The following is a 55,584-nucleotide window of genomic DNA, read 5'->3' as shown; positions in this document are numbered from 1 at the left end:
CAGCACAGGCACGGACAGACGTCCGGACAGGCGGTCGCGCAGCGGCTCGTTGCGCCAGGAGAGGTGGGGCGCGAACAGGACGCGGTTGCGGTCGGCGTCGACCCAGCCGGCCGCTCCGATGCCGACCGCGTGCACGTCGTGCCGGTCGGACAGGTCAAGCACCAGTTCGACGATGGTGTCCTCGACGACCTTGGGACTCTTGGACTTGTCCGGGGTCTCCGCGCGGACCTTCTCCAGGATGGTGCCGTCGGCGTCGACCACGCCCGCCATCACCTTGGTGCCGCCGATGTCGATGCCGACGGTCGGCACGCGGGGGGCGGTCAGGTGTGACCGGCGCTCCCGCGTGCCGACGGTTCTCAGGACCGGGGCTCGGCGGGAGCCGATGGGTGCAGTCAGGTCGCGGTAGGTGCTCATCACGGCCGATTCTGCCGCACGCTCACCCCGGGTGTGGCCCGGTGGGCGACGGGGTGGTAGATGTCGCACGCCGCCCGCGGACGCTTCGTGGCCGCTCGCGCGGTTCCCCGCGTCCCTGGCGGCGTTCCGGTTCGTGGCGTGGATCATCCGGCTCCGTTCCGCCCGCCATCTGCTGTGTCAGGGCGTCCGGGGAGATCTCGTCCCGGGTGCGGCCGCCCACCGTCGTGCCTCTCCTCAGAAGGACGAAGCGGTCCCCGACCAGGTGGGCGTGGTGCGGGCTGCGGGTGATCAAGACAACACCCGGGCCCTCGTCGTGTGCCGCGGCCACGTGCTCCGGGACCGCGCCGGACTGCTCGACGCCCGGGGCGGCCGTGGGCTCGTCGAGGGCGGGGGCCTCCGCGCCGAAGCGGACGGCGCGGGCGACGGCGGCGCACTGACGCCCGCCGCCGCAGAGGGTGCCGACGGGCCGGTCGACGTCGCGCAGGTCGGTGCTTGTCTTCTTGCCGTGTTCTGCCGTGCACGGGGCAGGTCGTCCCACCGGTCCCGGACGCCCCGGTCCCGGACGCCCCGGTCCCGGACGCCCCGGTGCCGGACACGGGGATCACGGCCCCGGCGGCCGGGGAGCGCGCGCCGGTCACATTGTCCGGACATGGCGGCCCGCGGTGTGGGGCGGCGGGCGGGACTCAGGGCCGCGCGAGGAGCTGGAACTCGAAGGAGTAGCGGCTGGAGCGATAGGTGTGGCTGCCGTGCTCGACCGCGCGGCCGGTGTCGTCGAACGTGGTGCGCTGCATGGTGAGCAGCGGCGTGCCCTCGCTCTCGCCGAACCGTTCGGCCTCGGCGGCGGTGGCGGCGCGGGCGCCGATCGACTGGCGGGCGCTGTGCAGGGTGATCCCGGCACCGCGCATCAGCCGGTACAGGCCGGTCGCCTCCAGCCGGCGGGTGTCCAGCTCCAGCAGCCCGGCCGGCAGGTGGTTGCACAGGTGGGCCATCGGCTCGTCGTGGGCGAACCGCAGCCTCTCCACCCGGTGCACATCGCCGCCCTCGGCGACCCCGAGGGCGGCCGCGACCTCGGGGGATGCCGGGACGACGGCGTTGACCAGGACCTTGGTGGCGGGGCGCTGCCCGGCCGCCTCCAGGTCGTCGTAGAGGCTGCTGAGTTCCAGGGGGCGCTTGACCTGGCTGTGCACGACCTGGGTGCCGACCCCGCGGCGGCGCACCAGCAGGCCCTTGTCGACGAGGGACTGGATGGCCTGCCGGACGGTGGGCCGGGACAGGCCCAGCCGGGCGGCGAGCTCGATCTCGTTGCCCAGGAGGCTGCCCGGCGTGAGGGTGCCGTGCGCGATGGCGGCCTCCAGCTGCTGCGACAGCTGGAAGTACAGCGGTACCGGCGAGTTCCGGTCCACGCCGAGCTCCAGCCGCACGGTCGGGTCCACTTCTGGTTTCGGCACGGCCCGAGCGTAGCTCCGTGAAGGGGTGACGGGAAGTTGTGTGGTCCGGTTGTCCGGACATACGCATTGACAGATGAACGGTCCGCCCTCACCTTGATTCCATGCGCATCGGGGTCATCGGTACGGGCCGCATCGGCACCTTCCATGCGAGGACGCTCAGCCGTCATCGCGACGTCGGCAGCCTGATCCTCACGGACGTGGACCCCGCACGGGCACAGGAGCTGGCGCAGCGGCTGGGCGAGACCGCGGCGCCGGGTGTGGACGAGATCTTCAAGTGGGGCGTGGACGCCGTGGTGATCACCACGACGACGTCCGCGCACGCGGAGCTCATCGGCCGGGCCGCGCGCTCGGGGCTTCCGGTGTTCTGCGAGAAGCCCATCGCGCTGGACCTGCCGGGCACCCTGCTCGCCATCGGCGAGGTGGAGACGGCCGGGACGGCGTTGCAGATGGGGTTCCAGCGCCGCTTCGACACCGGATACACCGGGGCGCGCGAGGCCGTCCGCTCGGGGCGCCTCGGGCGGCTGCACACCGTGCGGGCCATGACCTCCGACCAGACGCCGCCGCCGGCCGCGTATCTGCCGCTGTCGGGCGGGCTGTACCGGGACACCCTCATCCACGACTTCGACGCGCTGCGCTGGGTGACCGGCCATGAGGTGGTCGACGTGTACGCGGCCGGGTCCGACGCCGGGCCCGGCATGTTCCGGGAGGCCGGTGACATCGACACGGGCGCGGCGGTGCTCACCCTCGACGACGGCACGCTCGCGACCGCGACCGCGACCCGGCTGAACGGCGCCGGGTACGACGTGCGCATGGAACTGGCCGGGGAGCTCGACCAGATCACCGCCGGCCTCGACGACCGTACGCCGATCGCGTCCACCGAGCCGACCGGGCCGCCTGCCGCGTCCAAGCCCTGGACCGGTTTCCTGGAGCGCTTCGGGCCGGCGTACGAGGCCGAACTCGCCGCGTTCGTCGAGGTGGTGCGCGGAGAACGGGCCAACCCCTGTGACGGGCGCGAGGCTCTCCAGGCGCTGCGGATCGCCGAGGCGTGCGATCTGTCCCGGCGCGAGCGCAGGCTGGTCCGGCTGTCGGAGGTACCGGGCGGCAGGGACGTCTGAGCGGCGTCCCCGCGGTGCCCGGTTCCGTGGTCCCGGCCGGGCCGGCGGCTCTCAGACCGTGCGGGTCGACAGCACCGTCCCCTGGGCCACCGCGCACAGGGTCTCGGCGCCGTCCTCGGCGACGGTCAGCAGGTCGCAGCGGACGACGGCCTGACGCCGGCCCGCGTGCACGACCTCGGCCCGGGCGAGCAGGGTGCGGCCGACGGCGGGGCGGACGTACTGGATGGAGAAGCCGGAGGTGAGGACGGCCCCGCCGAGGGCGCTGCCGGCCGCGAAGGTGAGGGCGTTGTCGGCGGCGTAGGAGAGGACTCCGCCGTGCACGAAGCCGTTCTGCTGCTGGAGTTCCTTGCGGATGTCCAGGTCCAGGGTGGCCTTCCCGTCGCCGAAGGAGCGTATGCGGGTGCCGAGGAGTGCGCTGAAGGGCTGTGCGTCCAGGGTCTGTCGCGCCGTGGCGAGATCCAGCTGCGACGGGACGGAGGGTGTGGTCATGGGTGGGGGGCTCCCGGTGGTCGTACGGGTTCGGACCGGTGTCGCTACCAGCGCACCGGCAGGCTGCGCATGCCACGTATCAGCATGCCCGGCAGCCATGCGCCGGCCGGGCCGTCCGGGGCGAGGGCCGGGGCGCGCTCCAGCAGGGACCGGATCGCCGTACGGCCTTCCAGGCGGGCCAGCGGGGCGCCGAGGCAGAAGTGGATGCCGTGGCCGAAGGCGACATGGCCGCGCGGGTCCCGGCGGATGTCGAAGCGGTCGGCGTCCGGGTAGCGCTTCGGGTCCCGGTCGGCGGCGGTGAGGCCGACCAGCACGGACTGGCCCTGGGCGACGGGCACTCCGCCGATCTCCAGGGGCTCGGCGGCGAAGCGGAACGTGGCGTTCTCCACCGGGCCCTCCCAGCGCAGCATCTCCTCCACCGCCCCGTCGAGCAGGCCCATGTCGGCCCGCAGGTCGGCGAGCTGGTCGGGGTGGGTGAGCAGCGCGTGCACGCCGTTGGCGATGAGGTTGACGGTCGTCTCGTGGCCGGCGATGAGCAACAGGTAGGCCATGCCGCGCAGTTCACCGGGCGAGAGCCGGTCGCCGTCCTCGGCGGTGGTGCGGATCAGATCGCTGAGGAGGTCGTCGCCCGGGGCGCGGCGCTTGTCGTCGATCAGCTCGGTGAGGTACTCGGCGAGACGGATGACGGCGTCGTACTCGCTGTCGGCGCCGGAGGGGGCGACCACCTCCGTGGAGATCTCGCGGAACGCGGCCCGGTCCATCTCGGGGACGCCGAGCAGCTCGCAGATGACGGTGATGGGCAGCGGGAAGGCGAAGGACTCGACGAGGTCGCCGCTGCCGTGCGGCAGCATCGCGTCGAGCAGTTCGTCGGTGATCTGCTGGACACGCGGGCGCAGTTGCTCGACACGGCGTGCGGTGAAGGCGCGGGAGACGAGCGAGCGCAGCCGGGTGTGGTCGGGCGGGTCGACGCTCAGCAGGTACTTGCCTATGTGCTCCTCGTCGAGGAACGTCATGCCGAGCTTCGCGGGGTCCTTGGCGAGTCTGGGGTCGGCGAGCGCCGCACGGGCCTCCTCGTAACCCACGACCAGCCAGGTCTCGTGGTCGGCCGTGCCGCCCGGCGGGCGCACCCGGTGCACCGGTCCGCGGGCGCGCAGTTCGGCGTACACCGGGTGCGGGTCGGTGCGGAACGCGTCGCCGTACCCGCCCAGGTCGATCACCTCGGTCATGCTTCTTCCCCCGTTCATGACTGCCGGACTCCCGTGATTGCGCGGGTCCGCCGGTCCTCGTGGTTCCGCGAGTCCTCGTGGTTCCGCGAGTCCTCGTGACTCCGTGAATCCTCGCGATTCCGTACGTCCTCGTGCGTGCTCGTGCGTGCGTGCGCGTGAGTCCGTACGTCCTCGTGCATGCGCGTGCTTGTACCTCCCAACGGACGACGCGCCCCGCTAGTGCCCGGATTCCGGATCTTCCTCGCTCCTGTCGTCGTCGGTGAGTCCGGCGTCGTAGGCGAGAAGGGCGATCTGGACACGGTTGTTGAGGCCGAGCTTGGCGAGGACACGGGAGACGTGCGTCTTGACGGTGGCCACGCTCATGAACAGGCTCGCCGCGATCTCGGCGTTCGCCTGGCCGCGGCCGACCGCGACGGCGACCTCGCGCTCGCGGTCGTTGAGGAGGGCGATGCGCTGTCGCGCGCGGGTGCGCCGGATGTCGGCGGCGGTGCCGGCCGCGTGGGCCATCAGCTGCCGGGTGACGGTGGGCGACAGGACGGGGTCGCCGGCCGCGACCCGGCGGACCGCGTCGACGATCTCGGCGGGCGGGGTGTCCTTGAGGACGAATCCGGCGGCACCGGCACGCAGGGCCCGCAGCACCTGTTCGTCGGCGTGGAAGGTGGTCAGGACCACCACCTGCGGGGAGTCGTCGCGGCGGCGCAGCCGCTCCGTCGCGGTCAGGCCGTCCACGGCCGGCATCCTGATGTCCATCAGGACGACGTCGGGGCGGGTGCGGTCCACGAGAGCCTCCACCTCGGCGCCGTCGGCGGCCTCCCCCACGATCTCGATGTCCGGGGAGCCGCCCATCATGAAGGACAGCCCGGCGCGGACCAGGGGGTCGTCGTCGACGAGGAGCACCTTGATAGCGGTCATGGGGGTTACGTAATCACGTCGGAGGGCACGCCGAGGAGGCGGCGGCCGGCCGGTCCCGCTCACCCCCACGGCAGCCAGGCCCGTACCTCGAACCCGCCCGCGGGCGTGGGTCCGTGGTCCAGGCGGCCGCCGGCCAGGGTGGCACGTTCGGTGAGGCCGATGAGGCCCTGTCCGGAGCCGGGGACGGGCGGCACCTCGCCGTCGGGGGCGGGGTTGCGCACCGTGACGGTGACGCCGTCGCCGGGGGTGCCCGTGACGGTGACGGTGACCTCGGTGCCGGGTGCGTGCTTGCGGGCGTTGGTGAGGCACTCCTGGGCGATGCGGTAGGCGGTGCGGCCGACGGAGGCGGGCACGGCGGCGGGGTCCGTGACGTGCTGGGCGAGCGTGACCTTCATGCCGGCCTCACGGGACTCGGAGACGAGGGTGTCCAGTGCGGCGAGCGTCGGCTGGGGGCGGCCGGAGTCGTCGGACTCGCCCGCGCGCAGGACGCCGATGATCTCCCGCAGGTCCTGGAGGGCGTCGTGGGCGCTCTCCCGGATGACCCCGGCCGCCCGGGCGATCTCCTCCCGGGGCGCGTCCGGGCGGAACTCCAGTGCCCCGGCGTGCACGCTGAGCAGGGTCAGCCGGTGCGCGAGCACGTCGTGCATCTCCCGGGCGATGGCCTCGCGCGCCAGGCGCTGCGCCCGCTCGGCCCTCAGCCGCGCCTCGGTCTCGGCCCGGCGCGCGTGGTCCCGCAGGCTGAGCATGAGCTGCCTCTTGGAGCGTACGAGCAGTCCGCAGCTGACGACGGCGACGGTGATCACCGCGCTGAACGCCACGGCGACGAGATAGGGCAGGCCGGGTTCCGGCCGCAGCCAGTAGTAGAGCGGCTGGAGCGCAAGGGAGATGCCGCCGATCCAGGCGACGTAGCGGAAGGGCCGGTGCACGGCGAGCGTGAACACGGTGATCAGGACGGCGCCGCCGGCGGTGACCGACAGCAGCCCGACGGGGACCATGGCGACGGCCAGCCCGACGGGCCACCGGCGGCGCAGCCACACGGCGGCGCAGGCCAGCGCGCCCAGCACCTGGTCGAGGACGGCGACGGCGCCGGGCAGGTCCTTCTCGTCGGGCAGGGCGTCCGCGGCCAGCAGTCCGATGCCGACGGCCAGCAGGAAGCAGCTGAAGTCGACGAGCCAGTCGCGGGCGGTGCGCCGGGGCCGGCGGCCGGGCCGTACGGCGCCGGGGTCGAGCTCGTGGATCACGGCGGACGGGAACAGCCACCGGCGTCCCTCGAACGCCGGTCCGGTGCTCTGCGTGCCGTCGGTCCTCACGGTCGACAAATCTACGCAGGGAAGGAGCCCGGCACCTCCCCTCGCGGGCGACCGGCTACTTAAGTCGCGCGAGAGCCGTCTTTCGTCGCGGCGGCGGGCCGCGGCCGTCGACTTCCGCGGAGAGGGTCTCGCCCCGCGGCCGATGTGCGCGGGGGGTCCGCGGGGCGAGGGTCGTGTCCATGAAACAGCTGCTGGAAGTGCTCGGATTCCTCGCCCTGGTGCAGGGCGTCCTCGGTCTGCTGCACCAGTGGGTCCACTGGAACGTGGGCCTGGTGCAGCGCCTCGGTTTCCTGGACGGCTACGAGCTCTACGCGAGTGTCGCGCTGGTCGTGCTGGCGATCGCGCTGTTCGCCGCCGCGGAGAGCCAGAAGCCCTCGTGAGGGCTTCGGCGGATCGGCAGTCGTGGTCGATCAGGCCGAACGAGGCGTGGTGGTCGGCGGTGCGGTGGTCCTCCTCGCGGTCCCGCCCGGTGACGATCCGGCGGGCGCCGCGGGTGGAGACGCCGTGGGTCTTCACCGTGCACTCGTGGTGGTGGCCGGTCGACCGCGAGGGCAGGACGCCCTCGCGGTCGTGGAAGACGGCGCCGTCCCGGGAGCACGGGAAGGGTCCGCCCTGATCGGTCAGCCTCAGGGTGGTGTACGCCCGGGACGGCAGGTCGCTGTGGCAGATGCCCCCCGCCGCGGTGGGGGCGGCGGGGGACGTGGTGACTCAGACGGTGCCGCCCACGAGGACGGCGGGCAGGAGCGCCGCGGCGACTCCGGTGCGATGGATCCGTGGGGGGAATCTCATGACCCCCATGATGACGCGCGTAGAGCATGGCATGTCAATGACAAGTCGGTGGATATTCCGGGCACGTCCCATGAGTTTTCCGGGAGTTAACCGGCCGCCCGGCGTCCCCACGCCGTTCCCGCCAGCACCAGCGCCCCGCCCAGCAGTCCGAGCGCACCGAGCCGCTCGCCGCCGAGCGCGATACCGGCCGCGGCCGCCCACAGCGGCTCGGTGCCCAGCAGCAGGCTGACCCGGGACGGGGAGGTGCGGCGGACGGCCCACATCTGCACGAAGAACGCGAACAGCGTGCAGAAGGCGGACAGGAACAGCAGCCCCGCCCACTCACGGGCCCCGAAGTCCGCCGCGGCGGCCCACGGGGTCGTCTCCGCGCCCGCCGACAGCAGCGCGAACACGACGACGGCCGTGCCCAGTTGGACCGTGGTCAAGGGCAGCGAGCCCGCGTCCCGCACGGGCTTCAGCCGCGCCATGACCAGTACGTGCACGGTCCGGGCGAGCGCGGCGAGCAGCATCAGCAGATCGCCGGCGGCGGGCCGGGTGAAGCCGCCGCCCTGCGTGAGCAGGACGACGCCGAGCACCGACAGGGCGGCCGCGCCGAGGAAGGCCCGCGAGGGGAGGGTGCGGGTGACGGCGGCCTCGGCGAGCGGTGTGAAGATCATGGTGAGGCTGATGATCAGGCCCGCGTTGGTCGCCGAGGTGTGCACGACGCCGTACGTCTCCAGCAGGAAGATGCCGCTCAGCACCAGCCCGAGCAGCGCGGCACCCCGCCACTGCGCGGGGGTCAGGGCGCGCAGCGCCCGCCAGGAGGCGAGGACGAGGGCCGGCAGGACGAGCGCGAAGCGCAGGACCAGCACGGCGAGGACCGTGCGGGCGGTGGTGATGTCCTTGGCGGCGAGGTAGCTGCCGCCCCAGACGACCGCGACCAGCAGCAGCGGCAGATCGGTGAGCCAGGCGCGGCGGGGCGCGAGGGGGCGGGGTACGGCGATCGTCGACACGGCGGCTGCGGCTCCCGGTCTCCAGCGGGCGGATGTACGTGGAGACGGCGGTGGCTCGCACGGGAAGGGTCACCGTACCGGCGCGGTGGATCTTCCGGCCAGACCTTTCCGGCAGCCGGACGCCGGCGTGCGGCCCGCCCCGGACACCGGCGCCCGCGCCGAAGGGGCCGGGCGCCGGGCTGCGCGAGCGCAAACCCCCGCGGGCCGGGGCGGGGCGGCCGCCCCGGGATCGCCGACGCACGGCCGGACGCACGGCCTCGACGACGAGCGGGCGCAGGAACACGGGACCGGGGCGGATCCCGGCGGACAGCGCGGCCCACGGGCCCGCCCCGCGCCGGGCGGACCGGACCGGGGCGCCGGTGTCCGCACGCCGGACGGGGGCCGGGGACCGCCGACGCCCGGGCCGGGCGGTGAGGGCGCGAGCCTTCGGGCGGGCCCCTCACCCGCGCCCTCGGCGGCGGCCGGGGGCGGGACGGAGCGGGGTCAGGGCTGGTCCGGCAGGGCGTAGGTGCCGTACTCGGGGTCGCCCGCCCGTTCGTAGGTCTGGAGGGTGACGCCCGCGGACGTGACGCGGCCGGCGACGTGACGGAAGGCCGTCGGCAGGGAGCCCTCGCGGAAGAGGCGGCGGCCCGCGCCGAGGACCACCGGGAAGGTGAGCAGATGGAGCGTGTCGACGAGGCCGAGGTCGAGGAGGGAACCGACCAGGGCGCCGCTGCCGTGGATCTGCACCTCGCCGTCGATGCGCTCCTTCAGGGAGCCGACCTCCTTGGCGAGGTCGCCGCGGAGCACGGTCGTACCGGCCCAGGCCGGCTCGCCGAGCGTGGTGGAGGCGACGTACTTGGGCAGCGCGTTGAGCTTGCCCGCGACCGGGTCGGACGGGTCGGTGATCTTCGGCCAGTAGGAGGCGAAGATGTCGTAGGTGTGCCGGCCGAGGAGGAACGCGGCGGGGCGGGCGAAGACCTCGGTGACGAAGGCGCCGAAGTCGTCGTCGCCGTAGGGGACGCTCCAGCCTCCCTGCCGGAAGCCGTCGCGGGTGTCCTCCTCTGGGCCGCCCGGCGCCTGGTAGACGCCGTCGAGGGTGACGAAGACGGTGGAGACGAGCCTGGCCATGTGGGTGCCTTCTTCCGGACGCGGGTCGCTGTCATCAGGACAGACCCCGCGGGGGCCCGCAACTCATCGGCCGCGGCGGTGTGGTCGATGTCCGTTCCCCGCCAGCGTCCGCGGGCGCGCGCCGCTGGGATGGTCCCATGACGACGACGAACGACATGATCCTGAACAGCACCGAGGCACCTCTGGACGGCAGGACGGCCCTGGTCACCGGCGGCAGCCGGGGCATCGGCGCGGCGACCGCGCTGCGGCTGGCCCGGTCCGGGGCCGATGTGGCCCTGACGTACGTGAACGGCAAGGAGGCGGCCGAGGACGTGGTGCGGGCCGTCGAGGCGCTGGGGCGCCGGGCGGTGGCCCTGCGCGCGGACTCCGGCGAGGCGCGGGAGGCGGCCGGGGCGGTGCACGCGGCGGCCGACGCCCTGGGCCGGCTCGACGTCCTGGTGAACAACGCGGGCATCGGGGTCCTCGGGCCGCTGGCCGGTCTCGGCCTCGACGACATCGACCGGGTCCTCGCGGTCAATGTGCGCGGTGTGTTCCTGGCGTCCCAGGCGGCCGCGGCACGGATGCCGGACGGCGGCCGGATCGTCACCATCGGGACCTGCATGACCCAGCGTGTGCCCGGCCCCGGCGGGACGCTGTACACCACCGGCAAGTCGGCGCTGACGGGGATGACGAAGGCGCTCGCGCGGGAGCTCGGTCCGCGCGGGATCACCGCGAACGTGGTGCACCCCGGCCCGACCGACACCGACATGAACCCGGCCGACGGCCCGTACGCGGCCGGTCAGGCGGCCATGACCGCGCTGGGCCGGTTCGGCACGGCCGACGAGGTCGCCGCGATGGTGGCCTACCTCGCCGGGCCGGACGCGGCGTACGTCACCGGGGCCGAGTTCTCGGTCGACGGCGGGCACGCGGCGTGACGTGCCGCGGGGCGCACAGGATCCGGGTCCTGTGCGCCCCGCGGTCGTACGGCGCGATCCTGCCGGGTCAGCCGCCCAGTTCCTGGTGGCGGGCTGCCAGACCGGCCGCGCCCTGCTCGGTCAGGGAGCCGAACAGCCGCAGGCGGGAGATGCCGCCGTCGGGGAAGATGTCCACGCGCGCGTGGCTGCCGACGGCCGGTTCGGGCAGCACGAAGCGGTGGCAGGTGTCGGGCTGGAGGCGGGTGCGCGGGAGGATCTCGGTCCACTCGCCGTCCTCGCCGTCCTTGACCGACACCGAGGCCCAGCCGGCGCTGTTGCCCTTGAGGTAGGCCGTGTCGATCTCGATCGCGCGGATCAGGGACTCGGCCGCCAGGCGGTAGCGGATCCAGTCGTTGCCCCGGTCGCGGCGTCGCCGGGTCTCCCAGCCGTCGTCCATCTTGCGGGAGCGGCCCGGCTGGATGGTGTTGGTGGCGGGCGAGTAGAAGAGGTTCGAGGCGTCCTCGACCTGGCCGCCGTTCTCCAGCGCGACCACGTCGAAGGTGCCGAGCGTCGCCAGCCACCGCGGGTCGGGCACGACCTCGCCGTGCACGCGCAGCCGGGCGATGCCGCCGTCGGGGTGCTGGTTGACCCGCAGGTGGGTGAAGCGCTGCTCGGCGGAGACGGCGAAGCCGTTGGCGGCGTGCCCCCCGACCGGGGTGCGCGGGACCAGGGTCGTCCACTTCACGTCGGCGCCGAGGAGTTCCTCCGGGGAGGGCGAGCCCGCCACGGAGGCGGCCTCGACGGACACGGCCTGCGGGTAGTTGCCGCGGAAGTGGGCGGTGTCGACGACGATGCCGCGGATCACGCCGGGGGCGCCGAGCCGGACCAGGGCCCAGTCGTGGTCGTCGGCCGTGGGCCAGGGGTGCTCGGCGGAGACACCGCGGCGGCGCCGGGTCTCCCAGCCGTCCATGATCTTGCCCTTGTGGCCGAAGTGCTCGGGGTCGAACTCGGCGCGCTCGGGCACGAGGAGGTTCTCGCGCTGGGCGAAGAACTCGTCGTTGGCGGCGACGACACCGGCGCCGAGCCGCCGGTCGGCGAGGTCGGCGTACCGGGTGAAGGGGAAGTCGGCGGTGCGGTAGTCCGCGTACGGGTCACCGCCTCCGTAGGGGTTCGCGTCGCCGGTGAAGCCGGGGGTCGCCGTCACAGTGATCAGGTCTGCCTTTCGAAGGTCGGTGGGTGGGATTCAGCCGGTCCGGGTGAGGAGTCGTCCCTTCGGTTCGGTGAACTCGCCGTCGGCGACGATGCGTTCGCCGCGCAGCCAGGTGGACTTCACGACGCCGTACAGGGTCTTGCCGGCGTACGCGGTGACCGGGTTGCGGTGCTGGAGGGAGGCGGGGTCGACGGTGAAGGTCTCGTCGGGGGCGAGGACGGCGAAGTCGGCGTCGCGGCCGGCCTCGATGGCGCCCTTGTGCCGCAGGCCCGCCAGTTCGGAGGTGCGGGCGGACATCCAGCGGACCACGTCCTGGAGGGTGTGGCCGCGCCTGCGGGCCTCGGTCCACACCGCGGCGAGGCTGAGCTGGAGGCCGGAGATGCCGCCCCAGGCGGTGGCGAAGTCGTCGGTCTTCAGGTCGGCGGTGGACGGGGAGTGGTCGGTGACCACGCAGTCGATGAGGCCGTCGGCGAGGGCCTGCCAGAGCAGGTCCTGGTTGGCGGCCTCCCGGATGGGCGGGCAGCACTTGAACTCGCTGGCGCCGTCCGGGACTTCCTCGGCGGTCAGGGTGAGGTAGTGCGGGCAGGTCTCCACCGTGATGCGCACCCCGTCGGCCCGGGCGGCGGCGATCAGCGGCAGCGCGTCGCCGGAGGACAGATGCAGGACGTGCACGCGCGCGTGGAACCGCTTCGCCTGGGCGATCAGCTGGGCGACGGCCGTGTCCTCGGCGTCGCGGGGACGGCTGGCGAGGAAGTCGGCGTACCTCGGGCCGCCGTGCTGCGGGGCGGCGGCGAGGTGGTGCGGGTCCTCGGCGTGCACGATCAGCAGTCCGTCGAAGGAGGCGATCTCCGCCAGGGAGCGGGCGAGCCGGTCCTGGTCCAGGTGCGGGAACTCGTCCACGCCGGACGGGGACAGGAACGCCTTGAAGCCGAAGACCCCGGCCTCGTGCAGGGGGCGCAGGTCCTCGACGTTGCCGGGCAGGGCGCCGCCCCAGAAGCCGACGTCCGTGTGCGCCTTGTCGGCGGCGACCCGCCGCTTCACCTCCAGGTTGCCGACCGTGGTGGTCGGCGGGAGGGAGTTGAGCGGCATGTCGACGAGGGTGGTGATGCCGCCGGCCGCGGCCGCGCGGGTGGCGGTCCAGAAGCCCTCCCACTCGGTGCGGCCGGGGTCGTTGACGTGCACATGAGTGTCGACCAGGCCCGGCAGCAGCACGTCGTCGCCGAGCTCCTCCAGCCGGGCACCGGCCGGGACGGGTGCGTCGTGGGGCAGTACGCCGGTGATGGTGCCGTCGGCGACCACGACCGAGGCGGCGCGTGTCCCCTCGGGCGTGACGACGCGTGTCGAGCGCAGCACCAGTTCAGCGTCGGACACCCGGGCCCCCTCTCTGCCGCGGTTGCTTCCGCGCAATGAGATTCAACTTTTTGTTGAATCTGCTTCCGGAGTCTTCACCCCCGCGGAGGCTCCGTCAAGGGCGCACTTCTTCCACGGTGCACCCGGAGCCGCCCTCCTGGACGTTTCCACAAAGTGGAAATAGAATTCCGCCAGACAGAACGTAGCTACGCACAAGCGGGGAGTCAACCGGCCGCCGGGTAGGCTTCTGCCCTCCCGCCAGGTCCCGAAAGGAACGTGCCGTGCCGACGTCCAGCGCCAGCACCACCGACTCCGCCAAGTCCGCCACCGGCGGGGTCCAGTCCCTCGAGCGCGCCTTCGACCTGCTGGAGCGGATGGCGGACGCCGGCGGCGAGGTCGGGCTGAGCGAGCTCTCGGCCAGCAGCGGGCTGCCGCTGCCCACCATCCACCGGCTGATGCGCACCCTCGTGGCCTGCGGATACGTCCGCCAGCAGCCGAACCGCCGCTACGCCCTCGGCCCGCGGCTGATCCGTCTCGGCGAGTCCGCCTCCCGGCTGCTGGGCACCTGGGCCCGGCCCTACCTGGCCCGGCTGGTCGAGGAGACCGGCGAGACGGCGAACATGGCCCTGCTGGACGGCGACGAGATCGTCTATGTCGCGCAGGTGCCCTCCAAGCACTCCATGCGGATGTTCACCGAGGTGGGCCGCCGGGTCCTCCCGCACTCCACGGGCGTCGGCAAGGCCCTGCTCGCCCACACCCCCGACGACGAGGTGCGCGCCCTGCTGTCGCGCACCGGGATGCCGGCCGCCACGGAGAGGACCATCACCACGCCCGAGGGCTTCCTCGCCGCGCTGGCGGACGTACGGCGGCTCGGTTACGCCGTCGACGACAACGAGCAGGAGATCGGGGTGCGCTGCCTCGCCGTCTTCGTGCCGGACTCCCCCACCGCCGCGGCGATCTCCATCTCCGGGCCGGCGGGCCGGGTCACCGAGGACGCCACGGACCGGATCGTGCCGGTGCTCCAGGAAGTGGCGGCCGAACTCTCCGAGGCCCTGGCCAGCACGGGAGCCTGAGGAAGCCGCGGCACCGCAGCGGCACGGGACCGCCCCGGCCGCACCCGCAGACGCCCGAGCCCAACGGAACCGCCGCCCGCCTGCGGCCGCGGAGCACCACAGGGCACCGCCCCGCCCGCGGACCGCGGGCGCCGGAACAGAACAGACCCACCACCCGACCGCGACCACGACCACGACCACGACCACGACCACGAGGCGCCACGACGGAACCGCCGCCCGGTCACCGCCGCAGGAGCCGGTTCACGGCGGAGCAACACAGGACACCGCCCGCCCCCCGGACCGCGGGCGCCGGAACACGACGAACCCACCACCGCCCGCGACCACGGAACGCCACGGCGGAACCGCCGCACGGTCTCCACCGCAGGAGCCGGTTCACGGCGGGGTGTCAACGGGCCGCGCCCACGACCGTCCGTCCGCCGGTCGCGCCCGGGCGACGCAGCCGCACGTCACCCCGGCCTCACCCTGCACCCCGCCCCGCACCTCAGGGCGGACCGCCGCGCCCCGGAGGGCTACCGCGCGGGCCCCCCGAACAGTTCCACCGCGTCCCGCACCTCCGCCAGTCCCCCCGACAGCGCGCTGACCGAGCCGACCGCGGCCGCGATCAGCAGCAGGGAGGCCCGCATGCGCGGGATCTCCGGGACGCCTCCCGCGGTCATGGCGGCCAGCGCGGCGAGTTCGTCCTCGGCGACGGCCCGGTCCGGGAAGTCGGCCGGATGCGCGGCGAGCGCGCGGCGCAGCCGCGACACCGCCGTCCGCAGTCCCGTCACCCTCGGATCCTCACCGCCGGCCGCCGGCCTCCGCCTCTGCCCCTGCCCCGAGCTCCGCAACACAGCCCTCCCCGGCCCGCCCTCGGCACCCCTCGGCCCGCGGGCCAGTAAACGCCCCCCGGTGCTCGCGCGCCACCGATGGGCGCGAAATTCCGTCCCTCCGGGAGCCCCGGGATTGACGCGGGGTCAGGTATGCAGGACGCATGACCGAACGTATCGAAGACCCGGTCGCCGGACTGGTGCTCGCCGCCGGCGGCGGACGCCGGCTCGGCGGCCGCCCCAAGGCGCTGCTGGTCCACCGGGGGCGCCCCCTGGTGGAACACGCCGTGGCGGCGCTGCGCGCGGCCGGCTGCACGCGCGTGCACGTGGTGCTGGGCGCGGCCGCCGGCACCGTACGCGCGCGTGCCGAGCTGAGCGGGTGCGTGCTCGTGGAGAACCCGGAGTGGGAGCGGGGCATGGGGTCCTCGCTGCGCGCCGGCCTGGACTCGCTCGACGCGACCGGGGCGCGGGCGGCGCTGGTGTCGCTGGTCGACCAGCCGGGCGTCGGAGCCGCGGCGACGGGCCGTGTACGGGCCGCGTACACCGGCGAACACGCCCTGGCGGCCGCCTCCTACGACGGCGTACGCGGCCATCCCGTGCTGTTCGGGGCCGCCCACTGGGCCGGCGTCGCCGCGGGCGCCCGCGGCGACCGGGGCGCCCGCGACTATCTGCGGGAACACGCGGCCGAGGTCACCCTGGTGGAGTGCGGCGACGTGGCCGCCGGGTACGACATCGACACCGAGGCGGACCTGCGCCACCTTGAGTGAGGGGCGTGGCACCGGGCGCCACCTTCCCTCGACCCGGAGAATCTCGACATCAACAAACCATTGAAGTTCCACGATGAGGAAACTACTATCCACTGATCAGAAGCACCCGGCCGCACGGCGGGTGCGGATTCCCCTCTTTCGTCCCCCCAGGCACCCGGTGCCACCGCTGAAGGAAGTGACAGCTCATGTCCGCAGCAGCGCCGTCTCCGTCGGCCGTCGTCGATGCCGAGCCCCTGCCCCGGCAGGAGGAGGTCCTCACCGATGCGGCGCTCGCCTTCGTGGCGGAGCTGCACCGGCGGTTCACGCCACGGCGTGACGAGCTCCTCGCCCGCCGGGCGGAGCGCCGCGCCGAGATCGCCCGCACCTCCGCCCTCGGCTTCCTCCCGGAGACCGCCGCGATCCGCGCGGACGACTCCTGGAAGGTGGCCCCGGCCCCGGCCGCGCTGAACGACCGCCGTGTGGAGATCACCGGCCCCACCGACCGCAAGATGACCGTCAACGCCCTCAACTCGGGCGCCCGGGTGTGGCTCGCGGACTTCGAGGACGCCTCCGCGCCCACCTGGGAGAACGTCGTCACCGGTCAGCTCAACCTGATCGACGCCTACACCCGCTCGATCGACTTCACGGACGAGCGCAGCGGCAAGTCGTACGCCCTGAAGGCCCCCGAGGAGCTCGCCACCGTCGTGATGCGGCCGCGCGGCTGGCACCTGGACGAGCGCCACCTCCAGGTCGACGGCCGTCCCGTGCCCGGCGCCCTCGTCGACTTCGGCCTGTACTTCTTCCACAACGCCCGGCGGCTGCTGGACCTCGGCAAGGGCCCCTACTTCTATCTGCCGAAGACGGAGTCCCACCTGGAGGCCCGTCTCTGGAACGACGTGTTCGTGTTCGCCCAGGACCACGTCGGCATCCCGCAGGGCACCGTGCGCGCGACCGTCCTGATCGAGACGATCACCGCGGCGTACGAGATGGAGGAGATCCTCTACGAACTGCGCGACCACGCCTCCGGGCTGAACGCGGGCCGCTGGGACTACCTGTTCTCCATCGTGAAGAACTTCCGCGACGGCGGGCCCCGGTTCGTGCTGCCGGACCGCAACGCGGTCACGATGACGGCCCCGTTCATGCGCGCGTACACCGAACTCCTGGTGCGTACCTGCCACAGGCGCGGCGCGCACGCCATCGGCGGCATGGCCGCGTTCATCCCGTCCCGCCGGGACGCCGAGGTCAACAAGGTGGCCTTCGAGAAGGTCCGCGCCGACAAGGACCGTGAGGCGGGCGACGGTTTCGACGGCTCCTGGGTCGCCCACCCCGACCTGGTCCCGATCGCCATGGAGTCCTTCGACAAGGTCCTCGGCGACCGGCCGAACCAGAAGGACCGGCTGCGCGAGGACGTCCGTGTCGAGGCGGCCGACCTGATCGCCGTCGACTCGCTGGAGGCGAAGCCGACGTACGGCGGGCTCGTCAACGCCGTGCAGGTCGGCATCCGTTACATCGAGGCGTGGCTGCGGGGCCTGGGCGCGGTCGCCATCTTCAACCTCATGGAGGACGCGGCCACCGCCGAGATCTCCCGCTCGCAGATCTGGCAGTGGATCAACGCGGGCGTGCAGTTCGAGAACGGCGAGAAGGCCACCCCGGAGCTCGCCCGCAAGGTCGCCGCCGAGGAGCTCGCGGACATCCGCGCCGAACTCGGCGAGGACGCCTTCGCGGCCGGCCACTGGCAGCAGGCGCACGACCTCCTCCTGGAGGTCTCCCTCGACGAGGACTACGTCGACTTCCTCACCCTGCCCGCGTACGAGCAGCTCAGGGGCTGACGTCCTCCTGCGCGGCCCGGTCGGAGTGGCCCAGGGGCTTTCCCGGGGCCACTCGGTCGCGTACGACGCGCTTGACCGCCGTCGGCTCGGGGAAGCCCTGCTCGCGGCGGTCCCAGACCACCTCGTCGTCGACCCGGACGACGAACACCCCGCCCGTGCCGGGCTTCAGCGACAGCTCGTCCAGCTCCGTCTCGAACGTCGTCAGCAGCTCCTGCGCCAGCCAGGCCGCGCGCGGCAGCCACCGGCACTGGGTGCAGTACTCGATCTGGACACGTCCGCTCATCCCAGGTGCACCGACCAATCCTGTTCCGCGGCCGGCTTGCCGTGCAGGTCAGGGACCCGCTTCAGCCAGTCCGGCCGGCCCTGCTGCGTCCTCGCCGCGCGCCGGGCCTCCTCGGCGGCGACCTCCTCCCGGCTGGGGAAGTCGGTGGGCAGCCACCGCTGCGACGCCCGCACGCGCGCGTGGAGGTGGGCCACGTACGCCTCGCGCGCCTCGTCGGGCGCGGCGAAGCGGGGGTCGTCGAGCCAGGTGTCCGGGACCTCCGCGACGATCCGGCGCAGCAGCTCCTCGGTCACCTTCGGCGCGAGTTCGGCGTCGGCGGCGCGCACGTCGGGGCCGTAGTGGCCGAGCGCGTGATGGCGGAAGTCGTACACCTTGGCCGGGTCCGTGCCGTCCCAGCGGTGGTGGAAGACGAGGGCGGCCCCGTGGTCGATGAGCCACAGACGCGGCGGTGCGGTGCCGAACGTCGGCCAGACCATCAGGTTGGAGCTGTGGACCGTACGGTCGACGTTGACGGTCAGCGCGTCCAGCCACACGATCCGGCCCGCCTGGAGCGGGTCCACGGGGAAGACCCCGGCGACCTCGGGGGTGAAGTCGCGGGCGCCCGGCAGGAGGTCCATGCCGAGGTTGAGGCCCGCGCTGGCGCCGTGCAGGTCGCGGACCTCCTGGTGGGGCTCGTGGCCGGCGACGGCAGGGTCGAAGTGGACCAGCACCAGCTCGGGGAAGCGCAGCCCGAGGGCCCGGGCCAGCTCGCCGACGATCACCTCGGCGACGAGCGCCTTGTGCCCCTGCGCGGAGCCGGTGAACTTCACGACGTACGTGCCCAGGTCGTCGGCCTCGACGACGGCGGGCACGGACCCGCCGGACCGCAGCGGGTGCACATATCGAACAGCAGTCACGTCACGGAGCACAACGGCAAGCCTAGGTCCTCGGTCCGGCGAGCGGGTTGGGCAGGGGGAGGTAGCGGGCGGCGGCGCCGTCGGCGCCGGTCCAGCGCAGCAGCAGGTTCGTCTTGCCGGGCAGGGTGGGTGCCCGGAGCAGGGCGGCGGCCTCGGGCAGGCCGTGGCGGGCCAGCTCGTGGCGTACGGCCGGCCAGGGGTCGAGGCCCGGACGGCGCTCGGCGAGGGCGGCGGCGATCTCCATGAGGTGGTTGACGACCAGGCAGTACACCAGCCGCTCCCAGCCGGCCCCCCGCTCCGTCCCGGGCAGCAGTTTCACGCCCTCGGCGTCCCGGAACAGCGCCTGCACCGGTGTGCCCGCGGCGTCGACCGCGACGAGCGTGTTCTGCAGATGCGCCTCCAGGACGACGCCGTGGTCGGCGAACGCCGTGAGGGCCGGCGGCACGACCGCGCGCAGGTACGCCTCCCACCAGCCGGCCGGATCCCCGGTGCGGTCCAGCGGGCTGCCCTCGAAGCCCTCCACGAGCCCGGCCGCGAGCAGCGGGGTCGTCCCGGGCAGCAGCCGGCCGGTGAAGCCCTCGCGGACCAGGACGGCCAGTTCCTCGAAGGCGGAGCGTGCGGTGCGGTAGCCGCGGTCGCCGAGCCAGGCGGCCGGGCCCGGGCCGGCCTCGAAGGCGCGGACGACGGCCGCGTCCGTGCGGCGCAGCCGCAGCAGGTCGTGGCGCCACAGCCGGCGGACGTCGTTGGTGATGCGCACGTCCAGGCTGAACTTCAGGAACAGGTCGTGCCCGGGGGCGTACAGCGTGCGGATCGCGGCCGTCGGCCAGAGCGGGAAGCCGGTCGTGCCGAGCCGTACCAGACGCCCGTCGGCGAAGGCGGGGGCCAGCTGCCGGGCGACGAGGTCCAGCTGCCAGGGGTGCGCGGGCAGCAGCCGGTAGCCGGACGGCGCCTCGCCGAGCGCGTCCAGCGCGGAGGTGTCGCCCTCCTCGACGGCCTCGTCCTCGCGCACCCCGAGCAGCACCACGGGGAAGCGGGCGTACGCCTCGGGCGCGTAGGGCAGCCAGGCGGACGCCGGGCCGCCGCCGCGCGCCTTGGGGGCCGGGTGGTGGGGATGGCCGGTGACCAGGGACTGCTCGGAGCGCAGATAGAGGTCGTCCGGCGGGGTGGCACACGCGCGTGCGGCGAGCAGTGCGGCGACCACGTCCCGGCTGTCGGTCATCTCGGCGGGCAGCTCGTGGTTGGAGCGGCCGGTGTGCAGGGTCAGTTCCTCGACGACGAGCCCGACCAGACCGGCGTGGTCCAGCCGGTGCCAGGCCCCGTCCGTGTGCACCTCGGGGTCGGTGGGGCGCCGGGTGCCGCGCACCCGCAGCAGACGGCCCGTGCCGGGCAGCCGGTGCACGGCCCGGCCGGCCCGGAGCTCCCGCGGCCCGGCCACCTCCCGCAGCAGGCAGTTCAGCAGCGGCGCGGCGGCACAGGCGTCGGCGCGCGCGGTGAGGTCGTCACCGGCGTGCGGGGGGAGGAGATCCACGCGATCCACTTCGTTCGTCACGGTCCGTTCGGGCGCAGACGATCAGTATCGCTGTCGTCACGCGACGCCGTGACCGGCGTACGCTCACCTCGTCCGTACCCGAGGAGAGACGACCGTGCACCGACCTGCCGTCGCCGAGGCGGTCATGGCCGCCGAGCTGGCCGCCGTACGCCCCGACCTGCTGTCCCGGTTCACGGCCGAACTGCCCGGCGCCCGTGCGGCGGTGCTCACCCGGCTGTGGCGGGGGCTGGCGTACGACCCGCTGCCGTGGGTGGCCGGACGTGAACGGGGCCCCGAGGAGCTGACGCTGCGGCTGCGCGACGGGCGCTCGCTGCGCGGTCCGGTGCCCGATCCGTATGCGACCGACGCGTACGTCACCGTCGTACGGCTGGACGGCGAACCCTACGACGATCCGGCGCGGCTCATGACGGCGCTCGGGGTGCCGCACGGCTCGGGTCTGGCGGCGGAACTCGACCACAGCGCGGTGTCGTCGGCGCTGTCGAGGGCCGGCCGGCCGGCCGGCACCGGGCGGGAGTGGCCGACGGAGGACTGGGCGTGGGAGCGGCGGGTCGTGGACGGGCATCCGTACCACCCCAACTGCCGTTCCCGGCCGGGTTTCTCGGCGGCCGACCAGCTCGCGTACGCGCCGGAGCACGGGCCGGTGGTGGAGCTGCGGCTGATCCCGGTGCCGGCGGAACGGTGTCTGGTGTCGGGGTGCTGGCCGGCGGAACTGCGCGACGGGGGACGGGTGCTGGTCCCGGTGCACCCCTGGCAGGCGGAGCACGTGCTGAAGCAGCGGGGCGGACCGGGGCCCGCCGCGCGGCCGCTGATGTCGCTGCGCACGCTGGAACTGCCCGGCGGGCAGCACGTGAAGACCTCGCTCAGCGCCCGGCTGACGTCCTCGGTGCGGGACATCTCGGTGGGTTCGGTCGCCGCGGCGGCCGCACTGTCCGCGTTCGGCGAGACGGTGGCGGCCGGCACGGACGGGCTGCTGCACATCACCCGCACGCTGGGCGCGGTCACGGCCGGCTCCCCCGATCTGGCGGCGCTGCTGCGGGAGTCGCCGCGGGTGTACGCGGCCGCGGGCGAGCGCGTGGTGCCGGTGGCCGCGCTGCCGACCACGGGCCTTCCCCGCGACCCGGCCTGGTCGGCGCGGTTCGCGCGGCTGGCCCTCACGGTGGGGCTGCGGCTGCTGGAGCGGGGGATCGCCCTGGAGGCACACGGGCAGAACCTGCTGGTCGTGCTGTCGGCGTCCGGGGAGCCGGTGCGGCTGGTCTACCGCGATCTGGCCGACATCCGGGTGAGTCCTGCGCTGTTCGGCGCGCAGCTGCCCGAGGGGATGCCCGAGCGGATCCTCACCGACGACGTGACGGCCCTGCGCCGCAAGCTGTTCGGGTCGCTGGTCGCGGGCGCGCTGGCGGCCACGGCGGGTTCGGGGCGGGCCCTGGCGGCGGCTCTCGCGGACGCCGTGCGGCAGGTGCCGGACACACCCCATCTCGCCGCGCTGACCGGTGAGCCACTGCCCGCCAAGGCGCTGACGCTGATGCGGCTGTCGCCCGGGACGCCCGGGGACCGGTGGACGGACCTGCCGAATCCGCTGAGGTGACGGCCGCCGGACGGGAACCGCTCCGCCGAAACGACAGCACCGCAACGAGACCCGCTCCGCCCGGGCGACAGCCCCGGGACGGGACCCGCTTTGATGCCCGGCACCCCGGATCAATAGGATCCGCCGATGATCACAAGAAAACGGCTGGCGACGGGCGCCGGAGCCCTGCTCGCCGCCCTGGCCGCCGGGATAGCCGTCCCGACCGGGGCCGTCGCCGACGAGACCACGGCCACCCGCCCGAAGGTGAACCTGGTCCTCGACGTGAGCGGCTCGATGCGCGCCCGGGACATCGACGGCCAGTCGCGGATGGCCGCGGCGAAGCAGGCGTTCAACGAGGTGCTCGACGCCACCCCGGAGGAGGTGCTGCTGGGCATCCGCACGCTCGGCGCGAACTACCCCGGCGACGACCAGAAGAGGGGCTGCAAGGACACCGCGCAGCTCTACCCGGTCGGACCGCTCGACCGCACCGAGGCCAAGACCGCCGTGGCAACCCTCACGCCCACCGGCTGGACCCCGATCGGGCCGGCGCTGCTGAAGGCGGCGGACGACCTCGACGGCGGCACCGGCTCCAAGCGCATCGTGCTGATCAGCGACGGCGAGGACACCTGCGCCCCGCTCGACCCGTGCGAGGTCGCCCGCCAGATCGCCGCGCGCGGCATCGGCCTGACCATCGACACCCTGGGCCTGGTGCCCAACGCCAAGATGCGTCAGCAGCTGAGCTGCATCGCGGAGGCGACCGGCGGGTCCTACACGTCCGTGGAGCACACCGACGAACTCACCGACCGGGTGAACCAGCTGGTGGACCGGGCGGCCGACCCGGTGGTGACGCCGGTGGCCACCGAGGGCGCGGAGGCGTGCGCGAAGGCGCCCGTGCTGAAGTCCGGTCTGTACACGGACCGTGTCGAGTCCGGGCAGCAGCGCTGGTACCGGGTGGACGTCGAGCCCGGCAAGGAGCTGCGCGCCTCGGTGAGCGTGGCTGCGGACCGGGCCGTCGCCCCCTCGTACGGCATGCTGCTGCGGGCCGTGACCGTGCACGGCCGGGAGATCGTGCGCGGTGAGGCGGCGGGCAACGGCCGTACCGATGTGATCTCGACGGGGCTCCGGTATCCGAAGGCGGAGAGCGACGAGGAGGACGCCCCGGCGGAGGGTGTCTGCCTCCAGGTGACCCACTCCTTCGCGGCCGCCTCCGGCGTCGGGACCACGCCCGGGATGCCGCTGGAGCTGACCGTGGACGTCGTCGACGGCCCGGGCGACTCCGACGACGTGGCCTCCTTCGGCCTCGGGCGCGGCTGGTGGCTGCTGGGCGCGCTGATCCTGACCGGGTTCGTGGCCGGTCTGCTGTGGGGCTGGCTGTCGCGCTGGCGGGTCGCGGTCTGGAGGACCAACTGATGCGTATCACCAGAATGTTCGGCACGGCCCTGCTGCTGCTCGGCCTCGCGGCCGCGCCCGCCGCGGCGGCCCCGACGCCGTCCGCGACCCCGTCCGAGGACGGCGGGGCCCCCACCGAGGCGGGCACCTCCTTCCGCACGGCGACCGAGATCGACCAGGGCCAGACCGCCACGGCGAGCGGCTCCACCGGTGACTACCTGTACTGGTCCTTCCCCGCGGACGCGGGGCAGCGGCCGACCGTACGGGCCACGGTGAAGCTGCCGGACACGCACGCCGCCGAGACCTGGCAGGTGGACGTCTACGACGGTCTGCGCCGGCGCCAGTCCTGCCAGTACGGCATGCAGACCCGGACCGCCGCCGAGGGCACGGCCTCCGTCGAGCTGGCGTGTGTGCTGCGCACGGTCCGCGCCTGGTCCGAGCCCTGGGCGAACGACCCGCTGCCGGGCACCTACTACGTGCGGCTCACGGCCGTCGGTCTGGGCACCGCCGACCGGGGTCTGCCCGTGCAGGCCGAGGTGCGGGTCGAGTCCAAGGACATCGGCGGGGCGGCCGCGGTGGACGGCTCGCTGGGCGAGCCGCTGGTGCCGGGCGTCGCGATGACGTCCGCGGGGTCCGACGAGGAAGAGGAGGACTCGGCGGTGCTGTCCGCCATCGAGCCCGACGACGGCTGGTCCTCCGGCTGGTGGTCCGACCGGTGGGTGTGGACCGCCGTGGGCGGCGCCCTGGCCGCGCTCGCGGGCATCGGCGGGTACCGGCTGACGCGAGGATCCGGGCGGCCCTCGCACGTCCCGCCGGGAGCCTGATCCCGCAGGATCCCCGCCCGCCGCCGGTCAGGGGCCCGTCGAGCGCTGCCGCGCCCGGCGGGCCCCTGGCCGTCTCAGACGTCCCGCAGGGACTTGGCGATCGCCCCGTCCCCGGTCACCTCGACCCGGCCGGCCCGTACCGCCTGCGCGAGGTCCAGTTCCCCGCGGGCGACGGCCGCGCAGGTCCCGGCGTCCATCGACAGCCGCGCGTCCGGTGTGCGGGGCGCGGGTCCGTCGCCGTGGACCGGGCCCTCCTGCGCGCCAACGTGGAGATGGAAGTCGCCCTCCTCCAGGCGCACTTCGACCAGGCCCTCGCCCTCTCCCCCGCCCTCTCCCGCCAGTGAACGCAGCAGCGGCAGCGCGAACCAGTGCGCGCGCAGCGCGTCCGTCGGCCTGCGCTCCCCCAGTTCACCGCTCCCCCACGCGCCGAGCGCGAGCAGCACCGGCAGCAGCTCACGTCCGCGCGGGGTCAGTTCGTACACGTAGGCCGCTCCGGGCGGCGGCAGCCGGCGCCTCGTCGTGAGCCCGTCGCGCTCCATGTCCTTCAGCCGGGAGGCGAGCACGTCCGTGCTGACCCCCGGCAGGTCCGCGTGCAGGTCCGTGTAGCGGCGGGGGCCGCCGAGCAGTTCACGGACGATCAGCAGGGTCCAGCGGTCGCCGACGACGTCGAGCGCGCGGGCGGCGGAGCAGAACTGGTCGTAGCTTCGGCGAGGTGGCATGCGACGCAGTCTAGACATGTCGTTGGACTTTCCAAGCAGCCACTTGGTAAAACCAAGTAGCCACTTGGCAGAACCGCACCGGAGGGCGCAGCGCATGGAGTTCCGGCAGTCGAACAAGCTCAGCGAGGTCTGCTACGAGATCCGCGGCCCGGTGATCGAGCACGCCGACGCGCTGGAGGAGGCGGGGCACAGCGTGCTGCGCCTGAACACCGGCAACCCGGCCCTGTTCGGCTTCGAGGCGCCGGAGGAGATCGTCCAGGACATGATCCGGATGCTTCCCCGGGCGCACGGCTACACCGACTCGCGCGGTGTCCTCTCCGCCCGGCGAGCGGTCGCCCAGCGCTACCAGACCCTCGGCCTGGAGGTGGACGTCGACGACGTCTTCCTCGGCAACGGCGTCTCCGAGCTGGTCTCCATGGCCGTGCAGGCACTGGTCGAGGACGGCGACGAGATCCTGATCCCCGCCCCGGACTTCCCCCTGTGGACGGCCGTGACGACCCTCGCGGGCGGCAAGGCGGTCCACTACCTGTGCGACGAACAGGCCGAGTGGTACCCGGACCTGGCCGACATGGAGTCGAAGATCACCGACCGCACCAAGGCCGTGGTGATCATCAACCCGAACAACCCGACCGGCGCGGTCTATCCGAAGGAGATCGTCGAGGGCGTCCTCGACCTCGCCCGCCGGCACGGCCTGATGGTCTTCGCCGACGAGATCTACGACCAGATCCTCTACGACGACGCCGTGCACCACTCGGCCGCCGCCCTCGCCCCCGACCTGGTGGTCCTCACCTTCTGCGGCCTGTCCAAGACCTACCGGGTGGCCGGCTTCCGTTCGGGCTGGCTGGTGGTGACCGGCCCCAAGCAGCACGCCCGCGACTACCTGGAGGGCCTGACCATGCTGGCCTCCATGCGGCTGTGCGCCAACGCGCCCGCCCAGTACGCCATCCAGGCCGCGCTCGGCGGCCGCCAGTCCATCACCGACCTCACCGCGCCCGGCGGCCGGCTGCGCGAGCAGCGCGACGTCGCGTGGGAGAAGCTGAACGAGATCCCGGGCGTGAGCTGTGTGAAGCCCAAGGGCGCGCTGTACGCGTTCCCCCGTCTGGACCCGAAGGTGCACCCGATCCACGACGACGAGAAGTTCGTCCTGGACCTGCTGCTGCGGGAGAAGATCCAGGTGGTCCAGGGCACCGGCTTCAACTGGCCGTCCACCGACCACTTCCGCATCCTCACGCTGCCGCACGCGGAGGACCTGGAGGCCGCGATCGGCCGGATCGGGCGGTTCCTGAGCGGGTACCGGCAGTAGCCGCCGGTCCGGCCCCGTGCCGGGACCGGTCCTGGGACCGGGTCGGTCCCAGGACCGCGGGAGCCGCCGCGGGCCGGCTGTCGGTGGCGGGCCGTAGTCTTCGAAGACGTCCGGCCGGTGACCGGCCGGCCCTTCGGCCGTTCGACCGGCCCGTCCCGGAGAGGAGCACGCCGTGACCCGGCCGCCCACCGCCGCCCAGCGGCGTGTCATCGACGCCGCCGAGCCGGTCACCGGCCGGCTGAGGGGGACGGAGGCGCAGCTCGCGGCACTCGTCCGGCACGGGCTGGCCTTCCGCCATCCGCGGCCGCCGCACGACCACTTCCTCACCCCGGCGGGACACCGGATACGCGAGGCGGTGCCGCAGGAGGCGCCGCGGCCCGCCCGGCAGCCCGACGACCCGGGCGTGTTCGCCGCCCGGGTGGGCGGCGAGGAGGATCCCCCCGGCTCCGGCCCCACCCGGACCCGCGAGGTGCACAGCGCCTGGCAGGGACTGCTGGAGCTGCGCCGGATGACCGACCCGGACGGCGCCGTGGACCGGCCCTGCGGCTGGGAGCGGAAGCATCTGGTGCGGGCCGCGGCTCTCGCACTGGAGGCCGCCGGACACACCCCGGCCGGCCCGGAGGGTCCCGGCTACCGGGTGCGGGCGACCCCGCAGCCGGACTCCGTGGCGGTGCACGAACCGGATCCGCAGGCCCTGCGGGCCTGCGCGGCCACGCTGGAGCGGGCGGGCTGGCAGACCGGGGAGCACACCGACACGCGCACCCGCACGCGGTACCTGCTCGCCTCGCCGCGCCGGGTGTGACGGACGGGACGGGCGTGACAGGATCGCTGCACGCACCACACAGGCACACAGGCACACAGGCACACAGGCACACAGGCACACAGGCACACAGGCACACAGCGTCCGACGTACATGAGGGGAAGCAGTGAGCGAGCCGTTCTCCGTCCCGGTGACCGTCCGCGGCTACGAGACCGACGTCCAGGGCCACCTCAACCAGGCCGTCTACCTGAACTACGCCGAACACGCCCGCTGGGCACTGCTCCAGGCGGCCGGCATCCGCCAGAACGACCTCGTGGCCACGGGGGTCGGGCCGGTGGCGCTGGAGACGACCATCCGCTACCGGCGCGAGCTGCTGGCCGGCGACGAGGTCGAGGTGACGTGCGAGTTCCTCTGGAGCGAGGGCAAGACCTTCCGCATCCGCCAGACCGTCCGCAAGGCCGACGGCACCGTCGCCGCCGAGATCGAGGCGGTCGGCGGGCTGATGGACCTCACGGCACGGCGCCTGGTGGCCGACCCCGGCGAGCGGTTCAAGGAACTCGCCTCGGACCCCGCGCTGTTCGGGCTCTAGAGGCTGTCCGTCCGGATCGGGCCGGCCGGGAAGGGGCTGCCCCCGGCCGCCTCAGTGCCGGGTGAAGGACGCCCGGTGGTCCTCGGCCCACGCACGGTAGCTCCGGGCGGGCCGGCCGAGGATCCGGCGCACGTCGTCGGTGACGGTCTCGTTGCGGCCCCGGCGCACGTACGCGTTGCCCGCCAGGATCGCCTCGACGGCCTCCTCGCCGAGCCCCCAGCCGCGCAGGAACTCCCGTGTCTCGTCGCCCGACAGCTCGCGGGCGGTGACCGGCCGCCCCAGCAGCGAGGCGAGCACGGCGGCCTGCTCGGGGACGCCGATCGCGGCGGGACCGGTCAGGGTGTACGTCCGTCCGGTGTGACCCGGCTCCAGCAGGACGCGCACGGCCGCCTCGGACACGTCCCGCGGGTCCACGACCCCCTGCCGGGCGTCGCCGGTCATGTTCGGCACCGGCTCGCCCGCCCGGACGGCCCGAGCCCAGCTCAGCGAGTTGGAGGCGAAGGCCGAGGGACGCAGCACCGTCCACTGCGCCCCGCTCCGCGCGAGGGCCTCCTCACCGGGCACGTGCCACAGCGCGGAGGGGCCGAGATCGGGGTCGCCGGTGGCGATGGCGGACAGCTTCACCAGACGGGCCACCCCGGCCGCACGGGCCGCCGCCACCAGACCCGGGTCGTGCTGCGCGTCCGGACCGGGCACGCCCACGAGGAAGGCGGCCGTCACCCCGGCCATCGCGGCCCGCACGGACTCCTGGTCGTGGTAGTCGCCGCGCACCACCTCCACCCCCGCGGGGACGTCGGCCCCGGCGGGGTCGCGGGTCAGGGCGCGCACCTTCTCGCCGCGCGTGGCGAGCTGTCGTACGAGTTCACTTCCGATGGTGCCCGTGGCACCGGTCACGAGGATCATGGGTCCAAGGTGCCGGGTGCCCGTGCCGGTCCCATAGGAAATTCCGGCACGGCTCACGGGCCCCGCGCGGCACCGGCGGCGCATACGGTGAAGGGCATGAGCACCGCCGTGACCGACCGGTCCGACCAGCTGCCCGCCGAACTGCGCCCGTGGGTGGCGGACATGACGAGCACGGCCGCCGACGACGTGCCCGGGGAGCCGTACACCTTCGTCCCCGACCCGGCGGCGAAACTGGTCCTGCGGACCGGGGCGGGGGGCCGCCGTGACGCCATGGTCGTCGGTCCGCGTGCCCGCGCCTCGTACCACCTGGGCGAGCGCCCCGCGTCCTGTGTGCGGCTGAGCCTCGCGCCGGGCGCGGCCCGACCGCTGCTGGGGGTGCCCGCGGCGGACCTGGCCGGCCGGGTCGTGCCGCTGGAGACGCTGCCCGGGCGGACCGCCCGCCGGCTCGCGGACGTGGTGCGGGACCTGGCGCCGGAGGACCTGCCGAGGCGGCTGGCCGAGCTGCTGCCGCAACGGCCGCCCCGGGACGCGGAGCTGCTGCGCGCCGGGATCGCCGCGCTGTCCGTGGCGGACGGCGCGGCGCCCGCGCAGGTGGCGGAGGTGGCCCGCCGGCTGGCGGTCAGCGAGCGGCAGTTGCGCAATCTGTTCGCCGAAGGGGTCGGTCTCTCGCCCAAGCACTACGCCCGCGTCGACCGGGTCCGTCATGTCCTGGCCCGCGCGGACACCGCCTCCTGGGCCGAACTGGCCGCCGACACCGGCTACTACGACCAGTCCCACATGACGGCCGACTTCCGCACCCTCATGGGGGTTCCGCCCCACGCCTTCTTCACCGGGCGCCGACCGCAGGCGGGGCCCTGCCAGAGGGTCTCCCCGGGCTGAATTCGGATGCGGGGCGCCCTCCTGGCTGGGATGCTGCGGTCTCATGGCTCCACGACGCGTCAAGCCCAGTCTCTACATCTCCGTCGACATCGAGGCCGACGGCCCGATCCCCGGCCCGTACTCGATGCTGAGCCTGGGGGCGGCGGTGGCCGGGACTCAGGACGCCGACGGGTTCACCGCGGCCGACCCCGAGAAGCAGACCTTCTACCGTGAACTGCGGCCGGTCAGCGAGGACTTCGTGCCCGAGGCGCTGGCGGTCAGCGGTCTCGACCGGGAGCGGCTCAGTGCCGAGGGCGCCGAACCGGCCGTCGCGCTGGCCGAGTTCAGCGACTGGGTCCGCGAGGTGAGTGCCGGGGCGCAGCCGGTGATGTGCGGCTACCCGGCGTCGTACGACTGGACGTTCCTGTACTGGTACCTGATCCGCTTCACCGGCCGGAGTCCGTTCGGGCACTCGGGGTGCATGGACATGAAGACCCTGTTCGCCACGAAGGCCGGGCTGCCGCTGCGGGCGGTGGTGAAGGGGACCATGCCCCGGGAACTGCTCTCACGGCGCCGCCATACGCATCACGCGCTGGACGACGCCGTGGAGCAGGCCGAGCTGTTCGCGAACCTTATGAGGTGGCCGGGGCCCGGGCCGACGCGGGACTGAGCTCCTCGCCCGCCTCCATCGGGTGGGTGACGTCATGGGCGTCGCGGCCCTTGCCGAGGTGGTTGAAGACCAGGTTCAGCAGGACTGCGGCGACGCAGCCGGTGGATATCCCGGAGTCCAGGACGATCTTCGCGGTCTCCGGGAAGGCGTGGTAGAACTCCGGCTCGGTGATCGGGATGATCCCGACGGCCAGGGAGACGGCCACGATCAGGACGTTGTTGTCCTTGTCCAGGCCGGCCCTGACCAGGGTCTGGATGCCGCTGGCGGCGACCGAGCCGAACAGGACGACACCGGCGCCACCGAGGACCGGGCGCGGGACGACGGCGATCAGCGAGGCGGCCATCGGGCACAGCCCCATCAGGACCAGGAAGCCGCCGCCGGTCGCCACGACGAACCGGCTGCGGATCCTCGTCATCGCCACCAGCCCGATGTTCTGGGCGAAGGCGCTGCACATGAAGCCGTTGAACAGCGGGCTGAGCGCGGAGCCGAGGGTGTCGGCGCGCAGACCGGCGGCGATGGTCCTCTCGTCCGCCGGACGTTCGACTATCTCGCCCAGCGCCAGCATGTCCGCGGTGGACTCGGTCATGGAGACCACCATCACCACGCACATCGACAGGATCGCCGCGAGCTGGAACTGCGGGGCGCCGAAGTGGAAGGGCGTGGGGAAGCCGACGATGTCCGCGTCCGCGACCGGGCCGAAGTCCGTGACGCCGAACGGGATCGCGATGAGCGTGCCGGTCACCAGGCCCAGCAGGACGGCGATCTGCTTGACGAAGCCCCGGGTGAAGCGGCGCAGCAGCAGCACGATCAGCAGGGTCGCGGCCGCCAGGCCCAGGTGGGTGGCGGAGCCGTAGTCGTCCGCCGCGGGACTCGGGCCCTGGGCCCAGCCGAAGGCGACCGGGAGCAGGGAGACACCGATCAGGGTGATCACGGTGCCGGTCACCACGGGCGGGAAAAAGCGGACCGCCCTGCTGAAGAACGGGGCGGCGAGGAAGCCCAGCAGGCCCGCGACGATCACCGCGCCGAAGATGACCGGCAGGGCGTCGGACCTGTCCTCGGTGGAGGCGACGATCGCGGTCATCGGGGCGACGCCGGCGAAGGTGACGCCGTTGACGAACGGCAGACGCGCGCCGATCTTCCACACGCCCAGGGTCTGCAGGAAGGTGGCGAGGCCCGCGGTGAAGAGACAGGCTCCGGTGAGAAAGGTGAGTTCGGTGCCGGACAGCCCTACGGCCGCGCCGACGATCAGGGGTGGGGCGACGACTCCGGCGTACATGGCGGCCACGTGCTGAAGGCCGGTGGTCGCCATTTTGACGGCGGGGAGTTTTTCGTCGACGGGGTGTGCGGCCACTGCGGCTTCCTCCGGTCGGTTACACGTCGGCTCTGACGCGGGTGTCAGGGAGGTGGTGCTGGCGGTCGTGCGGGACCGGTGGTGCGGGGGACGGTGGTGCGGGGGACGGTGGTGCGGGGGACGGTGGCCGTCGCGACGTGTGTCTCGTGACGTGTGCCTGGCGACATGTGTCTCGTGACGTGTGTCCGGTGACGACGGTGACCGTTCCGGGGCGCGCGCGTCCACGCGCACCCCGGGGACGGCCGCCGTGGACCCCGCTCGGGTCCACGGCCGCCGGCCGGGAGCCGTCCCTCCCGGCCGGAGATCATCAACTGGTCAGCCCTGGGCTGCGATCCGCGCCAGACGCTGCGCCTCGGCGCGGGTGGAGCGGGCGACGGCGTCCTCGTCGACGGTGAGCAGCCTGCCGTCCTCGACGATCTGACGACCGTTCACGAAGGAGGCGGTGACCGGGGCGGCCGCGCCGAACACCAGGGCCGTGACGGGGTCGGCGATGGAGGCGTGGGCGAGGGTGTCCAGCTTCCACAGCACCAGGTCGGCGAGCTTGCCGGGCTCCAGGGAGCCGGTCTCGGCGGCCCGGCCGAGGACCTGGGCGCCGCCGTGGGTGCCCAGACGCAGGGCCTGACGGGCGTTCAGGGCCTTCTCGCGGTGCGCGCCGAGGCGGTTGATCAGCAGGGCGTTGCGCAGTTCGGTGTGCAGTTCGCCGGACTCGTTGGAGGCGGTGCCGTCGACGCCGAGGCCCACGGGGACGCCGGCCGCCAGCATGTCGGGGACGCGGGCGATCCCGGCCGCGAGGCGGGCGTTGGACGAGGGGCAGTGGGCGACGCCGGTCCTGGTGCGGGCGAAGGCGGCGATGTCGGAGTCGTTCATGTGGACGCAGTGCGCCATCCACACGTCCTCGCCGAGCCAGCCGGTGGACTCGAAGTAGTCGGTGGGGCCCATGCCGAACAGCTCGTGGCAGAACTTCTCCTCCTCCACCGTCTCCGAGCCGTGGGTGTGCAGGCGCACCCCGAGGCGGCGGGCCAGTTCGGCGCCCTGACTGAGCAGTTCGGTGGAGACGGAGAAGGGCGAGCAGGGGGCGACGGCGACCTGGGTCATGGCACCGAAGGAGGCGTCGTGGTGCTCCTCGACGGTGGCCTCGGTCGCGGCGAGGGCGCCCTCCAGGGTCTCGACGGCGAAGTCCGGGGGCAGGCCGCCGTCCTTCTCGCTGCGGTCCATGGAGCCGCGGGCGAGGGTGAAGCGGACGCCCGTCTCACGGGCGGCGCGGATGATCGCGCCGGACAGGTCGCCGGAGCCCCGCGGGAACACGTAGTGGTGGTCCATCGCGGTGGTGACACCGCCGCGGGCCATCATGGCGAGCGAGCCCTGCGCGGCCGCGTGCACCATCGGCTCGTCGATGCGCGCCCAGGTGGGGTAGAGGGCGACGAGCCAGTCGAAGAGGTTGTGGTCGGTGGCCAGGCCCCGGGTGATCCACTGGTAGAAGTGGTGGTGGGTGTTGACCAGACCGGGAGTGACCAGGTGCCCGGTGGCGTCGATGCGGCGTACGACGTTCTCCAGGCCCTCGGGGGCACGTCCGGCGCCGAGCGCCTCGATACGGTTGTCCGCGACGACGACGTGGCCCGAGGCGTACTCGGTGTCGTCCGCGTCCACCGTCGCGATCGCACAGTTCTCGATGACGATGCGCTGGGCTGCTGCCATGGTTTCGTCCTTTGCGCTTCAGGTGGGAAGGGCACGGCAGGACCCGGGAGATTTGAGTGCCGCGGCCGGGGGGCCCAAGGCCCGCCCGCCCGGCCGCGGGTGCCGAAGTTCAGTTGCCGGCCTACAGGTTGGAGAGATCCACCGGGATCCTCGGCTCGCAGCCGTCCCGCAGGACGGTCGCCTCGATCAGGCCGTACGGCCGGTCGGCCGCGTAGTACACCTCGTTGTCGTTCTTCAGCCCGAACGGCTCCAGGTCCACCAGGAAGTGGTGCTTGTTCGGGAGGGAGAAGCGGACCTCGTCTATCTCGCTGCGGTGGTTGATGATGCGCGAGCCCATCTGGTAGAGCGTCTGCTGGAGCGAGAGCGAGTAGGTCTCGGCGAACGCCTGGAGCATGTGCTTCCTCACCTGCTCGTAGGACTTCTCCCAGTGGGGCATCTTCTGCTCGTCGTCGGTCCAGTTGAACCGCCAGCGGCCGGAGACCTGGGTGGCCAGGATGCGGTCGTGGGCCTCCTGGAGCGTCGTGTACTTGTCCCTGACGTAGCCCCAGAACTCGGAGTTGGTCGAGTTCATCACGACCAGGTCCTTCAGACCGGAGACGATCTCCCACTTCTCGCCGTCGTAGGTGATCTGGGAGACGCGGATCTCCTGGCCCTTGCGCACGAAGGAGTGCTTGACCTCGTCCGCGCCGATGAACTTCGAGTTGGCGTCCGAGGTCTCGATGCGCTCCCAGGCGTACTCCTCGATGCGGATGCGCGCCCGGTGGATGGGCTCCTGCGAGGTGACGAAGTGGCGGGCGAGGTGGATGCCGAACTGCTCGGCGGACTCGATGCCGTACTCCTTGGCGAACGCGAACACCGTGTTCTTGGTGGTGTCGGTCGGCAGGACGTTGGCGTTGGAGCCGGAGTAGTGGACCTCCTCCATGTCGCCGCTCAGCGCGACGGAGACGTTGAGGTCCTTGATGTGGTGGGTGGCGCCGTCCCGCGTGATCTTGACGACTCGGTTCTCGGCCTTGCCGTACTGGTTCTGTCCCAGAATGGTGGGCATCTAGCTAGCTCCCTCGGTAAACGGAGTAGCCGAACGGGTTGAGCAGCAGCGGTACGTGGTAGTGCTCCCCGGGGTCCACGGCGAAGGTGATCGCCACCTCGGGGAAGAACACGGCACCGCTGTCCCGATTCGCGGGGGCGTCCTGCTGCGCATCGGCTTGCTTCTTCGCGGATCCTTCGAAGTACGGCTCCACCGCGAAGTCGAGCCGTACGTGGGTCGTCCCCTCCGGCAGGGCCGGAAGGTCCTTGCACCGGCCGTCCGCGTCGGTCGCGGAGCCGCCGAGCGCCTGCCAGTGCGCGTCACGCCCGCCGCGTGCCGCGAGCCGGACGGCGACGCCCTCGGCGGGGCGGCCGACGGAGGTGTCCAGGATGTGCGTGGACACGGAGGCGGTGGTGCTGGTGCTCATGCTCAGGCGTCCTCTTCGACGAGTCGGGCCAGTCGGATGCGGTTGATCCTGCCCAGCTCGGTGCGCACGGTCTCGCGCTCCTGCTCGGGCGAGTTGCCGATCCGCTCCCTGGCCGCGTCCCTCATCTGCTCGCCGGTCCTGCCGGTCGCGCAGATGAGGAAGACATGACCGAACTTCTCCTGGTAGGCCAGGTTCAGTTCGAGCATCTCCGCCTTGAGCTCCTCGGCGGCGCCGGCCATACCGGACTGCTCTCTGGCCGAGGTGGGGTCGCCCGGCCTGGGACGGCCGATCGGCGGGTGGCCGGCCATGGCCTCCGCGAGGTCCTGCGCGGTGAGGCCGGCCATGGCGGCGTCGCTCGCGGTGAAGAGGTCCTCGGGGGTGGCGTAGGGACGGGCGGCGAGCAGCCGGCGCGCCCATGCCGTGGAGGCGCACGCCTCGTGGAGCGCGGCGAAGGCCGCATGCTCCTCGACGGCGTTGAACCGGGCCAGGCCCGGTGGCGTGGAAGGGGAAGTCACGGGAACCTCCGTGGCCGGATACGGCCTTCGTGCTGAACGGGCTGCGGACAGCTAACGCCCTCCGAAACTCCACGTCAACACTTTGTTGAAAATTCCGGGTTACGGAACCGGTCCCCCGCACAAGGACCTCCCGGTCCCGGTCTCAGGGACTCCCTGCCCCGGACGCCCGGCCCCTCACACCCCCTTCTCACGGTTGAGGTAGTTGTAGACGGTGAAGCGGCTGACGCCCAGCGCGCTCGCCACGGTCTCCACACCGTGCCGGACGGCGAAGGCGCCGCGCGCCTCCAGGATCCGCACGACCTCCTGCTTGGCCTTGCGGTCGAGGTCGGCCAGCGGCACGCCCCTCCTGCGCTCCATCGCGGCCAGGATGTGATCGAGGGAGTCGGCGAGCTGGGGCAGCCGCACGGCGACCACGTCGACCCCCTCCCAGGCGAGCACGACATCGTCGGGTCCGGCCTCGTCGGGCGGGACCATCTCGCCGCCCATGGCGTCGACCAGCGGCTTGACCGCCGCGACGAAGGGCTCGTCCGCGCTCACTCGGCATCCTCCGCGAGAACGTTGACCTGGAGCGAGACCCGGGTGGCGCCGGCCTCCAGGGCCTTGCGCAGCAGATCGTCCACGGCCGACAGCACCGCGTCGGTGCCGCCCTCCGCCGTGTTGCCGAAGGGGCCGACGTCCACCGCGTCCAGCGCCGCCGCCTCGATCACCCGGCGGGCGGCGAGCGCATGCGCGGGGGCCTCGTCGAGGTCGAAGGGTTCGGTCGTGAACTCCACTCTCAATCGCACGCGCTCAACCTAACGCGCGGTGACGGTTTCCGCCGACCCCTCTTGACAAGCCCCGCCGCCCGGCGGCAATCTTCCAACAAGCAGAAACTGACTTCCGCAATACGGAAACACAACACGGAAGGGAGCGCGGCCCCGATGGGATTCGACGACCAGCGCTTCAACGTCAACCTGTCGATCCTCTTCACGGAACTCCCGCTCCTGGAGCGCCCCGCGGCCGCCGCGGCGGCCGGCTTCGGCGCGGTCGAGCTGTGGTGGCCCTGGATCGACGCCCCGGTCCCCGAGCGGTCCGAGCTCGACGCCCTGAAGAAGGCGGTCGAGGACGCGGGTGTACGGCTCACGGGCCTGAACTTCTACGCGGGACGGCTGCCGGGCCCCGACCGCGGCGCCCTGTCGGTGCCGGGCGAGGAGTCGGAGCGGTTCCGCGCCAACATCGACGTGGCCGCCGGCTTCGCGCAGTCGCTGGGCTGCACGGCGCTCAACGCGCTGTACGGCAACCGCGTCGAGGGTGTGGACCCGGCCGAGCAGGACGCCCTGGCCCTGGAGAACCTGGTCCTCGCGGCCCGCGCGGCCGACCGGATCGGCGCGATCCTGCTGATCGAGGCGCTGAACGAGCCCGAGTCGCCGCTCTACCCGCTGGTGAGCGCACCGGCCGCGGTCGGCGTGGTGGACAAGGTCAACGAGGCGACCGGCCTCGGCAACGCCCGGTTCCTCATGGACCTCTACCACCTGTCCGTGAACGGCGAGGACCTGCCGTCGGTGATCGAGGCGTACGCCGCGAGGACCGGGCACGTCCAGATCGCCGACAACCCCGGCCGCGGGGCCCCGGGCACGGGCTCCCTCCCGCTGGAGGACCTGCTCGGCCGGCTGCGCAGGGCCGGCTACGACGGCTGGGTCGGCCTGGAGTACAAGCCGGGCGACCGGCCGAGCGCCGACGCCTTCGGCTGGCTGCCCGCCGAGGCCCGCGCGGCCCGCTGACCACTACCGCATTCCAGAAAGGCCCCCTCTCATGAGCACGCTCCCCAAGATCGCCTGGATCGGCCTCGGCATCATGGGCTCCCCCATGTCCGAGAACCTGATCAAGGCGGGTTACCGGGTCACCGGCTTCACCCTGGAGCAGGACAAGCTGGACCGGCTGACGGTCGCCGGCGGCACCGCGGCCGGCTCGATCGCCGAGGCGGTCCGGGACGCCGACGTCGTGATCACGATGGTGCCCGCCTCCCCGCAGGTCGAGGCGATCTCCTACGGCCCCGAGGGCATCCTGGAGAACGCCCGGCCCGGCACCCTGCTGATCGACATGTCCTCGATCACCCCGCAGACCTCGATCGACCTGGCCGCCGCCGCCCGCGACAGGGGCATCCGCGTGCTCGACGCCCCCGTGTCCGGCGGCGAGGCCGGTGCCGTGGAGGCCGTGCTGTCCATCATGGTGGGCGGCGAGCAGTCCGACTTCGACGAGGCCGAGCCGCTCTTCGAGGCGCTCGGCAGGACCATCGTGCTGTGCGGTCCGCACGGCTCGGGCCAGACCGTGAAGGCCGCCAACCAGCTGATCGTCGCCGTGAACATCCAGGCGTGCGCCGAGGCCGTGGTCTTCCTGGAGAAGTCGGGCGTGAACCTCAAGGCCGCCCTCGACGTCCTCAACGGCGGTCTCGCCGGCTCGACCGTGCTGACGCGCAAGAAGGACAACTTCCTCGCCCGCGACTTCGAGCCGGGCTTCCGCATCGACCTCCACCACAAGGACATGGGCATCGTCACCGACGCCGCCCGCAATGTCGGCGCGGCCCTGCCGGTCGGCGCGGTCGTGGCCCAGCTGGTGTCCTCGCTGCGCGCCCAGGGCGACGGCGGCCTGGACCACTCGGCCCTGCTGCGCACCGTCGAGCGCCTCTCCGGCGCCCAGGTCTGACGCGGCCCGCCCCGAGACTTCCGGGCGGCGCCCCCGCCGACACCTGTCCTGTCGCGCCCAGGCGGGGGCGCCGTCCGGAACCGGCCCGGCAACCGGCCGCACGGCCGGGCCCGACCGACTTCAACAAACTGTTGACGCCCTCATCGCCCGAACCTAGGCTCCACGAAGCGGAAGTCGATTTCCGCTGACACCCGCACGGAAGGTCCACGATGTCGAAGCGCGTGCTCACCACCGAGTCCGGCGCCCCGGTCGCCGACAACCAGAACTCCGCCTCCGCCGGCGTCGGCGGCCCTCTGCTGCTCCAGGACCAGCACCTGCTGGAGAAGCTGGCGCGCTTCAACCGCGAGCGCATCCCGGAGCGCGTGGTGCACGCCCGTGGCTCCGGCGCGTACGGCTACTTCGAGGTGACCGACGACGTCACCGGCTTCACCCACGCCGACTTCCTCGGCGAGACCGGCCGCCGTACCGAGGTGTTCCTGCGGTTCTCCACGGTCGCCGACTCCCTCGGCGGGGCGGACGCGGTGCGCGACCCGCGCGGCTTCGCCGTCAAGTTCTACACGCGCGAGGGCAATTACGACCTCGTCGGCAACAACACCCCGGTGTTCTTCGTCAAGGACCCGATCAAGTTCCCCGACTTCATCCACTCCCAGAAGCGCGACCCCTTCACGGGCCGTCAGGAGCCGGACAACGTCTGGGACTTCTGGGCGCACTCCCCCGAGGCCACGCACCAGGTGACCTGGCTGATGGGCGACCGCGGCATCCCGGCCTCCTACCGCCACATGAACGGCTACGGCTCGCACACCTACCGGTGGACGAACGCCGAGGGCGACTCCTTCTTCGTCAAGTACCACTTCAAGACCAACCAGGGCGTGCGCAGCCTGAGCGCCGAGCAGGCCGCCGAGATCGCGGGCAAGGACCCCGACTCCCACCAGACGGACCTGCTCCAGGCCATCGAGCGGGGCGTGAACCCGTCCTGGACGCTGTACGTGCAGCTGATGCCGGCGGCCGAGGCGGCGGACTACCGCTTCAACCCCTTCGACCTGACGAAGGTCTGGCCGCACGCCGACCACCCGCTGCGGCGCGTGGGCCGCCTGGTCCTCGACCGCAACCCGGACAACGTGTTCGCCGAGGTCGAGCAGGCCGCGTTCTCGCCCAACAACTTCGTGCCCGGCATCGGCCCGTCCCCGGACAAGATGCTCCAGGGCCGACTGTTCGCCTACGCCGACGCGCAGCGCTACCGCCTGGGCGTCAACCACACCCGGCTCGCGGTGAACGCGCCGAAGGCCACCACGGCCCGCAACCACGGCCGCGACGGCCTCATGGCGTCCGACACCCAGGGCCGCGGCGCCAAGAACTACGAGCCGAACTCCTACGACGGCCCCGTCGAGACCGGCCGCCCGCTGTCGGCGCCGCTCGCCGTGACCGGGTACACCGGCACCCACGAGGCCCCGCAGCACACCAAGGACGACGACTTCTTCCAGGCGGGCGAGCTGTACCGGCTCATGTCGGCCGAGGAACGGTCCCGTCTGGTCGCGAACATCTCCGGGAGCCTGTCCCAGGTCTCCCGCGACGACGTGATCGAGAAGAACCTGGCCCACTTCCACGCCGCCGACCCCGAGTACGGGCGGCGTGTGGAGGAGGCGGTCCGCGCCCTGCGCGAGGACTGACAACCCCCAGGCGGCCCGCGGCTGCCGGACGGCCCGGATGAGGGGTGGCCGGCCGGCGGCACGCGGGCGGGCCGAGGACCGCGGCGGCGTGCGAGCCAGTGCGGTGGTGAAGGTACGGGGCCTCTTCTCGACCTGAGGGAGGAGACCCCGGAACCGTCGCAGCCGCCGCGGTCCCGGCGAACCGGCTCCGTCCGGCGGCGCGAACGTTCTGTCGCGCCCAGCCTCGTGCCGTCGGACGGCCACAACCGAAGACCTCACCGGCCGGAGAGCGCCGGGTGCGGACGGTCCCGCACCCGGCGCTCTCCGGCCTGCCGCCGTTTCGCCCGGACACCGTTTCGCCCGGACGCCGTTTCGCCCCGGCGCCGGGCCCCGGCCGGCCGCGCAGTTCACCGCGCCCCTTCCCGGAGGGCGGGCGCACAATACGACTATGGCTGAATTTGTACGGCATCCTCATGTCGTCGTTCATCCGCCGGCTCTCGACGGATCCCGGCGGGTCAGCGTCGACGACCGGGCGCTCGGTGTCGCCACGCATCTGGACGACGTCGTGGAGATCCTGCGGCTGGTCGACCTGGACCGGGTGGAGGTCGAGGAGACCGACCTCATCGACTGGCAGGGCGGCGGCGCGGAGGACTGGCCGGGGCTGTCCTGGGATCTCACCTAGCAAGAGCACAGGAAGGGCACGACGAAGGGGCCCGCGCCGTGCGGCGCGGGCCCCTCGTGCGGTGCGGCGGAGGTCAGACCTTCAGAGTCCTCACGGACGTGGGCGCATGGCCCGGCTCCGTGGCCGGCTCCTCGAACTCCAGCACGTCGGAGATGTCGTTCGTGCCGGACATGGAGATGTTGGTGACGCGCTCCAGGATCGCCTCGACGACGACCGGCACCCGGAACTCCGCGGCGAGCTTCTTGGCCTGCTCGAACGCGGCCCCCAGCTCCGCGGGGTCGGTGACCCGGATCGCCTTGCAGCCGAGGCCCTCGACGACCTTGACGTGGTCGACGCCGTAGACGCCCAGCTCGGGGGAGTTGATGTTCTCGAACTCCAGTTTGACCTGGAAGTCGATGTCGAACGCCCGCTGCGCCTGGCGGATCAGACCGAGATAGGCGTTGTTCACCAGGACATGGACGTACGGGATCCGGTGCTGCGCGCCGACCGCCAGTTCCTCGATCATGAACTGGAAGTCGTAGTCGCCGGACAGGGCGACCACCTGGGCCTGCGGGTCGGCCTTGGCGACGCCGAGCGCGGCCGGGACGGTCCAGCCGAGCGGGCCCGCCTGGCCGCAGTTGATCCAGTGGCGCGGACGGTAGACGTGCAGCATCTGCGCGCCGGCGATCTGGGAGAGGCCGATGGTGGTGACGTAGCGCGTCTCCGGTCCGAAGGCCCTGTTCATCTCCTCGTAGACGCGCTGCGGTTTGATCGGGATGTCGTCGAAGTGCGTACGACGCAGCAGGGTCGCCCTCCTCTCCTGCGCGGCCCCGGCCCACGCGGAGCGGTCGGGCAGCCGGCCGGCCGCCTTCAGCTCGCGGGCCACCTCGACGAACAGCTCCAGCGCGGCCCTGGCGTCGGAGGCGATGCCGTAGTCGGGGGCGAAGATCCTGCCGATCTGGGTGGGCTCGATGTCGACGTGGACGAACGTCCGCCCGGCCGTGTAGACGTCGAGCCTGCCGGTGTGACGGTTGGCCCAGCGGTTGCCGATGCCGAGGACGAAGTCGGACTCCAGGAAGGTCGCGTTGCCGTAGCGGTGCGAGGTCTGGAGGCCGACCATGCCGGCGTTCAGCTCATGGTCGTCGGGGATGGTGCCCCAGCCCATCAGGGTCGGCACGACCGGAACACCGGTCAGCTCGGCGAACTCGACGAGGAGGTCGCTCGCGTCGGCGGAGACGACGCCGCCGCCGGCGACGATCAGGGGCCGCTCGGACGCGCCGAGCATCCCGAGGGCCTTCTCGATCTGCGCGCGGGTCGCGGCCGGCTTGTAGACCGGCAGCGGCTCGTACGTCTCGGGGTCGAACTCGATCTCGGTGAGCTGGACGTCGACCGGCAGGTCGACGAGGACCGGGCCGGGCCGGCCGGAGCGCATCAGATGGAACGCCTGCTGGAAGACGCCGGGGACCTGGGCGGCCTCCAGGACGGTGACCGCCATCTTGGTCACCGGCTTGGCGATCGAGGCGATGTCGACGGCCTGGAAGTCCTCTTTGTGGATCACCGCGGTCGGCGCCTGGCCGGTGATGCACAGGATCGGGATCGAGTCGCCGATGGCGGAGTACAGGCCGGTGATCATGTCGGTGCCCGCCGGGCCCGACGTACCGATGCACACGCCGATGTTGCCCGGGTGGGTACGGGTGTAGCCCTCGGCCATGTGCGAGGCGCCCTCGACGTGCCGGGCGAGGGTGTGCTGGACGCCGCCGGCCGCCTTGAGGGCCGCGTAGAAGGGGTTGATCGCCGCGCCCGGGACACCGAACGCGGCGGTGACGCCCTCGCGCCTGAGGATCTCGACTGCCGCGCGGGCAGCGGTCATACGAGCCATGAAGTACTCCTGCTCCGGCTGTCGGACGGCCTCTCCGTCGCGCCCCGCGGTGAGACCTCTCCGTTTCTCTGCCGCCATTACTTCCGTATAGCGGAAACGATTTTCTACTATCTGGAAGCAATCTAGAGGGAGGGGTGAAGCCCGTCAAGAGACGGACAGGAGGGGCCCGGAAGGAGGACGATGGGGCGCATGTCCCAGAGCGTCCCGGTGCGCTGCCCCGTCTGCCGCCGCGAGCATCTCTACGCCGCCCCGTCCTACCCGTGCGCGTGCGGGGCGCCGGTCGCGCCCCCGCTGGACCGGACCGCCGCGGCCGCCGCCGTCACCCACCGCGCCTGGGACGAGGAGTGGCTCACGCTGCGCTGCGCGGCCTGCGGGCGCCGTGCCCAGTGGCCACGGCCGGAGCTGGGCTGCCCGTGCGGGACGGTCCTGCGGGTCGCCGTCGCCGAGGCGCATCCGGACGCCGCCTCCGGGCCCGCCTCTCCCCCGGTCCGCCGTCCCGCGTTCCAGCCGGTCACCATCCGCACCGCGCGGGACGCGGTCACCGCCGCCGCGCTGTATCTGCGCTGGCTGGGCTTCCGGGACATACGCCGTGCCGATCAGCGGCCGCCGTCCGGGACAGGGCTCGCCGCCCGCGGGATGCTCGCCCAGGTCGATCCGACCGTGCGCCCGGCCTCGCTGCGGGACGTGGAGTGCCTGTGGCTCACCGCGATGACCGAGTCCGCGGGCTGCGTCTACTTCTCCCTCGCCGGGTACACCGACGACGCCCGCGTCCGCGCCGACGCCCTGGGCGTGCCCCTCTTCGTCCTCGATCTGACGGGCACCCCGCAGCCGGTCAACGACCACGCCGACGCGCTCGCCTCCCCCACCGGCTGACCGGCCCCGGCGCACGGCGGCACCGGCCCCCGCGGTCGAGCGGGAACCGGCGCCGCCGGGACAGGGGTGCTACGGGGTGACGCAGCCGATCGAACCGACCGGGAGGTTGTTGCCGGTGGAGGTGGCGGTGAAGCCGAAGGTGACACTGCCGTCCGGCGCGACGGTCCGGTTGTGGTCGACGTTCCTGACCGTGACCGTGCCGTCGGAGCCGGTGCTCAGCGAGCCGTTCCAGACACTGTTGATCCTGGTGCCGGTGCCCGGCTGCCAGCGCACGGCCCAGCCGTCACGCGGTGCCGGGCTGTGGTTCATCACCTCGACGGATCCCTGGAAACCGCCGCTCCAGGAGTTCGTCACCGAGTAGACGGCCATGCACCCGGTGTGCGGGTCGGTCGGAGTGGGTGTGGGAGTCGGGGTCGGTGTGGGGGTCGGGGTGCCGCCGGAACCGCGGATGCCGGTCACCTCGCCGTTGCCGCCGTCGAAGACGATGTCGGAGCAGGAGAAGAAGTTCTCCTGGCTGTCCGAGCGCACCCACTGGATGAACAGCACGGCGTCGCCCGAACGGCCCGACGGCAGCCGCAGATCCCATTGGTAGTGGCCGGAGTCGGTGCCCGGCGACCCCAACTGGGCCGGGTTGGTGACCGTCTGGATCAGCTCCAGGTCGCCCCAGTCCAGCGCGGTCGCGGGCGAGTAGCCGGGCTTGGACAGATACACCCGGAAGTCGCCCGGGTGCGCGGCCCAGTTGCTGTAGCGGACCCGCATGCTCGCCCCGGACGTCAGGTGCGTGCGGGGCCAGTCGGCGCGGGCGGCGTTGTAGCCGGTGAAGTTGTACGGGGAGCGGTCACCGGCGCTGCACAGCTTGCCGTCCGGCACATAACCGGCCCCGCGCCCGCCCGCGTTGGAGTCGAGCACGGCGAACCAGTTGTACAGCGCGGTCGCGCCGCTCTCGGCGAGGGCGGCCCGGCAGGCCGGGTTGGTGGGGTCGAGCGAGCCGGTGCTGGTCCTGGCGTCCAGATAGCAGAGGTACGTCCGCGATCCGGGCATCATCGCCACACCGTGCGCCTGGGCGCTGCCCTGGCCGATCAGGGCCAGGCCGAGCCCGCTGAGCAGGGTGGCCAGCACCGCCAGTAACGAGAGTGATCGTCTGCTGCGTCGAGCCATGGTCTCTCCTGTGTGTCGGGGTCTGTTCCGTGTCCTCCGCGGTTGTTCTCGGGCCCGCCGGCGACCGCCGGCCTCGGCCGGCGGCGCGGCACGGCGCGGGGAGACGCACCGGCGGCACCGGTGACGGTGCGGCCGGACGAGACGGCGGATCCGCCGGGGAGCGGACCTGGGGCGGTGGCGCGGGTGACGGGGTCCTGCGTCCGCGGGGAAGGGGACCCGGGAGCGGGACCCCGGGGGCGGGGACCCTGGGACGGAAACCCGGGGACGGGGACCTGGGGGCGGGACCCCGGGGAAGGCAGGGGCCCGAGGGCAGGGACCCGAGGGCAGGGACCCGGGGGGGGCGGGGACCCGGGGACGGGGACCTGGGGGCGGGACCCCAGGGAAGGCAGGGACCCGAGGGCAGGGACCCGGGGGGCGGGGACCCGGGGACGGGGACCTGGGGGCGGGACCCCGGGGAAGGCAGGGGCCCGAGGGCAGGGACCCGGGGGCGGGGCCCGGGGCGGATCCGGGGGACGGGACGCGGACGGCGGGCGCCTGCGGTGCGGCGGCGGGGACCGGTGGGCGGGCCGGGAGCGGGCGGTCACGCCGTCGCGGGCGGCGTGACCGTCCGGACGGTGGGGAGGTGGTGCGCTCCGGGACCTCGCCCTGTCGGCGCGGGGAACGAGGGCGGGCCCCGGAGCGGTCCGGTGCGGCGCGGGTCAGGCGACGGAGCAGGCGGCGCCGTTCAGGGTGAAGGCGCCCGGTTCGGCGAAGGTGCCGCTGTAGGCGCCCTGGAACCCGAAGGACTGGCTGCCCCCGGCCGCGATCCGCGCGTTGTGCGGGGCGGCGGACGCGGTGACCGCTCCCGACGCCCCGGAGACGGTCGCGTTCCAGGCGTTGGTGATCCGCTGCCCGGACGGCAGCGTGAAGCCGAGCCGCCAGCCCTCGACGGCGGCCGAACCGGTGTTGCGGACCGTCACGTCGGCGGTGAAGCCGCCCTGCCAGACGTTGGTGCCGTACGTGACCTGGCAGGCCGTCACCGGGTCGGGGCCGCCCGGGTCACCGGGGCCGGTGCCGCCCGTGTTCACCGCCGAGGAGAAGGAGTTCACCGCGAGCCCGGCGCCGTTCTGCCACGGCTCGAAACCGGCCTGGACGCTCGTCAGGTACCAGGTGTTCCGGGCCATCCCGCGCGAGACCGTCTGGTCGACGAAGTCCATGACGTCGAAGCTCCAGCTGCTGATCGCCGACGGGGCGACGAAGGAGATCACGTCGTTGGAGCCGTTGCTGCCGGTCCACACCTCCCAGGTGCGTCCGCCCACCGTGGCGCTGCCGGTCCGCGACCCGATCGGCTGGATCGGGCCCACCCGGTTGAACCAGATCATGATCTCGGTCCGGTTGACCCCGTCGGTCCGGGGCGTCGGGTCCAGCCAGATGTCGTACGAGGCGTTGAACACCGCGTCGGAGACGAAGCCGTAGGAGATGCTGCTGGGCGCGCTGGAGACGGTGGAGAGCTGCGCGGGGAGGTTGGTCCCCGGTGAACAGTTCGTGTAGTGGCAGCCGTTGAAGACCGACGGATAGGACTTGGGGGCGCCGTTGGTGGGCGCCGAGCCGTCGGCCTGTGTCACCCGGAACCCGGTGTCGGTGGCGGTGACGCACTGGGTCGCGCTGGTGCCCCAGCGGTTGTTCTGGACCACGTAGCGGCCCTGGATCACGGTGGATCCGTACGGTTCGCAGACCGTGGTGTCGGCCTGCGCCGGAGCCCCGGCGCAGACGAGCGCCGCCACGGTGGCGAGCGCGGTGAGCAGCGCGCCCAGCAGGGCGCGGAGGGTGCGGAGGCGGTGCGGTGACGATCGCATGCGAGGGCCTTCCGGCGAGGGGGGTTCGACAGGGCCGTGCTGCGGACCGGCGGACTTCGGGAGCGCTCCCGCCTCCCCACTGATGGGAGCGCTCCCACCCACCGGTTTCGGGGGCGACTGTAGGAGCCGCCCCATGTCCCTGACAACCCTGTGGACACGAATCCGTCGAACGGACCTCGAAGCCGCAGGCGGGCCGGAACGACCCGGGAGGGACGCCGACGCGCGTAGCACGCGCCGGAACCGGGAGCGCTCCCGGCGCTGTGGGGGCGTGACGGTCACGCCGAGCCGCGCACCACCAGCCGGGTCCGCAGGATCACGTGCCGCCAGGCGGCCTGCGGCTGTTCCATCTCCTCCAGCAGCAGCCGCACCATCGTCCGGCCGATCTCCTCCAGCGGCTGGCGGACGGTGGTCAGGGCGGGCTCGGTGTGCTCGGCGAGCTGGAAGTCGTCGAAGCCGACGACGGCCACGTCCTCGGGCACCCGGCGGCCCGCGGCGCGCAGCACGTCGAGCGCTCCGGCGGCCATGGTGTCGGAGGCGGCGAAGACCGCGTCCGCCTCCGGGTGGCGGGCGAGGAGTTCGGTCATGGCGCGGCGGCCGCTGGCCCCGGTGAAGTCGCCCTCGGCGATCCAGGAGGGGCCGCCGGCCAGTCCGGCGTCGGCGAGGGCCTGTTCGTAGCCGCGTAGCCGGCACCGGGCGACGTACATGTCGAGCGGCCCGGTGACGGCCCCGATCGCCCGTCGGCCGCCGCGCACCAGATGGGCGACCGCGTCACGGGCGCCGCCCACGTTGTCCGCGTCCACGTAGGTGACCTGTTCGTCGCCGGAGCGGCGGCCCAGCAGGACGGTGGGGATGCCGGCGTCCGCGAGCATGTCGGGGAGCCGGTCGTCGGCGCGCACGGACATCAGCAGCACGCCGTCCACCCGGCCGCCGCGCGCGTACTCGACGAACCGCTGCCGTTCGGCGTCGGTGCGGACCAGGGTGAGCAGAAGCTGTACGGAGGTGTCCGTCAGGGCGTCCGCGACGGACCGGACGGTCTCGGAGAAGAACGGCTCGCCGAACAGCCGCCAGTCCTGCTCCGCCATCACCAGCGCGACCGCGTCGGCCCGCCGTCCGGCCAGGGAGCGCGCCGCCAGGTTGGGCACGTAGCCGAGTTCGGCGATGGCCTTGCGGACCGCCTCGCGCGTCGACTCCCTGACGCCCGTCTCGTTGTTGACGACGCGGGAGACCGTGCCCCGTCCGACACCGGCGAGCGCGGCCACCTCCTCCAGCGTGGGTGTCGTACCGGGCCGCCTTCTGACCATGCTCCACCCCCAAGGGCGTCCGATCCTACGGGTCCCGCCCGTCCGTGATCGAACGCCCGGGGGAGGTTCTCAGACGCCGAACCGCTCCCGCAGTTCCACCTTGCGCACCTTTCCGGACACGGTCATCGGGAAGGCGTCGAGGACCTGGAGGCGGCTGGGGATCTTGTAGTGGGCCAGCCGGCCGTCGCAGAACGCCCGCAGCTCCTCCAGCGTCACCGGGTCCGCCGGGTCGCGCGGGATCACGCAGGCCAGCACCTCCTCGCCGTAGCGCTCGTGGGGCACGCCGACGATCTGGACGTCGGCGACCTTCGGGTGCGCGTAGAGGAACTCCTCGATCTCGCGCGGGTAGATGTTCTCGCCGCCGCGGATGATCATGTCCTTGATGCGGCCGACGATCTCGACGTAGCCGTCCTCGCGCATCACCGCGAGGTCGCCGGTGTGCATCCAGCGGCCGGGATCGACGGCCTCGGCGGTCTTCTCGGGCTCGTCCCAGTAGCCGAGCATCACGCTGTAGCCGCGGGTGCACAACTCTCCCGCCGTGCCGCGGCGCCGCGTCGTCCCGGTCACGGGGTCGACGACCTTCACCTCGATGTGCGGCAGGGCCCGGCCGACCGTGGCGGTGCGGTGCTCCAGGTCGTCGTCCGTCCGGGTCTGGAGCGAGACCGGGGAGGTCTCGGTCATGCCGTAGCAGATGGAGACCTGCTCCATGTGCATCTCGGCGACCACCCGCTTCATCACCTCCACCGGGCAGGGCGAGCCCGCCATGATGCCGGTCCGCAGGGAGGTGAGGTCGTACGTAGCGAAGTCCGGGAGGTTCAGCTCCGCGATGAACATGGTCGGGACGCCGTACAGCGAGGTGCAGCGCTCCCGCCGGACCGCCTCCAGGGTGGCCCGCGGGTCGAAGGAGGGGGCGGGGACGACGATGCAGGCGCCGTGGGAGACGGCCGCCAGGTTCCCCATGACCATGCCGAAGCAGTGGTAGAACGGCACCGGTACGCAGACCCGGTCCTGCTCGGTGTAGCCGATCGACTCCCCCACGAAATAACCGTTGTTGAGGATGTTGTGGTGGGAGAGGGTGGCGCCCTTGGGGAAGCCGGTGGTGCCCGAGGTGTACTGGATGTTGATGGGGTCGTCGCAGGACAGTTCCTCGAACTCCTCGTCCCCGCGGGCCCGTCGGAGCAGCCGGGTCCAGCTCGGGTCGCCGAAGTGGACGGTCTCGCGCAGCTGCGGGCAGGCGCCCCGGATCTCCTCCACCATCGCCCGGTAGTCGCTGGACCTGTGGGCGAGCGAGGCGAACAGCAGGGACACGCCCGCCTGCTTGAGGACGTACTCGGTCTCGTGGGTGCGGTACGCGGGGTTGATGTTCACCATGATCGCGCCGACGCGGGCGGTGGCGTACTGGACGAGCACCCACTCGGGGCAGTTGACCGCCCAGATGCCGACCCGGTCGCCCTTGGCCACCCCGCTCGCGACGAGGGCCCGGGCCAGTTCCGTCACGTCGGCGGCGAGCTCCGCGTAGGTCCAGCGCCGTCCGGAGGGGACGTCGACCAGGGCCTCCCGGTCGGGCCAGGCGGCGACGGCCCGGTCCAGGGCGGCCCCGACGGTGTCGCCGAGGAGCGGGGTGTCGCCCACCCCGTGCGTGTACGAGTCCAGGGCGCTCACCGGAAGTCCTCCTCGCGGTACTCGGCGTCCGACCCGGCCGCGGTGGCCTCGCGCAGCTCGATGCGGCGGATCTTGCCGGACACGGTCTTGGGCAGGGGCGCGAACTCCAGACGGCGGATGCGCTTGTAGGGGGCGAGGACCTCGCGGGAGTGCTCGAACAGGACCTTCGCGGTGTCGGCGCCCGGTTCCCAGCCCTCGGCGAGGACGACGTACGCCTTCGGCACGGCGAGCCGCAGCTCGTCCGGCGCGGGCACGACGGCCGCCTCGGCGACCGCGGGGTGCTCCAGCAGGGCGCTCTCCAGCTCGAACGGGGAGATCTTGTAGTCGGACGCCTTGAAGACATCGTCACTGCGTCCGACATAGGTCAGATATCCCTCTTCGTCCCGCGAGGCGACGTCCCCCGTCCGGTAGTAGCCGTCCGCCATCGCCTCGGCGGTGCGCTCCGGGTCGCCGTGGTAGCCGGTCATCAGGCCGACCGGGCGGGCGGACAGGTCGAGCGCGATCTCGCCCTCCGCGGCACCGGGTGCGCCGGTGACGGGGTCGAGCAGTTCGACGCGGTAGCCGGGGCTGGGCCGCCCCATGGAGCCGGTCTTCAGCGGCTGGCCGGGGCTGTTGGAGACCTGGACGGCGGTCTCGGTCTGGCCGAAGCCGTCCCGGACGGTCACGCCCCAGGCCCGCCGCACCTGCTCGACGACCTCGGGGTTGAGCGGCTCGCCCGCGGCGACGGCCTCACGGGGCGGCGTGGCGAGCCGGCCGAGGTCGGCCTGGATGAGCATGCGCCACACGGTCGGCGGCGCGCAGAAGGTGGTGACGCCCGCGCGGTCCATCTCGGCCAGCAGCCGGGCCGCGTCGAAACGGGTGTAGTTGAAGAGGAAGACGGTCGCCTCGGCGTTCCAGGGCGCGAACAGATTGGACCAGGCGTGCTTGGCCCAGCCGGGCGAGGAGATGTTCAGGTGCACGTCGCCCGGCCGCAGGCCGATCCAGTACAGGGTGGCCAGATGGCCGACCGGGTACGAGGTGTGGGTGTGCTCGACCAGCTTGGGGCGTGCGGTGGTGCCCGAGGTGAAGTAGAGCATCAGGGTGTCGTCGGCCCGGGTGGGGCCGTCGGGGGTGAATCCGGCCGGGGCGGCGTACGCCTCCTCGTAGGCGTGCCAGTCTCCTCCGGTGCCGCCGGTGGCGATCCGGGTCCAGCCGCCGGGGACCTCGGTGAACTTGGCGGTGTCCTCGGCGCGGGTGATCACGTGCCGGACCTGTCCGCGCTCGACGCGGTCGCGCAGGTCGGCGGGGCCCAGCAGCGGGGTGGCGGGGATGACCACGGCGCGCAGCTTCATCGCCGCGAGGGCGGTCTCCCACAGTTCGGCCTGGTTGCCGAGCATGACCAGGATGCGGTCGCCGGCCGCCACGCCGAGGCCGCGCAGCCAGTTCGCGACGCGGTCGGAGCGGTCGGAGAGCTCGGCGAAGGACAGCAGGGTCTCGCCGCCGTCCTCCTCGACGATGTGCAGGGCGGTGCGGTCGTTGCCCTCCGCGATCCGGTCGAACCAGTCGAGGGCCCAGTTGAAGTGCTCGGGGCGCGGCCACGCGAAGCCGTCGTAGGCCGTGGCGTAGTCCTCCCGGTGCTCCAGCAGGAAGTCCCGTGCCCTGCGGAAGTCCTCCGTGGCCGTCGTCATCTGTCCTCCTTGGTTCCGGACCATTGCCGGGCGGCTCCCCGCCATCGTGTAATCCGTGATGCAGGTCTCACTACCCCCGAACGGGGGTGTGCGTCCCGAGGTCGCGGCCGGGTTCCGTCCGGCGGACCCGGGAGCGGGGGCCGGCGGCGGCCCGCCCGTGCGGGAGCGGGCCGGGAGGAAAGGGGCGAGCGGGTGGCTGCGGACACGATCACGGCCGGGGTGCCGGGGAGCGACATGCGCGCCGCGCTGCTGCGGCTGCGCCGGGCGACGGGGCTGCCCGTGGCGTTCGGCGGCCTGGTGGAGCCGGGCCGGCCGAGACTGCGGATCAGCGAGCTGAGCGGCACCGCGACGCCCGCGCTGCGGTCGCTCGCGGTGACCTCCGGCAACGGCCTGGGCGGCAGGGCCGTGGCGCTGTCCCGTCCGTGCGCGGTGACGGACTACTCCGTGTCACGGCAGATCAGCCACGAGTACGACGTGCCGGTCGCGACGGAGGGACTGCGCTCGGTGCTGGCGGTGCCGGTCGTCGTACGGCGCCGGGTGCGCGGGGTGCTCTACGGCGCCCTGCGCACGGCCCAGCCGCTGGGCGACCGCACCCTGCACACGGCGGTCCAGGTGGCGCGGGACGTGGAGCAGGCGCTGGTGGCGGCCGAGGAGGCGCGGGTCCTGCTCGCGGCCCCGGTCCCGGCCGCGGAGTCCGGCGCGGCGCGGGAGCGGACGCGGGAGGCGCACGCGGCGCTGCGGGCGCTGGCCCCGCGGATCACGGACGCGGCCCTGCGGGAGGAGCTGCTGCGGGCCTGCGGGCTGCTGGCGCCGCGGGAGCAGGACCTCCCGGCCGGCCGGGCCGGTCTCGCGCCGCGCGAGGTGGACGTGTTGGTCCAGGTCGCCGAGGGCGCCACCAACGCCGCCGCGGCCGCGCGTCTGGGGCTGCGCCCCGAGACGGTCAAGAGCTATCTGCGCTCGGCCATGCGCAAACTGGGTGCGCGGACCCGCGGGGAGGCCGTCGCGGCGGCCCGGCGGGCGGGGGCGCTGCCATGAGCCGGAGGCACACCGATGACAACTCTCCATTCCTATACCAGCGCCCCGAATATCCGTATGCTCCTCAGTTGTTATTTCCCTCACCACCTGGTCACTCCGAAATTCAATGAGTCGTTGCCTAGAATTTGGCACGGCCACGACACAGGGAGGGAGCGGTGACCGTGCGACGGGACTTCCAGGAGCCTTCCCGATGCCGCCCCGAGCTGGTCATCGGCCGGGAGGACCTCTTCGGCGCGGCCCGCGAGCAGCTCGGCCGCGGCGGCAGCGTGCTGCTGCACGGTCCCGCCGGAATAGGAAAGTCGACCGTGCTGCGGGCATTGGCCGCGGAATACGGCCGCACCGCACGGACCGTGCTGCGCTGCTCGGCCACCGAGTCCGAATCGCATCTTCCGTTCCTGGCCCTCGCGGACCTGCTCGGACTGGTGCTGCACGAGGTGTCCGACCGGCTGCCCGCGGCCCAGCGCACCGCACTGGAGTCGGCTCTCACGGGCCGTGGCGAGTCCAGCCTCCAGCGCGACGGCCTCGCCCTGCGCCTGGCGGTGCTGTCCGTGCTGCGCACGCTCGCCGCCGAGGGACCCGTCCTGATCGTCGCCGACGATCTCCAGTGGCTGGACTCCGCCAGCGCCGAGCTGCTCGGCTTCGCCGCACGCCGGCTCGGCGACTTCCCCGTGCAGCTGCTGTGCGCGGTGCGCACCGAGGGCCAGGAGTACGACCGCCATCTGCGGGCCACCCCGCCCGACACGCTCGCCCTGCGCCTGGGCCCGCTGACCCGCGCCCAGGTGTCGGCGCTGGTCGACCAGAGCGGCTACGCCCTGCCCCGCTCCACCGTCCGCGACATCCACCGCACCAGCGGCGGCAACCCGCTGTTCGCCCTGGAGCTGGGACGCGCCCTCGCCGAGAGCGCCACCCCGCCCCGGCCGGGCGAGCCGCTGCCGGTGCCGACCTCGCTGCGCGCGCTGGTGCTCAGCCGTCTGGAGATGCTCTCCGCGGAGGCCCGCGACACCCTGCTCGTGGCCAGCGCGGGTGCCCGCCCCACCCTCGCCCTGCTGCACGCGGCCGGCCGGGAGAACGCCGAGGCGGAGACCGCGCAGGCCGCGGCGCTCGGTCTGCTGGCCACCGAGCCCGAGGGACCCGCGGTCCGCTTCGCGCACCCGCTGATCTCGGCCGCCCTGTACGCGGAGGCGCCCGCGCAGTCCCGGCGTGCCGCGCACGCCGCGCTGTCCACGGCCGCCTTCGACCCGATCGAGCGGGCCCGGCATCTGGCACTGGCCACCACCGGCACCGACCCGGACGTGGCGGCCCGGCTCGGGGAGGCCGCCGCGCTGGCCCGGGACCGGGGGGCGCCGTCGGTGGCGGCCTCGCTCGGGCTGCTCGCCGCCCGGCACACCCCGGTCGGCATGGTCCCGAGTCCCGATGTGCGCCGGCTCCAGGCCGCCGAGGACGCGCTGACCGCCGGCGAGATGGACCTGGCCCGGGACATCGCCCGCGACGTGCTGACCCGCGTGACCGCGTCCGGGGAGCGGGTGCGGGCCTGGATGGTGGTGATCGAGGCCGCGGGGCAGGCGCTCGGCGAGGTCGACGCCGTCTTCCCGCAGGCCCTCGCCGACGCGGGCGACGACCCGCGGCTGCTCGCCCAGGTCCACTACCAGCTGGCCTGGCGCGGTCTGATGGTCGAGGGCGACTTCGCCGAGGCCCGGCAGGAGGCCGAGCACGCCGCCGGACTGGCCGCCCGGGCCGGTGACCGGCGCACCGAGCTGCTCGCGCTGTCCTTCCAGGCGCAGTCCGAGACCCTGATGGGCCACCCGGACGCCCCCGCCACCATCAAGCGCGCCCTGCGCGAGCCGCAGGACCCGCAGGTGGCCTGTCATCACAACGGGGCCGGCGCGGCCCGCTTCCGCTGGCTGATCATGAGCGACCAGCTGCCCGAGGCCCGCGCCACGGCCACCGGTCTGCTGCGCGAGGCCCGCCGGCGCGGCGTCGTCGAGAGCGAGGTGCACTTCGTGCGCTTCGTCGCCGAGACCGAGCTGCGCTCCGGGCACTGCGGCCGTGCCCTGGACCTGGCCCGCGAGGCCCTGCGGCTGGCCCGGGACTGCGGCATCGCCGAGGGCGCCTCCGCCATGCTCACCTCCCTCGCGGAGGCATCCGGCGGGGACACCGGGCGCGCCCTGGAGCTGGCCCGGGAGGCGGTGGGACACGCCGAGGAGGACGGCGACCCGGTGTATCTGTCGCGGGCCCTCGCGGCACTCGGGCACGCCCAGCTGGTGGCCCGGGACGCACCGGGCGCGGTCCGCTCGCTGCGCCGGGTCCGGCAGCTGGAGGAGGGCCTCGGGGTGACGGACCCGGCCCGCGGCCGCTGGCACGGCGACCTCGCCGAGGCGCTGGTGCTCGTCGGGGAGCCGGGCGAGGCGCAGGAGCTGATCGACGTCACCCGCGAGCAGGCGCTGCGGCTCGGCCGCGAGAGCGTGCTCGCCGTCGTCGACCGGGCCGAGGCGCTGGTGCGGGCCACGCGCGGCGAACTGGAGGCCGCGGCCGCGCAGCTGACGTCCGTGCAGGACCGGCTCGCCAAGCTGGGCTACGGCCTGGAGGAGGCGCGCGCGGCCTTCTTGCTGGCCCGGCTGCGCCCCGGACGCCCCGGCCCCACCTCGTACGACGAGGCGGAGCGGCTGTTCCGCCGGTGCCGGGCGCTGCCCTGGCTGAAGCAGGTCGAGGCGGCCCTGGCGGCGGGCCCGGCGGAGACGGCCGGGCCGGTGCCCGCGCCCGCCGAGGCCGACGCGCTGGAGGGGCTCGCCTCGATGGAGCGTCAGGTCGCGGCACTGGTCATGGAGGGCAAGACCAACCGGGAGATAGCCGGCCGGCTGTTCATCAGCGTCAAGACGGTCGAGGCGACCCTGACCCGGGTCTATCGCAAGCTCGGGATCCGCTCGCGGGTGGATATCGTACGACTGGCGGCGGGGCGTCACGCCAAGTGAGCCCGGAGCGGGTTCACTTCAGGGGCACGTGCGAGTCGCACGACCGAGGGTTTTCCCTGCCCCAACTCCCTTAGGGGGTTCCCTCATTGGGGGCCTTCCGGGGCCGGTTCTACGGTAGGGGCGTGCCGCTCGCCGGGCACACGGAGGCCAGTCCCGGGGCCTTCGTGCCAAACCCCCCACCCCGTGCGACCCCCCACCGGCCACCCCCGAGGAGACTCATGTTCGGGTTCACCCGCGCAAGACGTTCCACCACCGCGAGAAAGTCCGCCGTGGCCCTGGCGGTCACCGCCGCTGCCGCCGCCGGCGCCCTCGCCGGTGCCCCCTCCGCGAGCGCCGCCCCCAATCCGATCGTCGGCGGCACCACGACCACGACCACCGCGTACCCCTTCGTCATGCAGATCACCGACGCCTCGCAGAACCAGTTCTGCGGCGGCACGCTGGTCTCCCCCACCAAGGTCGTCACCGCCGCGCACTGCATGGTCGGCGAGACCACCGATTCCGTCCGGGTGGTCGGCGGCCGCACCTACCTCAACGGCACCAACGGCACGGTCAGCCGGGTCAGCAGGATCTGGATCCACCCGGGCTACACCGACGCCTCCGACGGCGAGGACGTGGCGGTGCTGACGCTGTCGACGTCGATGCCGTACACGACGGCCCGTTACGTCTCCTCCACGGACACCTCCGTGTACGCGGCCGGCACCACCGCCCGGGTGCTCGGCTGGGGCACCACCCGGGAGAACGGCAGCTCCTCCAACCAGCTGCGGACCGCGACCGTGCCGGTCGTGTCCGACTCCAGCTGCCGCACCTCCTACGGCTCCGACTACGTCGCGGCCGAGATGGTCTGCGCCGGATACACCTCCGGCGGCGTCGACACCTGCCAGGGCGACAGCGGCGGTCCCCTGCTCATCGGGGGCGTCCTGGCAGGGATCACTTCCTGGGGCGAGGGCTGTGCGAGGGCCGGCTACCCGGGCGTCTACACCCGGCTGACGGCTTTCTCCAGCCTGGTGACCGCCCAGGTCACCTCGTGACCCCAGCGGACTCCTGAGTACCCCTCAGGGGAGTGACCAGGGGGGGGGGGGGGGGGGGGGGGGGGGGGGGCGGGGCGCGCGCGCGCCCCCCCCCCCCCGGCGGCCCCGGGCGGGGCGCGCCCGCGCCGCCCCCGCCCGCGGCCCCCCGCGCGCCGCC

Annotated in this window: 51 protein-coding genes and 2 pseudogenes (1 of these 53 cut by a window edge); 22 read left to right on the top strand and 31 right to left on the bottom strand. The window is 73.2% G+C overall.

The features are described 5' to 3' along the window. From ACIQGV_RS01945 to ACIQGV_RS01935, 3 genes and pseudogenes are all read right to left on the bottom strand, one after another. On the bottom strand, positions 1-414 hold the beginning of the coding sequence (locus ACIQGV_RS01945) for an ROK family glucokinase (protein ID WP_402489023.1). 732 nt of this gene lie to the left of the window's left edge; 414 of the gene's 1,146 nt are visible here — the first part of the coding sequence; its start codon is at positions 412-414; its stop codon lies beyond the left edge, outside the window. A 22-nt stretch (positions 415-436) separates the two neighbouring features. Beyond that, positions 437-901: pseudogene (locus tag ACIQGV_RS01940) on the bottom strand (sugar ABC transporter ATP-binding protein); the annotation flags it as partial. Positions 902-1,097: 196 nt separating this feature from the next. After that, positions 1,098-1,847 (bottom strand): GntR family transcriptional regulator, encoded by a 750-nt coding sequence (locus tag ACIQGV_RS01935; RefSeq protein ID WP_402489496.1) that lies wholly within the window; start codon positions 1,845-1,847, stop codon positions 1,098-1,100. A gap of 116 nt (positions 1,848-1,963) precedes the next feature. Between ACIQGV_RS01935 and ACIQGV_RS01930 the strand changes: the two genes are divergently transcribed. Beyond that, positions 1,964-2,977, top strand: coding sequence for a Gfo/Idh/MocA family oxidoreductase (locus ACIQGV_RS01930; protein WP_402489021.1), 1,014 nt, complete (start codon positions 1,964-1,966; stop codon positions 2,975-2,977). 51 nt (positions 2,978-3,028) lie between these two features. On the opposite strand, the gene ACIQGV_RS01925 is transcribed toward ACIQGV_RS01930, so the two are convergent. The 4 genes from ACIQGV_RS01925 to ACIQGV_RS01910 form a co-directional block, all read right to left on the bottom strand. After that, positions 3,029-3,466, bottom strand: a complete 438-nt coding sequence (locus ACIQGV_RS01925) for a PaaI family thioesterase (protein ID WP_402489018.1) — start codon at positions 3,464-3,466, stop codon at positions 3,029-3,031. 44 nt (positions 3,467-3,510) lie between these two features. After that, positions 3,511-4,692, bottom strand: coding sequence for a cytochrome P450 (locus tag ACIQGV_RS01920; protein ID WP_402489015.1), 1,182 nt, complete (start codon positions 4,690-4,692; stop codon positions 3,511-3,513). A gap of 216 nt (positions 4,693-4,908) precedes the next feature. After that, on the bottom strand, positions 4,909-5,604 hold the full coding sequence (locus ACIQGV_RS01915; protein WP_402489012.1) for a response regulator: 696 nt from the start codon (positions 5,602-5,604) through the stop codon (positions 4,909-4,911). Positions 5,605-5,663: 59 nt separating this feature from the next. Beyond that, positions 5,664-6,923 (bottom strand): histidine kinase, encoded by a 1,260-nt coding sequence (locus ACIQGV_RS01910; protein ID WP_402489493.1) that lies wholly within the window; start codon positions 6,921-6,923, stop codon positions 5,664-5,666. A gap of 170 nt (positions 6,924-7,093) precedes the next feature. Here ACIQGV_RS01910 and ACIQGV_RS01905 point away from each other — a divergent pair, with 170 nt between their 5' ends. Continuing rightward, entirely contained in the window at positions 7,094-7,294 is a 201-nt protein-coding gene (locus ACIQGV_RS01905) for a hypothetical protein (RefSeq protein WP_402489490.1), read from the top strand. A 16-nt stretch (positions 7,295-7,310) separates the two neighbouring features. On the opposite strand, the pseudogene ACIQGV_RS01900 reads toward ACIQGV_RS01905, so the two are convergent. The 3 genes and pseudogenes from ACIQGV_RS01900 to ACIQGV_RS01890 form a co-directional block, all read right to left on the bottom strand. Continuing rightward, positions 7,311-7,703: pseudogene (locus ACIQGV_RS01900) on the bottom strand (ribonuclease domain-containing protein); the annotation flags it as partial. An 86-nt stretch (positions 7,704-7,789) separates the two neighbouring features. Next, the gene (locus tag ACIQGV_RS01895) at positions 7,790-8,695 is read right to left on the bottom strand and encodes a DMT family transporter (protein WP_402489010.1); all 906 of its coding nucleotides are present in this window, start codon (positions 8,693-8,695) and stop codon (positions 7,790-7,792) included. A gap of 483 nt (positions 8,696-9,178) precedes the next feature. Further along, positions 9,179-9,805, bottom strand: a complete 627-nt coding sequence (locus ACIQGV_RS01890; protein WP_402489008.1) for a dihydrofolate reductase family protein — start codon at positions 9,803-9,805, stop codon at positions 9,179-9,181. Positions 9,806-9,942: 137 nt separating this feature from the next. Here ACIQGV_RS01890 and ACIQGV_RS01885 point away from each other — a divergent pair, with 137 nt between their 5' ends. Continuing rightward, positions 9,943-10,719 (top strand): SDR family oxidoreductase, encoded by a 777-nt coding sequence (locus tag ACIQGV_RS01885; protein WP_402489006.1) that lies wholly within the window; start codon positions 9,943-9,945, stop codon positions 10,717-10,719. Between the two features lie 67 nt (positions 10,720-10,786). Here the strand turns inward: ACIQGV_RS01885 and alc are convergent, their stop codons facing one another. Together alc and allB are read right to left on the bottom strand one after the other, a co-directional pair. Then, complete coding sequence (alc, locus tag ACIQGV_RS01880; protein ID WP_402489003.1) at positions 10,787-11,902, bottom strand: allantoicase; 1,116 nt, start codon at positions 11,900-11,902, stop codon at positions 10,787-10,789. 39 nt (positions 11,903-11,941) lie between these two features. Beyond that, positions 11,942-13,279: an allantoinase AllB gene (gene allB / locus ACIQGV_RS01875; protein WP_402489001.1), complete on the bottom strand. Its 1,338-nt coding sequence runs from the start codon at positions 13,277-13,279 to the stop codon at positions 11,942-11,944. 260 nt (positions 13,280-13,539) lie between these two features. On the opposite strand from allB, the gene ACIQGV_RS01870 reads away from it, so the two are divergent. Further along, the gene (locus ACIQGV_RS01870; RefSeq protein ID WP_402488999.1) at positions 13,540-14,331 is read left to right on the top strand and encodes an IclR family transcriptional regulator; all 792 of its coding nucleotides are present in this window, start codon (positions 13,540-13,542) and stop codon (positions 14,329-14,331) included. Between the two features lie 509 nt (positions 14,332-14,840). On the opposite strand, the gene ACIQGV_RS01865 is transcribed toward ACIQGV_RS01870, so the two are convergent. After that, the gene (locus ACIQGV_RS01865) at positions 14,841-15,161 is read right to left on the bottom strand and encodes a DUF5955 family protein (RefSeq protein ID WP_402488996.1); all 321 of its coding nucleotides are present in this window, start codon (positions 15,159-15,161) and stop codon (positions 14,841-14,843) included. 140 nt (positions 15,162-15,301) lie between these two features. Here ACIQGV_RS01865 and ACIQGV_RS01860 point away from each other — a divergent pair, with 140 nt between their 5' ends. Continuing rightward, the gene (locus ACIQGV_RS01860; protein WP_402488993.1) at positions 15,302-15,904 is read left to right on the top strand and encodes an NTP transferase domain-containing protein; all 603 of its coding nucleotides are present in this window, start codon (positions 15,302-15,304) and stop codon (positions 15,902-15,904) included. Positions 15,905-16,089: 185 nt separating this feature from the next. Then, on the top strand, positions 16,090-17,712 hold the full coding sequence (gene aceB / locus ACIQGV_RS01855; RefSeq protein ID WP_402488990.1) for a malate synthase A: 1,623 nt from the start codon (positions 16,090-16,092) through the stop codon (positions 17,710-17,712). Here aceB and ACIQGV_RS01850 read toward each other — a convergent pair. Genes ACIQGV_RS01850 through ACIQGV_RS01840 form a run of 3 tightly spaced genes read right to left on the bottom strand, consistent with a single transcriptional unit; the run spans position 17,702 to position 20,428 of the window. Beyond that, positions 17,702-17,995: a SelT/SelW/SelH family protein gene (locus tag ACIQGV_RS01850; protein ID WP_402488987.1), complete on the bottom strand. Its 294-nt coding sequence runs from the start codon at positions 17,993-17,995 to the stop codon at positions 17,702-17,704. The two genes, aceB and ACIQGV_RS01850, sit on opposite strands and share 11 nt — an antisense overlap. Further along, positions 17,992-18,903 (bottom strand): HipA family kinase, encoded by a 912-nt coding sequence (locus ACIQGV_RS01845; protein WP_402488984.1) that lies wholly within the window; start codon positions 18,901-18,903, stop codon positions 17,992-17,994. The genes ACIQGV_RS01850 and ACIQGV_RS01845 overlap by 4 nt, the downstream gene beginning before the upstream one ends. Positions 18,904-18,913: 10 nt before the next feature. Continuing rightward, on the bottom strand, positions 18,914-20,428 hold the full coding sequence (locus tag ACIQGV_RS01840) for an IucA/IucC family protein (RefSeq protein WP_402489487.1): 1,515 nt from the start codon (positions 20,426-20,428) through the stop codon (positions 18,914-18,916). Positions 20,429-20,534: 106 nt separating this feature from the next. Here ACIQGV_RS01840 and ACIQGV_RS01835 point away from each other — a divergent pair, with 106 nt between their 5' ends. The 3 genes from ACIQGV_RS01835 to ACIQGV_RS01825 all read left to right on the top strand — a co-directional run bounded on the left by ACIQGV_RS01835 (position 20,535) and on the right by ACIQGV_RS01825 (position 24,217). Continuing rightward, positions 20,535-22,025 (top strand): IucA/IucC family protein, encoded by a 1,491-nt coding sequence (locus ACIQGV_RS01835; RefSeq protein WP_402488982.1) that lies wholly within the window; start codon positions 20,535-20,537, stop codon positions 22,023-22,025. A 126-nt stretch (positions 22,026-22,151) separates the two neighbouring features. Next, positions 22,152-23,414, top strand: coding sequence for a VWA domain-containing protein (locus ACIQGV_RS01830; RefSeq protein ID WP_402488979.1), 1,263 nt, complete (start codon positions 22,152-22,154; stop codon positions 23,412-23,414). Next, positions 23,414-24,217 (top strand): hypothetical protein, encoded by an 804-nt coding sequence (locus tag ACIQGV_RS01825; protein WP_402488977.1) that lies wholly within the window; start codon positions 23,414-23,416, stop codon positions 24,215-24,217. The genes ACIQGV_RS01830 and ACIQGV_RS01825 overlap by 1 nt, the downstream gene beginning before the upstream one ends. Positions 24,218-24,291: 74 nt before the next feature. Here ACIQGV_RS01825 and ACIQGV_RS01820 read toward each other — a convergent pair whose 3' ends face one another. Beyond that, positions 24,292-24,936 (bottom strand): winged helix-turn-helix transcriptional regulator, encoded by a 645-nt coding sequence (locus ACIQGV_RS01820; RefSeq protein WP_402488974.1) that lies wholly within the window; start codon positions 24,934-24,936, stop codon positions 24,292-24,294. A gap of 94 nt (positions 24,937-25,030) precedes the next feature. Between ACIQGV_RS01820 and ACIQGV_RS01815 the strand changes: the two genes are divergently transcribed. The 3 genes from ACIQGV_RS01815 to ACIQGV_RS01805 all read left to right on the top strand — a co-directional run bounded on the left by ACIQGV_RS01815 (position 25,031) and on the right by ACIQGV_RS01805 (position 27,588). Further along, entirely contained in the window at positions 25,031-26,239 is a 1,209-nt protein-coding gene (locus ACIQGV_RS01815) for a pyridoxal phosphate-dependent aminotransferase (protein ID WP_402489484.1), read from the top strand. Positions 26,240-26,411: 172 nt separating this feature from the next. Next, positions 26,412-27,041, top strand: a complete 630-nt coding sequence (locus ACIQGV_RS01810) for a hypothetical protein (RefSeq protein ID WP_402488972.1) — start codon at positions 26,412-26,414, stop codon at positions 27,039-27,041. 124 nt (positions 27,042-27,165) lie between these two features. After that, positions 27,166-27,588, top strand: coding sequence for an acyl-CoA thioesterase (locus ACIQGV_RS01805; protein ID WP_402488970.1), 423 nt, complete (start codon positions 27,166-27,168; stop codon positions 27,586-27,588). Positions 27,589-27,639: 51 nt separating this feature from the next. Here the strand turns inward: ACIQGV_RS01805 and ACIQGV_RS01800 are convergent, their stop codons facing one another. Next, a complete protein-coding gene (locus ACIQGV_RS01800; protein ID WP_402488967.1) occupies positions 27,640-28,491 on the bottom strand; it encodes an NAD(P)H-binding protein in 852 nt (283 codons plus the stop codon). A 96-nt stretch (positions 28,492-28,587) separates the two neighbouring features. Between ACIQGV_RS01800 and ACIQGV_RS01795 the strand changes: the two genes are divergently transcribed. Together ACIQGV_RS01795 and ACIQGV_RS01790 are read left to right on the top strand one after the other, a co-directional pair. After that, positions 28,588-29,370 (top strand): helix-turn-helix domain-containing protein, encoded by a 783-nt coding sequence (locus ACIQGV_RS01795; RefSeq protein WP_402488964.1) that lies wholly within the window; start codon positions 28,588-28,590, stop codon positions 29,368-29,370. A 43-nt stretch (positions 29,371-29,413) separates the two neighbouring features. Then, a complete protein-coding gene (locus tag ACIQGV_RS01790) occupies positions 29,414-30,019 on the top strand; it encodes a 3'-5' exoribonuclease domain-containing protein (protein WP_402488961.1) in 606 nt (201 codons plus the stop codon). Here the strand turns inward: ACIQGV_RS01790 and ACIQGV_RS01785 are convergent. The 7 genes from ACIQGV_RS01785 to ACIQGV_RS01755 form a co-directional block, all read right to left on the bottom strand. Beyond that, positions 29,982-31,370: a nucleobase:cation symporter-2 family protein gene (locus ACIQGV_RS01785; RefSeq protein ID WP_402488958.1), complete on the bottom strand. Its 1,389-nt coding sequence runs from the start codon at positions 31,368-31,370 to the stop codon at positions 29,982-29,984. The two genes, ACIQGV_RS01790 and ACIQGV_RS01785, sit on opposite strands and share 38 nt — an antisense overlap. A gap of 315 nt (positions 31,371-31,685) precedes the next feature. Further along, positions 31,686-33,065 (bottom strand): 8-oxoguanine deaminase, encoded by a 1,380-nt coding sequence (locus ACIQGV_RS01780; protein ID WP_402488955.1) that lies wholly within the window; start codon positions 33,063-33,065, stop codon positions 31,686-31,688. A 121-nt stretch (positions 33,066-33,186) separates the two neighbouring features. Beyond that, on the bottom strand, positions 33,187-34,110 hold the full coding sequence (gene pucL / locus ACIQGV_RS01775) for a factor-independent urate hydroxylase (RefSeq protein WP_402488953.1): 924 nt from the start codon (positions 34,108-34,110) through the stop codon (positions 33,187-33,189). Between the two features lie 4 nt (positions 34,111-34,114). Next, on the bottom strand, positions 34,115-34,516 hold the full coding sequence (gene uraH, locus ACIQGV_RS01770; protein WP_402488951.1) for a hydroxyisourate hydrolase: 402 nt from the start codon (positions 34,514-34,516) through the stop codon (positions 34,115-34,117). Positions 34,517-34,518: 2 nt separating this feature from the next. Further along, positions 34,519-35,031, bottom strand: a complete 513-nt coding sequence (gene uraD, locus ACIQGV_RS01765; protein WP_402488948.1) for a 2-oxo-4-hydroxy-4-carboxy-5-ureidoimidazoline decarboxylase — start codon at positions 35,029-35,031, stop codon at positions 34,519-34,521. 174 nt (positions 35,032-35,205) lie between these two features. Beyond that, positions 35,206-35,517, bottom strand: coding sequence for a helix-turn-helix domain-containing protein (locus ACIQGV_RS01760; RefSeq protein WP_402489481.1), 312 nt, complete (start codon positions 35,515-35,517; stop codon positions 35,206-35,208). A 47-nt stretch (positions 35,518-35,564) separates the two neighbouring features. Then, positions 35,565-35,816: a hypothetical protein gene (locus tag ACIQGV_RS01755; protein ID WP_402488945.1), complete on the bottom strand. Its 252-nt coding sequence runs from the start codon at positions 35,814-35,816 to the stop codon at positions 35,565-35,567. A gap of 135 nt (positions 35,817-35,951) precedes the next feature. On the opposite strand from ACIQGV_RS01755, the gene ACIQGV_RS01750 reads away from it, so the two are divergent. The 4 genes from ACIQGV_RS01750 to ACIQGV_RS01735 all read left to right on the top strand — a co-directional run bounded on the left by ACIQGV_RS01750 (position 35,952) and on the right by ACIQGV_RS01735 (position 40,041). Further along, entirely contained in the window at positions 35,952-36,791 is an 840-nt protein-coding gene (locus ACIQGV_RS01750) for a TIM barrel protein (protein ID WP_402488942.1), read from the top strand. A 31-nt stretch (positions 36,792-36,822) separates the two neighbouring features. Next, a complete protein-coding gene (locus ACIQGV_RS01745; RefSeq protein ID WP_402488940.1) occupies positions 36,823-37,713 on the top strand; it encodes a 2-hydroxy-3-oxopropionate reductase in 891 nt (296 codons plus the stop codon). A gap of 209 nt (positions 37,714-37,922) precedes the next feature. Next, positions 37,923-39,380 carry a catalase gene (locus ACIQGV_RS01740; RefSeq protein WP_402488938.1) on the top strand — a complete coding sequence of 486 codons (1,458 nt, stop codon included), beginning with the start codon at positions 37,923-37,925 and terminating at the stop codon, positions 39,378-39,380. A gap of 427 nt (positions 39,381-39,807) precedes the next feature. Then, on the top strand, positions 39,808-40,041 hold the full coding sequence (locus ACIQGV_RS01735) for a hypothetical protein (RefSeq protein WP_402488935.1): 234 nt from the start codon (positions 39,808-39,810) through the stop codon (positions 40,039-40,041). Between the two features lie 73 nt (positions 40,042-40,114). Here the strand turns inward: ACIQGV_RS01735 and gcl are convergent, their stop codons facing one another. Beyond that, positions 40,115-41,899 carry a glyoxylate carboligase gene (gene gcl, locus ACIQGV_RS01730; protein ID WP_402488932.1) on the bottom strand — a complete coding sequence of 595 codons (1,785 nt, stop codon included), beginning with the start codon at positions 41,897-41,899 and terminating at the stop codon, positions 40,115-40,117. A 180-nt stretch (positions 41,900-42,079) separates the two neighbouring features. Here gcl and ACIQGV_RS01725 point away from each other — a divergent pair, with 180 nt between their 5' ends. Further along, on the top strand, positions 42,080-42,772 hold the full coding sequence (locus ACIQGV_RS01725; RefSeq protein ID WP_402488930.1) for a hypothetical protein: 693 nt from the start codon (positions 42,080-42,082) through the stop codon (positions 42,770-42,772). A 69-nt stretch (positions 42,773-42,841) separates the two neighbouring features. Here ACIQGV_RS01725 and ACIQGV_RS01720 read toward each other — a convergent pair whose 3' ends face one another. The 5 genes from ACIQGV_RS01720 to ACIQGV_RS01700 form a co-directional block, all read right to left on the bottom strand. After that, complete coding sequence (locus ACIQGV_RS01720) at positions 42,842-43,930, bottom strand: lytic polysaccharide monooxygenase (protein WP_402488927.1); 1,089 nt, start codon at positions 43,928-43,930, stop codon at positions 42,842-42,844. A gap of 698 nt (positions 43,931-44,628) precedes the next feature. After that, positions 44,629-45,765: a cellulose binding domain-containing protein gene (locus ACIQGV_RS01715; RefSeq protein WP_402488925.1), complete on the bottom strand. Its 1,137-nt coding sequence runs from the start codon at positions 45,763-45,765 to the stop codon at positions 44,629-44,631. 275 nt (positions 45,766-46,040) lie between these two features. Beyond that, positions 46,041-47,066, bottom strand: a complete 1,026-nt coding sequence (locus tag ACIQGV_RS01710) for a LacI family DNA-binding transcriptional regulator (RefSeq protein ID WP_402488923.1) — start codon at positions 47,064-47,066, stop codon at positions 46,041-46,043. A 69-nt stretch (positions 47,067-47,135) separates the two neighbouring features. After that, a complete protein-coding gene (locus tag ACIQGV_RS01705; RefSeq protein WP_402488922.1) occupies positions 47,136-48,728 on the bottom strand; it encodes an AMP-binding protein in 1,593 nt (530 codons plus the stop codon). Then, positions 48,725-50,395, bottom strand: coding sequence for an AMP-binding protein (locus ACIQGV_RS01700; RefSeq protein ID WP_402488920.1), 1,671 nt, complete (start codon positions 50,393-50,395; stop codon positions 48,725-48,727). Before ACIQGV_RS01700 ends, ACIQGV_RS01705 begins: the two co-directional genes overlap by 4 nt. 234 nt (positions 50,396-50,629) lie before the next feature. On the opposite strand from ACIQGV_RS01700, the gene ACIQGV_RS01695 reads away from it, so the two are divergent. The 3 genes from ACIQGV_RS01695 to ACIQGV_RS01685 all read left to right on the top strand — a co-directional run bounded on the left by ACIQGV_RS01695 (position 50,630) and on the right by ACIQGV_RS01685 (position 55,427). Next, positions 50,630-51,430, top strand: coding sequence for a LuxR C-terminal-related transcriptional regulator (locus ACIQGV_RS01695; protein ID WP_402489479.1), 801 nt, complete (start codon positions 50,630-50,632; stop codon positions 51,428-51,430). Between the two features lie 155 nt (positions 51,431-51,585). Continuing rightward, positions 51,586-54,399, top strand: coding sequence for an AAA family ATPase (locus tag ACIQGV_RS01690; RefSeq protein WP_402488918.1), 2,814 nt, complete (start codon positions 51,586-51,588; stop codon positions 54,397-54,399). A 218-nt stretch (positions 54,400-54,617) separates the two neighbouring features. Beyond that, on the top strand, positions 54,618-55,427 hold the full coding sequence (locus ACIQGV_RS01685; protein WP_402488915.1) for a S1 family peptidase: 810 nt from the start codon (positions 54,618-54,620) through the stop codon (positions 55,425-55,427). Positions 55,428-55,584: the final 157 nt, after the last annotated feature.

The sequence above is a fragment of the Streptomyces sp. NPDC093094 genome (assembly GCF_044754345.1).
Classification (GTDB): Bacteria; Actinomycetota; Actinomycetes; order Streptomycetales; family Streptomycetaceae; genus Streptomyces.
The sequence above is the reverse complement of the archived record's forward strand: the minus strand, read 5'-3'. Positions and strand labels throughout refer to the sequence as shown.

What these genes read in the sequence shown, in the direction of transcription:
- ACIQGV_RS01735 (WP_402488935.1), top strand. Translation starts at nt 39,808, where the DNA reads ATGGCTGAATTTGTACGGCATCCTCATGTCGTCGTTCATCCGCCGGCT.
- ACIQGV_RS01700 (WP_402488920.1), bottom strand. Translation starts at nt 50,395, where the DNA reads ATGACGACGGCCACGGAGGACTTCCGCAGGGCACGGGACTTCCTGCTG.
- gcl (WP_402488932.1), bottom strand. Translation starts at nt 41,899, where the DNA reads ATGGCTCGTATGACCGCTGCCCGCGCGGCAGTCGAGATCCTCAGGCGC.
- ACIQGV_RS01825 (WP_402488977.1), top strand. Translation starts at nt 23,414, where the DNA reads ATGCGTATCACCAGAATGTTCGGCACGGCCCTGCTGCTGCTCGGCCTC.
- ACIQGV_RS01715 (WP_402488925.1), bottom strand. Translation starts at nt 45,765, where the DNA reads ATGCGATCGTCACCGCACCGCCTCCGCACCCTCCGCGCCCTGCTGGGC.
- ACIQGV_RS01750 (WP_402488942.1), top strand. Translation starts at nt 35,952, where the DNA reads ATGGGATTCGACGACCAGCGCTTCAACGTCAACCTGTCGATCCTCTTC.
- ACIQGV_RS01685 (WP_402488915.1), top strand. Translation starts at nt 54,618, where the DNA reads ATGTTCGGGTTCACCCGCGCAAGACGTTCCACCACCGCGAGAAAGTCC.
- ACIQGV_RS01930 (WP_402489021.1), top strand. Translation starts at nt 1,964, where the DNA reads ATGCGCATCGGGGTCATCGGTACGGGCCGCATCGGCACCTTCCATGCG.
- ACIQGV_RS01890 (WP_402489008.1), bottom strand. Translation starts at nt 9,805, where the DNA reads ATGGCCAGGCTCGTCTCCACCGTCTTCGTCACCCTCGACGGCGTCTAC.
- ACIQGV_RS01745 (WP_402488940.1), top strand. Translation starts at nt 36,823, where the DNA reads ATGAGCACGCTCCCCAAGATCGCCTGGATCGGCCTCGGCATCATGGGC.
- ACIQGV_RS01725 (WP_402488930.1), top strand. Translation starts at nt 42,080, where the DNA reads ATGGGGCGCATGTCCCAGAGCGTCCCGGTGCGCTGCCCCGTCTGCCGC.
- uraH (WP_402488951.1), bottom strand. Translation starts at nt 34,516, where the DNA reads ATGAGCACCAGCACCACCGCCTCCGTGTCCACGCACATCCTGGACACC.
- aceB (WP_402488990.1), top strand. Translation starts at nt 16,090, where the DNA reads ATGTCCGCAGCAGCGCCGTCTCCGTCGGCCGTCGTCGATGCCGAGCCC.
- ACIQGV_RS01925 (WP_402489018.1), bottom strand. Translation starts at nt 3,466, where the DNA reads ATGACCACACCCTCCGTCCCGTCGCAGCTGGATCTCGCCACGGCGCGA.
- ACIQGV_RS01780 (WP_402488955.1), bottom strand. Translation starts at nt 33,065, where the DNA reads ATGGCAGCAGCCCAGCGCATCGTCATCGAGAACTGTGCGATCGCGACG.
- ACIQGV_RS01905 (WP_402489490.1), top strand. Translation starts at nt 7,094, where the DNA reads ATGAAACAGCTGCTGGAAGTGCTCGGATTCCTCGCCCTGGTGCAGGGC.
- ACIQGV_RS01710 (WP_402488923.1), bottom strand. Translation starts at nt 47,066, where the DNA reads ATGGTCAGAAGGCGGCCCGGTACGACACCCACGCTGGAGGAGGTGGCC.
- ACIQGV_RS01720 (WP_402488927.1), bottom strand. Translation starts at nt 43,930, where the DNA reads ATGGCTCGACGCAGCAGACGATCACTCTCGTTACTGGCGGTGCTGGCC.
- ACIQGV_RS01795 (WP_402488964.1), top strand. Translation starts at nt 28,588, where the DNA reads ATGAGCACCGCCGTGACCGACCGGTCCGACCAGCTGCCCGCCGAACTG.
- ACIQGV_RS01820 (WP_402488974.1), bottom strand. Translation starts at nt 24,936, where the DNA reads ATGCCACCTCGCCGAAGCTACGACCAGTTCTGCTCCGCCGCCCGCGCG.
- ACIQGV_RS01695 (WP_402489479.1), top strand. Translation starts at nt 50,630, where the DNA reads ATGCGCGCCGCGCTGCTGCGGCTGCGCCGGGCGACGGGGCTGCCCGTG.
- ACIQGV_RS01850 (WP_402488987.1), bottom strand. Translation starts at nt 17,995, where the DNA reads ATGAGCGGACGTGTCCAGATCGAGTACTGCACCCAGTGCCGGTGGCTG.
- pucL (WP_402488953.1), bottom strand. Translation starts at nt 34,110, where the DNA reads ATGCCCACCATTCTGGGACAGAACCAGTACGGCAAGGCCGAGAACCGA.
- ACIQGV_RS01885 (WP_402489006.1), top strand. Translation starts at nt 9,943, where the DNA reads ATGACGACGACGAACGACATGATCCTGAACAGCACCGAGGCACCTCTG.
- ACIQGV_RS01920 (WP_402489015.1), bottom strand. Translation starts at nt 4,692, where the DNA reads ATGACCGAGGTGATCGACCTGGGCGGGTACGGCGACGCGTTCCGCACC.
- ACIQGV_RS01815 (WP_402489484.1), top strand. Translation starts at nt 25,031, where the DNA reads ATGGAGTTCCGGCAGTCGAACAAGCTCAGCGAGGTCTGCTACGAGATC.
- ACIQGV_RS01915 (WP_402489012.1), bottom strand. Translation starts at nt 5,604, where the DNA reads ATGACCGCTATCAAGGTGCTCCTCGTCGACGACGACCCCCTGGTCCGC.
- ACIQGV_RS01760 (WP_402489481.1), bottom strand. Translation starts at nt 35,517, where the DNA reads ATGGGCGGCGAGATGGTCCCGCCCGACGAGGCCGGACCCGACGATGTC.
- ACIQGV_RS01830 (WP_402488979.1), top strand. Translation starts at nt 22,152, where the DNA reads ATGATCACAAGAAAACGGCTGGCGACGGGCGCCGGAGCCCTGCTCGCC.
- ACIQGV_RS01790 (WP_402488961.1), top strand. Translation starts at nt 29,414, where the DNA reads ATGGCTCCACGACGCGTCAAGCCCAGTCTCTACATCTCCGTCGACATC.
- ACIQGV_RS01860 (WP_402488993.1), top strand. Translation starts at nt 15,302, where the DNA reads ATGACCGAACGTATCGAAGACCCGGTCGCCGGACTGGTGCTCGCCGCC.
- ACIQGV_RS01740 (WP_402488938.1), top strand. Translation starts at nt 37,923, where the DNA reads ATGTCGAAGCGCGTGCTCACCACCGAGTCCGGCGCCCCGGTCGCCGAC.
- ACIQGV_RS01800 (WP_402488967.1), bottom strand. Translation starts at nt 28,491, where the DNA reads ATGATCCTCGTGACCGGTGCCACGGGCACCATCGGAAGTGAACTCGTA.